The sequence below is a fragment of the Pseudomonas sp. MAG002Y genome, from assembly GCF_019400845.1.
Classification (GTDB): domain Bacteria; phylum Pseudomonadota; class Gammaproteobacteria; order Pseudomonadales; family Pseudomonadaceae; genus Chryseomonas; species Chryseomonas luteola.
The window spans coordinates 57,672-115,342 of the sequence record NZ_WOEJ01000005.1 but is presented as its reverse complement, the minus strand read 5'-3'; the positions used below and the strand labels follow the sequence as shown (position 1 = coordinate 115,342).

General features: G+C 56.4%; 46 protein-coding genes (1 of these 46 only partly in view). 21 read left to right on the top strand and 25 right to left on the bottom strand.

Going from position 1 to position 57,671, the window contains the following annotated elements; genetic code table 11:
• Positions 1-262: 262 nt before the first annotated feature.
• The 8 genes from GM154_RS08955 (at position 263) to GM154_RS08920 (ending at position 9,352) form a co-directional block, all read left to right on the top strand.
• Positions 263-1,570: a sugar ABC transporter substrate-binding protein gene (locus tag GM154_RS08955; protein WP_219651966.1), complete on the top strand. Its 1,308-nt coding sequence runs from the start codon at positions 263-265 to the stop codon at positions 1,568-1,570.
• Between the two features lie 116 nt (positions 1,571-1,686).
• The gene (locus tag GM154_RS08950; protein ID WP_019365100.1) at positions 1,687-2,622 is read left to right on the top strand and encodes a carbohydrate ABC transporter permease; all 936 of its coding nucleotides are present in this window, start codon (positions 1,687-1,689) and stop codon (positions 2,620-2,622) included.
• Positions 2,623-2,632: 10 nt separating this feature from the next.
• Complete coding sequence (locus tag GM154_RS08945) at positions 2,633-3,466, top strand: carbohydrate ABC transporter permease (protein WP_074825339.1); 834 nt, start codon at positions 2,633-2,635, stop codon at positions 3,464-3,466.
• Between the two features lie 17 nt (positions 3,467-3,483).
• Positions 3,484-4,581 (top strand): ABC transporter ATP-binding protein, encoded by a 1,098-nt coding sequence (locus tag GM154_RS08940; protein ID WP_219651964.1) that lies wholly within the window; start codon positions 3,484-3,486, stop codon positions 4,579-4,581.
• A gap of 48 nt (positions 4,582-4,629) precedes the next feature.
• Positions 4,630-6,111, top strand: coding sequence for a mannitol dehydrogenase family protein (locus GM154_RS08935; RefSeq protein WP_219651962.1), 1,482 nt, complete (start codon positions 4,630-4,632; stop codon positions 6,109-6,111).
• A gap of 63 nt (positions 6,112-6,174) precedes the next feature.
• Positions 6,175-7,680 (top strand): xylulokinase, encoded by a 1,506-nt coding sequence (xylB, locus tag GM154_RS08930; protein ID WP_219651960.1) that lies wholly within the window; start codon positions 6,175-6,177, stop codon positions 7,678-7,680.
• Between the two features lie 74 nt (positions 7,681-7,754).
• Positions 7,755-8,180, top strand: a complete 426-nt coding sequence (locus GM154_RS08925) for an HPF/RaiA family ribosome-associated protein (RefSeq protein ID WP_010797985.1) — start codon at positions 7,755-7,757, stop codon at positions 8,178-8,180.
• A 110-nt stretch (positions 8,181-8,290) separates the two neighbouring features.
• Complete coding sequence (locus GM154_RS08920; protein ID WP_219651959.1) at positions 8,291-9,352, top strand: oxidoreductase; 1,062 nt, start codon at positions 8,291-8,293, stop codon at positions 9,350-9,352.
• Here GM154_RS08920 and GM154_RS08915 read toward each other — a convergent pair whose 3' ends face one another.
• Both GM154_RS08915 and rlmKL read right to left on the bottom strand, forming a co-directional pair.
• Positions 9,353-10,393 carry an acyltransferase gene (locus GM154_RS08915; RefSeq protein WP_010797983.1) on the bottom strand — a complete coding sequence of 347 codons (1,041 nt, stop codon included), beginning with the start codon at positions 10,391-10,393 and terminating at the stop codon, positions 9,353-9,355.
• 211 nt (positions 10,394-10,604) lie between these two features.
• Entirely contained in the window at positions 10,605-12,797 is a 2,193-nt protein-coding gene (gene rlmKL / locus GM154_RS08910) for a bifunctional 23S rRNA (guanine(2069)-N(7))-methyltransferase RlmK/23S rRNA (guanine(2445)-N(2))-methyltransferase RlmL (protein WP_219651957.1), read from the bottom strand.
• A gap of 312 nt (positions 12,798-13,109) precedes the next feature.
• On the opposite strand from rlmKL, the gene rmf reads away from it, so the two are divergent.
• Complete coding sequence (gene rmf / locus GM154_RS08905; RefSeq protein WP_010797981.1) at positions 13,110-13,325, top strand: ribosome modulation factor; 216 nt, start codon at positions 13,110-13,112, stop codon at positions 13,323-13,325.
• A gap of 94 nt (positions 13,326-13,419) precedes the next feature.
• Here the strand turns inward: rmf and GM154_RS08900 are convergent, their stop codons facing one another.
• Positions 13,420-14,448: a quinone-dependent dihydroorotate dehydrogenase gene (locus GM154_RS08900; RefSeq protein ID WP_219651954.1), complete on the bottom strand. Its 1,029-nt coding sequence runs from the start codon at positions 14,446-14,448 to the stop codon at positions 13,420-13,422.
• 394 nt (positions 14,449-14,842) lie between these two features.
• On the opposite strand from GM154_RS08900, the gene GM154_RS08895 reads away from it, so the two are divergent.
• Positions 14,843-15,778, top strand: a complete 936-nt coding sequence (locus GM154_RS08895; protein ID WP_219651952.1) for a DUF6685 family protein — start codon at positions 14,843-14,845, stop codon at positions 15,776-15,778.
• On the opposite strand, the gene GM154_RS08890 is transcribed toward GM154_RS08895, so the two are convergent.
• From GM154_RS08890 to GM154_RS08875, 4 genes are all read right to left on the bottom strand, one after another.
• Complete coding sequence (locus tag GM154_RS08890) at positions 15,764-16,345, bottom strand: biliverdin-producing heme oxygenase (protein WP_010797978.1); 582 nt, start codon at positions 16,343-16,345, stop codon at positions 15,764-15,766. The genes GM154_RS08895 and GM154_RS08890 overlap by 15 nt on opposite strands.
• Positions 16,342-18,759 carry a response regulator gene (locus tag GM154_RS08885; RefSeq protein WP_219651950.1) on the bottom strand — a complete coding sequence of 806 codons (2,418 nt, stop codon included), beginning with the start codon at positions 18,757-18,759 and terminating at the stop codon, positions 16,342-16,344. The genes GM154_RS08890 and GM154_RS08885 overlap by 4 nt, the downstream gene beginning before the upstream one ends.
• An 88-nt stretch (positions 18,760-18,847) precedes the next feature.
• Positions 18,848-19,309, bottom strand: coding sequence for a response regulator (locus GM154_RS08880; RefSeq protein WP_073449641.1), 462 nt, complete (start codon positions 19,307-19,309; stop codon positions 18,848-18,850).
• A 10-nt stretch (positions 19,310-19,319) separates the two neighbouring features.
• Entirely contained in the window at positions 19,320-21,578 is a 2,259-nt protein-coding gene (locus tag GM154_RS08875; RefSeq protein ID WP_219651948.1) for an ATP-binding protein, read from the bottom strand.
• 229 nt (positions 21,579-21,807) lie between these two features.
• On the opposite strand from GM154_RS08875, the gene GM154_RS08870 reads away from it, so the two are divergent.
• The gene (locus GM154_RS08870) at positions 21,808-22,812 is read left to right on the top strand and encodes an alpha/beta fold hydrolase (protein ID WP_219651946.1); all 1,005 of its coding nucleotides are present in this window, start codon (positions 21,808-21,810) and stop codon (positions 22,810-22,812) included.
• 48 nt (positions 22,813-22,860) lie between these two features.
• Here GM154_RS08870 and GM154_RS08865 read toward each other — a convergent pair whose 3' ends face one another.
• The 3 genes from GM154_RS08865 to GM154_RS08855 all read right to left on the bottom strand — a co-directional run bounded on the left by GM154_RS08865 (position 22,861) and on the right by GM154_RS08855 (position 30,967).
• A complete protein-coding gene (locus GM154_RS08865; protein WP_219651944.1) occupies positions 22,861-27,732 on the bottom strand; it encodes an NAD-glutamate dehydrogenase in 4,872 nt (1,623 codons plus the stop codon).
• A 262-nt stretch (positions 27,733-27,994) separates the two neighbouring features.
• Positions 27,995-30,103 carry an LTA synthase family protein gene (locus GM154_RS08860; protein ID WP_219651942.1) on the bottom strand — a complete coding sequence of 703 codons (2,109 nt, stop codon included), beginning with the start codon at positions 30,101-30,103 and terminating at the stop codon, positions 27,995-27,997.
• A 3-nt stretch (positions 30,104-30,106) separates the two neighbouring features.
• Positions 30,107-30,967, bottom strand: a complete 861-nt coding sequence (locus GM154_RS08855; protein WP_219651940.1) for a hypothetical protein — start codon at positions 30,965-30,967, stop codon at positions 30,107-30,109.
• 203 nt (positions 30,968-31,170) lie between these two features.
• On the opposite strand from GM154_RS08855, the gene GM154_RS08850 reads away from it, so the two are divergent.
• The 8 genes from GM154_RS08850 to GM154_RS08815 are packed head-to-tail and all read left to right on the top strand — an operon-like array spanning position 31,171 to position 42,913.
• Positions 31,171-32,130, top strand: a complete 960-nt coding sequence (locus tag GM154_RS08850) for a MoxR family ATPase (RefSeq protein WP_074825312.1) — start codon at positions 31,171-31,173, stop codon at positions 32,128-32,130.
• A 4-nt stretch (positions 32,131-32,134) separates the two neighbouring features.
• Positions 32,135-33,073 (top strand): DUF58 domain-containing protein, encoded by a 939-nt coding sequence (locus tag GM154_RS08845; RefSeq protein ID WP_219652117.1) that lies wholly within the window; start codon positions 32,135-32,137, stop codon positions 33,071-33,073.
• Positions 33,070-33,567, top strand: a complete 498-nt coding sequence (locus tag GM154_RS08840; protein WP_150347610.1) for a DUF4381 domain-containing protein — start codon at positions 33,070-33,072, stop codon at positions 33,565-33,567. The genes GM154_RS08845 and GM154_RS08840 overlap by 4 nt, the downstream gene beginning before the upstream one ends.
• On the top strand, positions 33,560-34,597 hold the full coding sequence (locus tag GM154_RS08835) for a VWA domain-containing protein (protein ID WP_010797967.1): 1,038 nt from the start codon (positions 33,560-33,562) through the stop codon (positions 34,595-34,597). The genes GM154_RS08840 and GM154_RS08835 overlap by 8 nt, the downstream gene beginning before the upstream one ends.
• Positions 34,597-36,330, top strand: a complete 1,734-nt coding sequence (locus GM154_RS08830; protein ID WP_219652116.1) for a VWA domain-containing protein — start codon at positions 34,597-34,599, stop codon at positions 36,328-36,330. Before GM154_RS08835 ends, GM154_RS08830 begins: the two co-directional genes overlap by 1 nt.
• Positions 36,327-37,967: a BatD family protein gene (locus GM154_RS08825; protein WP_219651937.1), complete on the top strand. Its 1,641-nt coding sequence runs from the start codon at positions 36,327-36,329 to the stop codon at positions 37,965-37,967. Before GM154_RS08830 ends, GM154_RS08825 begins: the two co-directional genes overlap by 4 nt.
• Before the next feature lie 45 nt (positions 37,968-38,012).
• Complete coding sequence (locus tag GM154_RS08820) at positions 38,013-39,251, top strand: exonuclease SbcCD subunit D C-terminal domain-containing protein (protein WP_219651936.1); 1,239 nt, start codon at positions 38,013-38,015, stop codon at positions 39,249-39,251.
• Positions 39,248-42,913, top strand: coding sequence for an AAA family ATPase (locus GM154_RS08815; protein ID WP_219651933.1), 3,666 nt, complete (start codon positions 39,248-39,250; stop codon positions 42,911-42,913). Before GM154_RS08820 ends, GM154_RS08815 begins: the two co-directional genes overlap by 4 nt.
• Positions 42,914-43,365: 452 nt before the next feature.
• Here the strand turns inward: GM154_RS08815 and pepN are convergent, their stop codons facing one another.
• From pepN to ccmA, 12 genes are all read right to left on the bottom strand, one after another.
• Positions 43,366-46,023: an aminopeptidase N gene (gene pepN, locus GM154_RS08810; RefSeq protein WP_219651931.1), complete on the bottom strand. Its 2,658-nt coding sequence runs from the start codon at positions 46,021-46,023 to the stop codon at positions 43,366-43,368.
• A gap of 47 nt (positions 46,024-46,070) precedes the next feature.
• Positions 46,071-46,898, bottom strand: a complete 828-nt coding sequence (locus GM154_RS08805; RefSeq protein ID WP_219651929.1) for a DUF2797 domain-containing protein — start codon at positions 46,896-46,898, stop codon at positions 46,071-46,073.
• Between the two features lie 74 nt (positions 46,899-46,972).
• Positions 46,973-47,236 carry a YeaC family protein gene (locus GM154_RS08800; protein ID WP_010797960.1) on the bottom strand — a complete coding sequence of 88 codons (264 nt, stop codon included), beginning with the start codon at positions 47,234-47,236 and terminating at the stop codon, positions 46,973-46,975.
• Positions 47,237-47,358: 122 nt separating this feature from the next.
• On the bottom strand, positions 47,359-48,564 hold the full coding sequence (gene ccmI / locus GM154_RS08795) for a c-type cytochrome biogenesis protein CcmI (protein WP_219651927.1): 1,206 nt from the start codon (positions 48,562-48,564) through the stop codon (positions 47,359-47,361).
• Positions 48,564-49,034 (bottom strand): cytochrome c-type biogenesis protein, encoded by a 471-nt coding sequence (locus GM154_RS08790; protein ID WP_037030874.1) that lies wholly within the window; start codon positions 49,032-49,034, stop codon positions 48,564-48,566. Before GM154_RS08790 ends, ccmI begins: the two co-directional genes overlap by 1 nt.
• Positions 49,034-49,570 carry a DsbE family thiol:disulfide interchange protein gene (locus tag GM154_RS08785; protein ID WP_219651925.1) on the bottom strand — a complete coding sequence of 179 codons (537 nt, stop codon included), beginning with the start codon at positions 49,568-49,570 and terminating at the stop codon, positions 49,034-49,036. Before GM154_RS08785 ends, GM154_RS08790 begins: the two co-directional genes overlap by 1 nt.
• Positions 49,567-51,540: a heme lyase CcmF/NrfE family subunit gene (locus GM154_RS08780; protein WP_219651923.1), complete on the bottom strand. Its 1,974-nt coding sequence runs from the start codon at positions 51,538-51,540 to the stop codon at positions 49,567-49,569. The genes GM154_RS08785 and GM154_RS08780 overlap by 4 nt, the downstream gene beginning before the upstream one ends.
• Positions 51,541-51,587: 47 nt before the next feature.
• Positions 51,588-52,046 (bottom strand): cytochrome c maturation protein CcmE, encoded by a 459-nt coding sequence (ccmE, locus tag GM154_RS08775; RefSeq protein ID WP_010797955.1) that lies wholly within the window; start codon positions 52,044-52,046, stop codon positions 51,588-51,590.
• On the bottom strand, positions 52,043-52,219 hold the full coding sequence (gene ccmD / locus GM154_RS08770; RefSeq protein ID WP_219651920.1) for a heme exporter protein CcmD: 177 nt from the start codon (positions 52,217-52,219) through the stop codon (positions 52,043-52,045). Before ccmD ends, ccmE begins: the two co-directional genes overlap by 4 nt.
• Positions 52,216-52,977, bottom strand: a complete 762-nt coding sequence (locus GM154_RS08765; protein ID WP_219651918.1) for a heme ABC transporter permease — start codon at positions 52,975-52,977, stop codon at positions 52,216-52,218. Before GM154_RS08765 ends, ccmD begins: the two co-directional genes overlap by 4 nt.
• Positions 52,978-52,989: 12 nt before the next feature.
• Entirely contained in the window at positions 52,990-53,661 is a 672-nt protein-coding gene (gene ccmB, locus GM154_RS08760) for a heme exporter protein CcmB (protein ID WP_010797952.1), read from the bottom strand.
• Positions 53,658-54,281: a cytochrome c biogenesis heme-transporting ATPase CcmA gene (ccmA, locus tag GM154_RS08755; RefSeq protein ID WP_219651916.1), complete on the bottom strand. Its 624-nt coding sequence runs from the start codon at positions 54,279-54,281 to the stop codon at positions 53,658-53,660. The genes ccmB and ccmA overlap by 4 nt, the downstream gene beginning before the upstream one ends.
• A 143-nt stretch (positions 54,282-54,424) precedes the next feature.
• Between ccmA and GM154_RS08750 the strand changes: the two genes are divergently transcribed.
• Positions 54,425-55,951 carry a flagellar hook-length control protein FliK gene (locus GM154_RS08750; RefSeq protein ID WP_219651914.1) on the top strand — a complete coding sequence of 509 codons (1,527 nt, stop codon included), beginning with the start codon at positions 54,425-54,427 and terminating at the stop codon, positions 55,949-55,951.
• Complete coding sequence (locus tag GM154_RS08745; RefSeq protein WP_074825278.1) at positions 55,948-56,262, top strand: EscU/YscU/HrcU family type III secretion system export apparatus switch protein; 315 nt, start codon at positions 55,948-55,950, stop codon at positions 56,260-56,262. Before GM154_RS08750 ends, GM154_RS08745 begins: the two co-directional genes overlap by 4 nt.
• A gap of 121 nt (positions 56,263-56,383) precedes the next feature.
• Here the strand turns inward: GM154_RS08745 and GM154_RS08740 are convergent, their stop codons facing one another.
• From GM154_RS08740 to GM154_RS08730, 3 genes are all read right to left on the bottom strand, one after another.
• The gene (locus GM154_RS08740) at positions 56,384-56,782 is read right to left on the bottom strand and encodes a DUF2802 domain-containing protein (protein ID WP_010797948.1); all 399 of its coding nucleotides are present in this window, start codon (positions 56,780-56,782) and stop codon (positions 56,384-56,386) included.
• Positions 56,782-57,261: a chemotaxis protein CheW gene (locus GM154_RS08735; RefSeq protein ID WP_010797947.1), complete on the bottom strand. Its 480-nt coding sequence runs from the start codon at positions 57,259-57,261 to the stop codon at positions 56,782-56,784. Before GM154_RS08735 ends, GM154_RS08740 begins: the two co-directional genes overlap by 1 nt.
• A 93-nt stretch (positions 57,262-57,354) precedes the next feature.
• Positions 57,355-57,671 carry the end of a CheW domain-containing protein gene (locus GM154_RS08730; RefSeq protein ID WP_219651912.1) on the bottom strand. Its footprint extends 556 nt past the window's final position, so 317 of the gene's 873 nt are visible here — the last part of the coding sequence; its start codon lies beyond the right edge, outside the window; the stop codon is at positions 57,355-57,357.

The window sequence follows — 57,671 nt, the reverse complement described above, 5'->3', positions numbered from 1 at the left end:
GCCAATACCTTGCAATTTCTGTCACGCAGGCTCAACGCCAAAAACGCGCCAAGCCCTACTGCAGAGCGTTCTGTTGCTATTTCACACGCAAAGATCACTCGCTAACAAGTGCAAAAAAGTATCAGTCTGAGTGTGTTTTCGCATTTGTCTACCGCTTAACTTAAGAGGTGTAATCAATCGAACACGCTCCTCCTGTTTCGCAGTCTGGGGGTTAAAACAACAATAAGAGCTTCTGTCGCTACGGCGCAGAAGGGAGTGCGACATGAACATGCTATTGAAAGCGCTTTTCGCTACAGCCGGAATTTGTGCCGTCACCTATGCTCAGGCCGCCACGGTCACCATCGCTACCGTTAACAACAGCGATATGATTCGGATGCAACGGCTCTCCAAAACCTTTGAAGAGCAGCATCCGGATATCAAACTCAATTGGGTAGTCCTTGAAGAAAACGTACTTCGCCAACGCCTGACGACTGACATTGCCACGCAGGGCGGTCAATTCGACGTGCTGACCATTGGCATGTACGAAACCGGTCTCTGGGGTGCCAAAGGCTGGCTGGAACCTATGAAAGACCTGCCAGCCGACTATGATGTGAACGATCTGTTTCCTTCGGTACGAGAAGGTTTGTCCGTCAAGGGCACGCTGTATGCCTTGCCGTTCTATGCGGAAAGCTCAATTACCTACTACCGTAAGGACCTCTTCAAGGACGCCGGGCTGACCATGCCCGAGCAGCCAACCTGGGAACAGCTCGGTGAATTTGCCGCCAAACTTCACCATCCCGACAAGGATCAGTATGGCATTTGCCTGCGCGGCAAAGCTGGCTGGGGTGAAAACATGGCGCTGATCGGCACCATGGCCAATGCTTTCGGTGCACGTTGGTTCGATGAAAAGTGGCAGCCGGAATTCACTGGCCCGGAATGGACCAAGGCCGCCAACTTTTATGTCGATACGATGAAGAAGTACGGCCCTCCCGGTGCGTCCAGCAACGGCTTCAACGAAAACCTGGCGCTGTTCAACAGCAGCAAGTGCGCCCTATGGGTGGATGCCAGCGTGGCCGGGTCTTTTACGACCGACAAATCGCAAAGCAAGGTGGCTGAGCAGGTGGGCTTTGCCGCCTCCCCAACGCAGGTAACCGATAAAGGTTCATCTTGGCTTTATGCTTGGTCCCTGGCGATTCCTTCCAGCTCCAAAAACAAGGAAGCTGCACAGTCCTTTGTGACATGGGCGACGTCCAAGCAATACGCCACCTTGGTAGCTGACAAGGAAGGTATCGCCAACGTCCCGCCAGGTACGCGCAAGTCTACATACAGCGAGGCCTATATGCAGGCCGCACCCTTCGCCAAGGTATCCCTGTCCATGCTGGAAAAGGCCGACCCGGCGCACCCCGCTGCCAAGCCTGTTCCTTATGTGGGTATTCAGTACGTAACCATTCCTGAGTTCCAGGCTATCGGCACCTCGGTGGGCAAGTTGTTCTCGGCGGCACTGACCGGACAGATGCCCGTGCAGCAGGCGTTGCAGGCTGCCCAGCAGTCGACCTCTCGCGAAATGAAACGCGCGGGTTATCCCAAATAGCTTAACCGGTTCGGCGTGGCCGTAATGGCTGCGCCGCTTCAGGACAAGCCTGGCCTGACAGCTTTCTGGATGGCCGCCCTGTAGACCTCTCGCTGCAACGGTTCGGAGCGACTGTCATGAGTACAACCACGTTGAAAAGCCCCGTCTCTACCCAGGCACGAGCTCGTGAGCACACCGCCCGCAAGCGCCGGACCAGCCCCGGCTGGTTTCTGGTCAGCCCGTCGGTCCTGCTACTTCTGCTCTGGATGATCGTGCCACTGGGCATGACCATCTACTTTTCGCTAATTCGCTATAACCTGCTCTACCCCGGTGAGAATGACTTTGTCGGTCTGGAGAATTTCGAATACTTCATCACCGACACCGGCTTCATGCCGGGCATGACCAACACCCTGCTACTGGTAGGCAGTGTCTTGTTGATCAGTGTGGTCCTGGGCGTACTGATTTCAGCGCTTCTGGAAGCCACCGAGTTCTGGGGGCGTGGGATTGTACGGGTCTTGCTGATTTCCCCCTTCTTCATCATGCCCACCGTCAGTGCGCTGATCTGGAAGAACCTCATTTTCCATCCGGTTTCAGGCATTCTCGCCGCCGTCTGGAAGTTTTTTGGCGCACAGCCAATCGACTGGCTGGCAAATTATCCATTGCTGTCGATCATCTTGATCGTGTCCTGGCAATGGCTTCCCTTCGCCATTCTGATCCTGATGACCGCCATGCAGTCGCTTGATCAGGAGCAGAAAGAAGCAGCACGGCTGGACGGTGCCGGCCCGCTTGCTATTTTTTGGCACCTTACCCTGCCCCATCTGGCGCGTCCCATTGCCGTCGTGGTGATGATCGAAACGATCTTTCTACTTTCGGTCTTCGCTGAGATCTTTACCACCACCAGTGGCGGCCCTGGCTTCGCGTCTACCAACCTTGCGTATCTGATCTATAACCAGGCACTTCTGCAATTCGATGTAGGCATGGCCTCGGCAGGCGGATTGATCGCTGTCGTGATCGCCAACATTGCCGCCATCATCCTGGTTCGGATGCTTGGCAAGAACCTGACCCAACAGTGAGGATGCGACCATGATGACGCTCAAGCAATCTCGTCGCCTGCACAGTGCCATTCTCGGCACGCTGGCCTGGATCATTGCGCTGGTGCTGTTCTTTCCAATCTTCTGGATGATCCTGACCAGCTTCAAGACTGAAATCGATGCCTTTGCAACCCCTCCGCAGTTCATCTTCATGCCCACGCTGGAGAATTATCTGCACATTCAGGAGCGCAGCGATTACTTTCATTTTGCCTGGAACTCCGTCGCTATCTCCTTTGGTTCTACGGTGCTGGGCTTACTGCTGGCGGTTCCAGCGGCGTACTCCATGGCCTTCCATGAGACGCGCCTGACCAAGCAGACATTGCTCTGGATGCTTTCGACCAAGATGTTACCGGCCGTAGGCGTTCTTATGCCGATCTATCTGATGACCAAGAGCCTGGGCCTGCTCGATACCAAGCTTTCGCTGATCATCATCTATACGCTGATCAACCTGCCCATCATGGTCTGGATGGTCTACACCTACTTTAAGGATATTCCTAAGGACATCCTGGAAGCTGCTCGCCTGGATGGCGCCACCACCTTTCAGGAAATCGTCAGGGTTCTTCTGCCCATCAGCAAAGGGGGCCTGGCGTCAACGGTCCTGCTGTCGCTGATCCTGTGCTGGAACGAAGCGTTCTGGTCACTCAACCTCACCTCGTCCAACGCCGCGCCACTGACTGCCCTGATCGCGTCCTACTCAAGTCCGGAAGGCTTGTTCTGGGCCAAGCTGTCTGCCGTCTCGACACTGGCCTGCGCACCTATCCTGGTTTTCGGCTGGATCAGTCAGAAACAACTCGTACGCGGCCTGTCCTTCGGCGCCGTCAAATAAGAACAAGAGGATTTTCCATGGCTACGTTAAAGATTCGTAACCTGCGTAAAGGCTTTGACTCCATCGAGATCATCAAGGGTGTCGACCTGGATATCAACGACCGTGAATTCGTGGTGTTTGTCGGTCCTTCCGGTTGCGGCAAGTCCACGCTGCTGCGCCTGATTGCCGGCCTTGAAGATGTCACCAGCGGCACCATCGAGCTGGACGGCCGTGACATTACCGAAGTCAGCCCCGCCAAACGGGATCTGGCCATGGTGTTCCAGACCTATGCGCTTTACCCCCATATGACGGTGCGCAAGAACATGTCGTTCGCGCTGGATCTGGCGGGAATTGCCAAAAGCGAAATAGAGAAGAAAGTTGACGAGGCGGCACGTATCCTCGAATTAGGTCATTTGCTTGAACGCAAGCCCCGCCAGCTCTCCGGCGGCCAGCGCCAGCGTGTCGCCATTGGCCGAGCCATCGTACGCAATCCAAAGGTCTTTCTCTTCGACGAGCCCCTGTCCAACCTGGACGCTGCCTTGCGTGTCCAGATGCGCCTGGAACTGGCCAGGCTGCACCAGGAACTCAAGGCGACCATGATCTATGTCACCCACGATCAGGTCGAAGCCATGACACTGGCAACCAAAGTGGTAGTGCTCAACGGCGGCCGTATCGAACAGGTCGGCTCGCCGCTGGACCTCTACCATCACCCTGCCAATCTCTTCGTCGCAGGTTTTCTGGGCACACCCAAGATGGGCTTCCTGAAAGCCAAGGTCATCCATACCAGCGCTCAGGTGACGGAAATCGAGCTAGCCAGCGGACCTCGGCTGCGTCTGCCACGTGACGGCAGAGCATTGGCAGTCGGCCACGAAGTCACCCTGGGTATTCGTCCTGAGCATCTCGTCATAGACCCTCAAGGTCAGCTGCCCGTAGTCACGGACGTAACCGAGCGCCTGGGCAGCGATACCTACTGTCACATGACCACGCCGTCTGGCGAACCCCTCACCGTACGCGTACCGGGAGACTTTTCCGGTGCCTATGGCGAGCGGCTCAAGCTGGCCGTTGATGTGAGCCACTGTCATCTCTTCGATGAGCATGGGCAGGCCGTAAGCCGTGCCCTTCAACAAGCCGCCTGATCAACTGAATTCGCGTGGCTCAATAGGGCCACACCTGGAGACACCTGCATGAAACTCAATCGCCAGAATCTTGCACAGCTGACAGACCCGGTGCGCACGCCAAGCTACGTGCCATGTCAGACCCGGCATGGCATTGCTCACATCGGCGTTGGTGGCTTTCATCGAGCCCATCAGGCCATCTATACCGAAGCCCTTCTCAATCAGGGCGAGGCGCTGGACTGGTCCATCTGTGGGGTGGGATTGCGCAGTGAAGACCGCGCCATGCGCGACACTCTAGCCGAGCAGGACTATCTCTATACGCTTTTCGAGCTGGGCGACACGCCAGATCTTGAAGTCCGTGTTGTGGGGGCAATCAGCGAGATGCTGCTGGCAGAAGACAGTGCTCAGGCACTGATCAATAAACTGGCCCACCACCATATTCGCATCGTTTCGCTGACCATCACCGAGGGCGGCTACTGCATGGACGATAGCACCGGCGAGTTCAACGATGAACTTCCGCTGGTCCAGCATGACATCGCCCACCCGGAAAATCCTAAAACGGTTTTCGGGTTTCTGCTGGCGGCCTTGTGCAAACGCCGTTGCGAAGGCACCCCCCCTTTCACCATCATGTCCTGCGACAACATTCCTCATAATGGCGACGTCACCCGGCGAATGCTGCTGTCCTTTACCAAACTGGTAGACAAGGAGCTGGCGGACTGGATCGCCAAAAACGTCTCCTTTCCTAACGCGATGGTCGACCGTATCACCCCTATGACCAGTACCGCGCACAAGCAAAAGCTAAAGGACAGCTACGGCATCGAAGATGCCTGGCCGGTTGCGTGTGAGCCCTTCATGCAATGGGTACTGGAAGACAAATTCGTCAATGGCCGACCGGCTTGGGAAAAGGTAGGTGTTCAGTTCACTGACGACGTTACGCCCTATGAGGAGATGAAAATCAAGCTGCTCAATGGCAGCCATCTTGCCCTTACCTACCTGGGTTTCCTCAAGGGATATCGTTTTGTTCACGAGACCATGAATGACCCACTATTCGTTCAGTACATTCGTGATTACATGAACAAGGATGTTACCCCGCAGCTCGCCCCTGTTCCCGGTATTGATCTGGAAGCCTACAAGGACAAGCTGATCGAGCGCTTTTCCAACCAGGCGATTGCCGATCAGTTGGAGCGTGTCTGCTCGGACGGATCGTCCAAGTTTCCCAAGTTCACCGTCCCCACCATTAATCGCCTGATTGCAGACAAGCAGAACCTGGATCGCGCCTCCCTCGTCGTGGCAGCCTGGGCGCTGTATCTAAAAGGCGTAGACGAGCGTGGCGAAACCTACCGTATTCCTGACCCTCGCGCCGAATTCTGCCAGTCCCTGGTCAAAAACGATCAGCGCCTAACCGAGCAGCTGTTGGGTGTTGAGGAAATCTTTGGAACCTCTATCCCAAAATCCGCCGCCTTTATTGCCTCCTTCGAACGTAACCTCGCCAGCCTGAAAACCTTGGGCGTAGAGAAAACTCTGGAAAATCTTCTGAAGTCAGACAGGTGATCCATAGGCTCTAGAAGCAAATGCATCTAGGGCCTTTCACTACGAACAACAGCGAGACTACACATGTTTCTTGGTATTGATTGCGGTACACAAGGCACCAAGGCCGTCATTCTCGACTCAGCTACGGGCCAGATCCTGGGGGAAGGCTCCGCGGCCCACGACATGATCAGCGGGCCCAACGGTCGTCGTGAGCAGTTGCCTGAACAGTGGGTCCAGGCATTTGAAACGGCTACACAGCAAGCACTCGCTCATGCTGGCCTGCCAGGAAACGCTCTCCGGGGTATCGGAATATCAGGTCAACAACATGGGCTGGTATTACTTGACAGTGAAGGCCAAGTGCTCCGCCCTGCCAAGCTGTGGTGCGACACCGAGTCAACACTAGAGAACGAGGAGCTGCTCGATTACCTGGGCGGGCCTGCCGGTTCGCTGGAGCGTCTTGGTATAGCCATTGCGCCGGGCTATACCGTATCCAAGCTTCGATGGACACAAAAACACTTTCCCGACCTTTTCGCCCGCATCGCTCATATTCTGCTTCCCCATGACTACCTGAATTACTGGCTCACCGGCCGTTGCTGTACCGAGTTTGGCGATGCGTCAGGGACAGGCTACTTCAATGTGCGGTCCCGACAGTGGGATAACGACCTGCTTCTGCACCTTGATCCGACTGGACGCTTGATGAAGGCTCTACCTGAACTCATCGAGGCCCATCAGCCTGTCGGCACGTTGCTTCCACCGGTTGCCAAGCGGCTGGGTCTGAATGAGCACGCCATCGTGTCCAGTGGCGGTGGGGATAACATGATGGGAGCAATCGGCACCGGAAACAGTCAGGAAGGCCTTATTACCATGAGCCTGGGCACTTCCGGAACGGTATACGCCTACTCTGCTAGCCCCCGCGTCAGCCCGCATGCATCTGTCGCAACGTTTTGCTCTTCGACTGGCGGCTGGCTGCCGCTGATCTGCACCATGAACCTGACAAACGCAAGCGGCGCGCTACGCGAGCTTTTAGACATCGACCTGCATACCTTCAACCGCCTTGTCGAACAGGCACCCATTGGGGCTGAGGGCATTACGGTTCTACCTTTCCTGAACGGCGAGCGCGTCCCTTCCCTGCCTACTGCTACGGCGAGCCTGCTGGGCCTGACCGCCTCCAACCTTACCCGTGCCAACCTGTGCCGTGCGATGATCGAAGGCGTAACCTTTGGCCTGCGCTATGGGCTGGACTTGCTGCGCGGCACCGGCATGCACAGCCAGACCATTCGCCTGATTGGCGGAGGAGCCAAAAGCCCTGTCTGGCGGCAGCTGGTGGCAGATATCATGGATACGCCAGTCATCAGCACCCTTCACACCGAAGCGGCGGCCCTTGGCGGTGCCATACAGGCAGCATGGTGCTGGTCTTCTCAGCATGACTCGGCAGACACCCTTGAATCGCTGAGCAAACGCTGCGTGCAGCTGGACGACGCGTCGCACGTCTCTCCTGATCCCGACTGCGCGCGTGCCTATGAAACTGTCTACCAGCGTTATCGGCACCAGCTCCATGCCTTGCATGGCGAAGTACTTGGCATCCATTAGTCTTTAAAAGATGAACCTCCTACTGCCGAGCCCGTCCTATTAGATAGGCACGTCAAAAAACATGAGGATGTGGTATGCAAGTCCAAGTGAACACCAATCAGATCGAAGGCAGTGCCGAGCTGCAAGAATGGGTAGGTTCTGCTGTTGTCGATCGCCTGGAGCGTTTCGAAGATCTCTTGACCCGCGTTGAAATTCACTTGAGCGATGAGAATGCTCAAAAATCCGGAGCGGAAGATAAGCGTTGTCAGATCGAAGCCCGCCCCAAGGGGTACCGCTCGATCTCAGTGACTCATAAAGCCGAAGCGCTAGACCTTGCTGTAGATGGCGCTGCAGAAAAAATGCGACACGCCCTGGAACACCTCACCGGAAAACTTGATGCAAAGGTTACGTCTACCGGCCACATCGACGACCCGATTAATCTGGAAGATTCACAGGAATTTACCGACTCGCTTCTGCAGGACGACTTCCTGGCCAAGCAGGCAGCGCTAGGTAAGGAATAACGTATCTCCCACCTTGCCGCGAGAGAATTGTTTCCTCTCGCGGCTTTCTTATCGATAGTGTCCAGCCTGGCTATACTGCGACTTCATTTCAGTCAGTGTATTAGTTCATCATGGATACGCAGGTTCGAGTTGCTCTCATCGGTTATGGCTTTGTAGGGGAAATCTTTCATGCCCCTCTCATCGAAAGCATCGATGGCCTTCTTCTGACGCATATTGCCTCTCGCCAGCTTGATAAGATTCGCTCTCAACGCCCTCATATCAATGTCATCAGTGATTATCACGCTGCAGTAACGCATCCTGCGGTCGATCTGGTGGTCCTGGCCACGCCCAACGATACCCATGCAACACTAGCTGAAGCAGCCTTGCGAGCGGGTAAGCATGTCGTGGTGGACAAGCCCTTTACACTGACGCTTCGCGAAGCGCGCCAGCTGGCAGACATTGCTCAGGCAGAAAATAGATTTCTGTCCGTTTTTCAGAATCGCCGCTGGGACAGTGACTTCCTAGGCGCTCAGGAGCTAATAAACAGCAATCGTTTGGGTGAGATCGCCGTGTATGAATCACGTATCGAGCGCTTCCGGCCCGAGGTTAGGCAACGCTGGCGTGAAAGTGATGGACCGGGTAGCGGCCTGTGGTACGACCTGGGGCCGCATTTGGCGGATCAGGCACTCTGCCTGTTTGGTGTACCGCACCGTGTAACTGCCCAGCTTGTAAAGCAGCGGCAAGGCGCACTGGCGGATGACTGGTTTCACGTCGTACTCGACTATGGACGTACTCAGGCGATCCTGCAGGCCGGAATGTTGAGCGCTGGAGGATCGCCCCGCTTCATGATCCAGGGTACACAGGCCAGCTGGCTGAAGCGTGGCGCTGATCGTCAGGAGGACGCATTACGTCAGGGTATTTTGCCGGGCGGAGAACATTGGGGCCTGGATGAGGATGCCGGACAGCTGTTCCATGCCGATGGCACTCAAGAGCTTGTAGCGGTGCCCACAGGGGATCATCGTCGTTATTACCAAGGCGTGATCAGTACGTTACGGGGTGAGGCAGAAAACCCGGTTACGCCAGCCCAGGCGTGCTCACTCATGGCTGTCATCGAGGCTGTCCAGCGTTCCGCAAAAGAAGGGATCAGCGTTGTGCCCGACTTTAGCGAAGCCGAGCGCAACGCTTGGCGCTGATCAGCGAGCCCGCGCCTCCAGGGTCTCGGCAATACGCGCCGGGACCGCTTCCAATGCCGTCTTAACCTTGCGGGTCATTCGACGCTCGATGAATTCAAAACTGAGCCATGACAACACGAGAATAATCGGCAAGCACAGCAGCAAGGTTTCATAGGGATTCAACCCCACCTGATGATGTAGCCAGTAGTCGCCCAGCCATAGGACGATGACGTGGATGAGATAGACCGAGTAAGACCAATCACCCAACGCCTTGAGAACCCGATTACCCGCAAACAGTGGCTCCATTGCGATACAGCTGGCTACAAGCAAGGCGCTGGAAACACCCCAAGTCAGCAAACGCCAGTCATTACCGGCATCAAAATGCAGAATCGTGGCTATCGAAAATCCTGCAACCAGTGGCGCTACCTTCAGACTTTGCGGTATGAACCCCTTTCGGTACAGCACACCGATACCCATGCCCAACAGGAACTCATACATGATGGGATTATGGTAGAAATGGCTGATAAAAGGCTGCTCTGCTGACGCAACGCTGACCCCAACTACCAGAAGCGATACAACCCAGAGTCGCCAGCGTTCCGGCACTTTGAATGACAGTGCAAACAACAGATAGAACAGCATTTCATAATTTAACGTCCATCCTACCGGCAGCGTGGGATACAAACCGAATCCTCCGGGATTCTGGCTCGGAATGAAAAACAGCGATAGCAATAGCTCCTTGCTTGCCACTCCATAAACAGGCATCACATCCGCCGCAAAATAAATGATGGCAGCGGTAATACCGGTATAAAGCCAATAGGCGGGCACTATTCGCGCGATCCTATTCACCATGAACCGGAACGTGGGCATGGCTCGACCTGCTGTCGAGATATAGATCACGAACCCACTGAGCACAAAAAAGATATCGACTCCCACTTGCCCTCGCGTTGAGAGCAGATGGCCGACCAGGGTGTCGGACCGGAAATCAAAGAAGACCTGCATGAAGTGATGAAACACCACGAGCCAGGCTGCCAGAGCCCTTAGCGCTTGAAGCGAAACCAACATTGAAAGCGTTTGCCTCCTTGAAGCCCATTGATGCGGATAGGACTGCTGCAGCATCAGCCGCTCTGACAGCACATTTTCGGTACTGATTAGGCAACGCTGACCTGTTCAGACAAACCTTAGAGGCTATATCCGCCCAGGGTCGACTCTCATCGACCCTCAGGGTTTCAAGTTTTGGCCCGCTTCATGACAGAAGTCACAAGCGAGCGCATCATTACGCTTTTGGCTTAGCCGAAATCCGCCACGCTCTGTGAATCTTGCTGTTCCGTGCAAAATCCGGATCAAGTGTCTCGTGCGTAATCTCTTCTACCTGATAGCGTGCTGCGAGCGAAGCATCCAGCTCGAACTTTCGGAAGTTGTTCGAAAAATAGAGGAGGCCTCCCCGGGCAAGCCGAGCCATGGCCATATCGATCAGTGAAACGTGATCACGCTGAACATCGAACACACCCTCCATACGCTTGGAGTTGGAGAAGGTTGGCGGATCGATAAAGATCAGATCGTACTCTCCCCGGTTCTCATCGAGCCACTCCATGACATTGGCTTGTTCCAGACGATGCTTGTCAGAGAAGCCATTGAGCGCCAGATTGCGACGTCCCCAGTCCAGATAGGTCCGTGACATGTCTACGCTGGTAGTGCTGCGGGCACCGCCAACCGCTGCATGTACAGTCGCCGTCGCGGTGTAACAGAACAGGTTCAGGAAACGCTTGCCAGCGGCCTCCTGCTGGATACGCAAGCGCAAGGGTCGATGATCCAGGAACAGGCCGGTGTCCAGATAGTCGGTCAGGTTGACCAGAAGCTTCACCCCCCCTTCGATCACCTCCATAAAGTGACCCTGCGCAGCCTGACGCTCGTACTGCTTCTTACCGGTCTGGCGCTCGCGACGCTTCACGACCACACGAGAAGGATCAATATTCAGCGCCTGCGGAATGGCTGCCAATGCGTCCAACAACCGCGACTGCGCCTTTTCCGGGTCGATAGTCTTCGGCGGTGCGTATTCCTGCACATGAACCCAGTCATGGTACAGATCGACGGCAACAGCGTACTCGGGCATGTCCGCGTCATACACGCGATAACACTCGATCTCTTCCTTACGCGCCCATTTGGAGAGTTGCTTCAGGTTCTTTTGCAGGCGATTGGCAAACATCTGCCCGCCTTCGCTCAGCTTGGCAGGTTCCGATGCTATCTGCGCCTCATCACGGGATTGTGACGATGTGGAAGAACGTTCACCCGTCACAAATTGCCGTGGTTCGATCTCGAACATGAGCAGCTTGCAAGGCAGTGCACCGTTCCAGAAGGCATATTGCTTGTGGCTGCGGATACCCATGCGCTTGCCCAGCTCCGGTGCTCCCGTAAACACACCGGCACGCCAGTTCAAGCAACTCATGCGTAGACGCTCACCCAGGTTCTGATAGAGATACAGCAGGCTTGCCTCATCCCCCAGGCGCTCGCCATAGGGTGGGTTGCAGATGACCAGACCAGTCTGGTTCTTATCTGGTCGCGGTTCAAAATTCGCTACTTCTCCCTGATAAACCTTGATCCAGTCGCCCAGCCCTGCCCGTTCGATATTATTGCGGGCGGGTTGAATAAGCCGAGGGTCGGCTTCATACCCGCGAATCCATAGCGGTGGACGCGCAAGCCCGGCGACAGCTCGATCCTCGGCCTCGTCAATCAAGCGATTCCACACCGCCGGGATATGCCCCAACCAGTTCGAGAACCCCCAATGTTCCCGCTTCAGATTGGGCGCGATGTCCGCAGCCATCAACCCTGCCTCAACAAGGAACGTCCCTACCCCGCACATCGGGTCAGCCAACGCGCCGCCCTGGGCGGCCAGTTGCGGCCAGCCCGCACGAATCAGAATGGCCGCCGCCAGATTTTCCTTGAGCGGTGCAGCACCCTGCTGCAGACGGTAACCTCGCTGGTGCAGGCTATGCCCGGACAAATCCAGCGATACCGTCGCTTCACCTCGATCCAAATGAACGTGAATGCGAACGTCCGGCCGCACCTTGTCAATCGACGGACGCTGCCCCGATACCCTGCGCAGCCCATCGACAATCGCATCCTTGACCTTGAGCGCACCGAAATGCGTGTTATCAATCCCCGAACCCTTTCCGGAAAATTCAACGGCCAATGTCCCGTTGGGCTCAAGGTGTTCGCTCCAATCAATAGCCGCCACCCCGTCGTAAAGGGTATCGGCATTGGTTACTGTAAAGCGCGACAGTACCAGTAGCACCCGGTTTGCCAAACGTGACCAGAGGCAAAGCCGATAGGCTGTCTCCAACGTGCCCTGCCCACGTATGGCAGAGACCTGAGCCCGCGCCTGCTCCAGACCAAGCGCTTGTGCCTCGTCCAGTAGCAGCCCGTCCAGCCCTTTTGGGCACGTCAGAAACAATTCGTATTGATTGGTCATGAATCGTCATTACTCATTGATGGCAGGTTTACTGACCGACCAGAAAACTGAAAACCATAAAAAGCCCTATTACATAAGGCTTTGACTGTTAGGACCGGCCTTGTAAAGGTCTTTCTTAGCCGGTCGTTATGGTTAGATTTGATAAAAACACTATGGTTATGCCAAAACGATCATTCACATAGCTGTAACCATTGGTTAGAACTTAACCAATCCCGATTCGCAATGAGCGGGATGAGAAGCGTCACGCCGGCAACGCTTCCACGAGGCCCAAGGGCCATTGGAAAAACAGTCAACAAACGAGGGCAACACCCTATGAGAAGACTTAAGCGTGATCCGATGGAACGAGCTTTTCAACGTGGTTATCAGCACGGCGTTAGCGGAAAATCCCGCGATCTTTGCCCCTTTAACCATCAAAAAATCCGCCAGGCCTGGATGAACGGCTGGCGCGAAGGCCGCGGCGACCACTGGGATGGCTTCATCGGCACAGCAGGTATTCATCGCTTAAATCAACTCAACGTAGCAGGCTGATACAACCTAATTCGTTTTGGACGGGTGACTTAACGCCCTCAAACAGATCGCACTGGTGAACACCAGATACGCCTCCAACGAGGCACAGGGCTCCTTAAGGAGCCCTTTTGATTGTCGAAGCGATAGCATCTACCGACTCGCGAATGAGTGCCGGTCCCTTGTAAATGAAGCCGGTATAGATTTGAACCAGGCTCGCACCCGCCGCTATCTTCTGCTCTGCGTGGATACCCTCGGTAATGCCGCCTGCCGCAATAATGGGCAATTTGCCCTTTAGCTCCGACGCCAGCACACGTACCGTATGCGTACTCTTATCACGCACCGGCGCACCGGAAAGACCGCCCGCCTCGGCAGCATAGGGAAAATTCTCCACGCCGTCCCGGCTCAGAGTCGTGTTCGTCGCGATGATCGCGTCCATGCCTGCCTGATGAATGGCATGGGCTACCAGTACAGTCTCTTCATCCGTCATGTCCGGCGCGATCTTGATGGCAATCGGCACTCGCTTGCCGTAACGCACCGCCAGATCCTCCTGACGAAGCCGAAGCGCTTCCAGAAGCGCTTTGAGCGAGTCACCAAATTGCAGGCTGCGCAGTCCGGGTGTATTGGGTGAGCTGACGTTGACGGTCACGTAGCTGGCATGCTCATAGACCTTGTCCAGGCATAGTAGATAATCGTCAGCGGCACGCTCGACAGGCGTATCGAAATTCTTGCCGATATTGATTCCAAGAATGCCTTTGTACCGGGAGGCCCGAACCCGCTGAATCAGATGGTCGACGCCCAGGTTGTTGAACCCCATGCGATTGATGATGGCCTCAGCTTGGGGAATACGGAACAGTCGTGGCCGAGGGTTACCCGGCTGTGGCCTTGGCGTTACCGTACCCACCTCGACAAAACCGAACCCCAACTGTGCAAAACCATCAATGGCAGCACCGTTTTTATCCAGTCCAGCCGCCAGGCCTACAGGGTTGGCGAACTCCAGCCCCATGACCGTGACGGGGAACGAAGGCTGGCGATGAAACAGGTCATTGAGCCCCAGCCTGCCACCAGCACCAATCAGATCAAGGGTCAGATCGTGGGACGTTTCCGGAGAAAGCTTGAACAGTAGGTTACGAACCGTGGAGTACATGGGCAAGGGCTGTTCGAATGGAAGGACCGCCCATTATACAGCTCAACAAGTCGCGAGTCTCTCCATGCCCGTAGTGGGAATAAGCCGTACAGCTCTTTTGTAATTGCAAAGCAGGTATCAGTAACGAACTGAACAAGTTATAAAATGTCAGAATAAAAAGAGTATTTTTCAAAACCCGCTCGTATTTGGCTGGTGCCTTTCAACGTGTGCTCTACTTCCCCGGGTTATTCCAACCGTTCGGAAGAAAATCGCGCAGACTTTCCTATGCATGCCATAGTGAATTGTTAGTGCAATCAGTGAATCTTTATCAGTCGGCAGGGTCCGATGGCCCGCCGTTTATCAACGGGTCTTTGAATACGAATGGAGCGCCAGTGAATTGTCCCACGGAGGGAAAATGAGCCCGCGGAATGCGCTAAGCCTCAGTGCTCGGTTCATGGCGCTTACCCAGCGCTTGAAACTTGGTCAGTCGGCCAGTCGAGTGCTGCATCGCGCCAGCCGTCTGGATCTTGATTTTCAGCCACTCCCGAAAGATGTCGAAAGCATCTGGTGGGATGAAGGGCTTCCCCTGTATCAATTGATTTCCCTGTCACGTGGAGCACTTTCAGGTCCGGTTCAGGAAGACAAGGCGCCTGCCTATGAGCTTCTCAGCCAGCTCATCAAGACGCGGCAGATTAATTACTCCAGCTTTGACCTGCGCTGGATCAACGGCGTCTATACACGCCACCCCGCCGTCAGCACGGTCTCGGCGAGCAGCTTTGAAGAGCTGGCCGCTACACCTTACTGTCGCCGCCATGTACGCATTATCAGTTATCGCGACTTTGAGTCCACACTGGGCCAGGCCCTGGCAGGAAACCGCTTTTCACTGCAGCTTCGTGAAGCGAGCTGGCGCGGCTCACGGCTGTTCTGGTATGGCGATGAGCAGCAGGTTTGCGCTTTTGCAGGCGCAGTAGCTTATGCACGCCTGAGAGGCCTTGAATATCTACTGCCCGCAGAATTGACGACCTATCAGCTCGATCAGGCTGCGGTAGAGACACTCGGTGAAGCCTTCCATGTACTTGCCGTACCTTCGGAGTGCTGGAACGAGCGAGGGTTTGTAAAACTACTGATTGATAACGCCATTCCCTATGCCCGACTTACTCTTCCCGGACACCCGGAGCAGCTGGAATGGCTTCTGCTGCCCCGTCAGTCACCGTTAAGCGATGCGCTAGGTCAGGGACTCAAATTGGCAGGCGCTCCCGATCTGTTGGTTCGCCTACGCCAGATTGGAGCGATTCCTGATGAAAGGACACCCACAGCGCCGTTACCGCCTGAAGAATCAGGCGGTGCTTGAGGCGACCGGTTGAAAGCGTTGCCCTGCCTGTAAAAACAAGCCAAAGGCTTGAGATTGACCGCTGAAGAGATCGTCTTCTTTCCAATGTACCGCCCGATGCTCCAGCTCTGCCAGAAAAGCAGGCCATCCGGCCGGCCCGGAGTCAGGAACATGACTCAGATAATGAGTTGCAGCCCGAATCAATGGCTCATCACTACCAGCCACATAGCGGGCAATCATCTTGCCGCCGAGCCGTGACCCTTCAAGCACATAGGCATATCCCCAAAGGGTGGCCTCATTACTGCAGGCCTGCAAAGGCTTATATTCAGGTACAGACACACCCAGCATGGCCAAATCTTCGGCCAACGCAAACCGACGCCGACGCTGCTTCCAGTCAGGCATCATCGCTTCGATGCCGGAGGACTCAAGCATCTCCTCCATGGGAAACAAGGCCCATGCATGGGCAACCAGAAACGTCTGGTAGCCATCCAGATCCGTTAGTCGATAGGACGAAAACAAGGCGTCCACCTGCTGGTGCAATTCGCCACCGGCCTGTCGTAAACGCTCACGAATAGAGGACGTACTCATGTCTGCTGTATTACTTTCAAGGGATTGGAGCCTTTCAGGGCTGAATGAACCTTGTTCGCCAGGTCATTTTCTCGGAAGGGCTTGGGTACGATGAAATATTCCTGCTCGTCCAGCTCGCCGAGTTCGGCGTATCCGGTAATGAAGACTACCGGAAGATCGGGCTGGCGTTGGCGCAACGTTCGGGCAAGCTCGGCGCCGTTCATGCCCGGCATGGCAAAGTCAGCCAGCAACAGATCAATCTTGGCCGTACGCTCTATCACCGCCAATGCAGCAAAACCGTTTTGCGCCTCGATGACGCTATATCCCAGCTCCTGAAGCAGCGTTGAGGTAACCTCCCGAACGGCACTGTCATCATCAACCAGCAGGATCGTACGTCTGGGTCCATCCATGCGACTTTCGGAGGCTGCCTGGGTATCCGACGCCGCATCATCCAACTCCACCTCGGCGCGAGGTAGAAATACTTTGACTTCGGTGCCTACACCCAATTCGGTTTCGATGCGCACTCCACCACCGGATTGCTTGGCAAAACCAAACACCTGAGCAAGCCCCAGGCCAGACCCCTTGCCTACTTCCTTGGTAGTAAAGAACGGTTCGAATGCCTTGGCCAGCACCTCATCTGTCATACCCGTGCCAGAATCCCGCACGGACATCATGACGTAATCGCCCGGCTCTGGCTCTTCAGGCCGCGAAGGTGCGGCTGTAATCGTCTGGTTGGCCGTGGTCAGACGCAGCGACCCGCCTACGCTCATGGCATCCCGAGCATTAATTGCCAGATTCAGGATGATCAACTCGATCTGGGTCGGATCGACCAAGGCATGCCAAAGCCCCGGCTCCAGCGAGGTCTCAATCCAGACACTGCCGCCCATGGTGCTTTGCAGCAAGGCCAGCATGCTGTTGACCGTCTCGTTCAGTTCAACAGGCTTTGGCGCAAGACGCTGGCGTCGTGAAAACGCCAATAACTGGCCAATCAGCTTGGCGCCTCGCTCTCCCGCCTCGCGAACGTTCTGCAGACGCGAAGGCAGCTTTTCTAAAGTACCCTTTTCCAGATCGCGCCCCATGAACGCCGCACTGCTGAGAATGACAGTCAATAGATTGTTGAAGTCATGCGCAACACCGGCCGTAAGCTGACCCACGGCTTCCAGGCGCTGCATTTGCTGCAGCGTCGCCTCTACCCGCTCCCGCTCATTGATCTGCTCACGCAGCTGCCGGTTGGCTGTCGCCAGTTCTTCCATGGCATCCACTTCGGCGGTGATGTCTCGCCCCGAGCCATACAACTTTCCATCTTCGGGCACAGCCGTCCAGGAAATCCAGCGATAGCTGCCGTCTCGATGCTGAATACGATTAACGAACCGGTTGGTTATCCGGCCGTTACTAACACTGTTCAGCTCAGCCTGGGTAATGCTGCGATCATCACTATGCACCAGCTCAATGAACGGCTTGTCGATCAAGGCCTGGCGATCCCATCCTAGGGTCTCAGCCCAGGCCGGGTTCAATGCCAACAGACGACCTTGTGATCCGGTTACGATCAACAGGTCTCGTGACAGATCCCAGGTACGGTCGCGCTCGCGGGTACGTTCCTGTACACGTTCGCCCAGCAAGGTATTGAGTTGCTCCAGCGCTTCGGTGGCCCGCTTCTGCTGGGTAATATCCATCATTACTCCGAGCAGACGGGTGCAGATGCCATCCTCGAAGAATGCCTTGCCTCTCGCCTCGATCCAGCGCTGTCCTCCAGTAGGAAGAGAAATCCGGTATTCCGCGTGATATTCCTGGTCATTGCTGTGCTCGGTAGCACGGCGGACCGCGTCAAACATTTTCTGGACTTCGTCCGGATGCCCCAGTCGGGCAAACAACTCCAAATCGACCTGTGCGTCCGAAGGCAAGTCGAACATGGCCTTGCAGCGCTCGTCCCACAGTAGGCAGTTGGTCTCGGGTTGAAGCTCCCACATGCCCAGGCGCGCCGCATCGATTGCCAGCCGGGAGCGCACTTCAAGCGTTTGCAGAGCCTCTTCGGCCTTGCGGCGCTCCCGTCGTTCATGCACAACAGTCAATGCACGCTCTACAGAAGTAGAAAGCAGCTCCAGACTCTGTTTGAGCACGTAGTCATTCGCGCCCAGGCGCATCATCTCGACGGCATGTGCCTCACCAAAAATGCCGGAAACAAAGATGAACGGCGTATCGGGAGCCGCTACGCGCGCCACTTTGAGCGCCTCGGCTCCAGAGAAGCCAGGCAGGATGATATCCGACAGAATAAGATCGAACGGCTGGCCGCACAGTGCCGCGTCAAGCCCCGCTCGGTCATACACAACCGTCGGCTCAAGACTAAAGCCGTTGCGCTCCAGTTCGATAAGGATCAGCTCGACGTCGAGCTTGCTATCCTCGACCAACAATATCTTGATGCGTTTCGGTAAGGACATATTGCTTCGCCGAGCAGGTTCCACGAGCATGGAACGTGAAATCAGGCCGTTCGGGTCATCTGCAGTATAGGATTTGATAAGGACCTCACTATGAGCCGGGGCGACGGGTTAGACGAAACGAACCGGGTGGCGGCTCGTTGAGCACAGCCCAGAAGATGCCTAGGTCGCTGATGGCCGCTACGAAATCACGAAACTCAACAGGTTTTACCACATAAGCATTGACACCGAGCTGATAGGCCCGCTCCAGATCAGGCTCCTCGCGAGAAGAAGTCAGCATTACAACCGGTATGCTGCGCAATGATGGGGTATCACGCACTTCTTTGAGCACCTCAAGGCCATCGACCTTGGGTAATTTCAAGTCCAGCAGCATTACCGCCGGATTTCCCTCAAGGCGCTCAGCATGAGCGCCCCGGCGCATGAGATAGTCCAACGCCTCGGCACCGTCGCGCAGAACAATGACCTCGTTGGCCAACTGGCTCCGTTCAAGCGCAACCAGCGTCAGCTCGAGATCGTGCGGATTATCCTCGATCAGAAGAATCGGCTTAAGCATAGAAGGAGTCTCAACGTTTCTGTGTGGAAAGGGGGCGCTGTTTCGGTAAAGCAAAATAGAACGTGGCACCTGTGCCCGGCTCGCCCTCAGCCCAGACCCTGCCATCATGGCGTTCTATGATACGGCGGACAGTGGCAAGGCCGATACCGATGCCTTCGAACTCGTCCATATGGTGCAGTCGCTGGAAGACGCCGAACAGCTTGCCCACGTAATCCATGTTGAATCCGACCCCGTTATCCCTGACATGGAAAATGTCTTCCTTGTCGGTTGATTCTGAGCCGATCTCGATAACCGCCTGCTCGCGGTTGCGGGTGTACTTGATCGCGTTGGAAATCAGGTTGCGGAGCGCCAGATGAATAAAAGCCGCATCTGCAATGACCATCGGCAATGGCTCGACCTTCCACTCGATGTTGCGCCCGGCAAAGTCAGGCGCCATCTCCTGACGAATCGCTTCGATCAAGGCAGCGACATTGACATCAGAATAGCGGATCGCAGCCCTTCCCATCTGGGAAAAGCTCAGCAGGTTATCAACCAGGGTTCCGGCAAACCGTGCTGAAACACCGATGTTTTCAAGGAAGCGTGCGCCGCGATCAGAGAGCTTGTCGCCCTCGAAGTCATTGAGTAATTCTGCATAACCGGCAATGTGCCGAAGAGGCGCACGCAGGTCATGTGAGACGCTGTAGGAAAAGGCTTCAAGTTCCTTGTTGGTTCGCTTGAGCTCTTCTGCCAGCTCGGCTAACTCTTCAGCCTTGCGCAAGACGATACCGCGAACGGCGTTACGCAGCTCGATGCTGCCCTCGACCTCCAGCGGATCCCACGGCAACGAGAAGCCTCGGACGGTTTCCTGCCACGTGCTAAAGCTCAGGCGGGGATTGAGCATCCCGTTGTCCAGTACCGCCTTATGCGGCGGCCCGGCCCAGTTGACGACCTGAACCTGCTCAGGCCTGAACCAGATCAGGTAATGGGAATGAAGCTCGGAGATCGGCACTGCCAGCAGACCGGCAACATAGCCGCCCAACTCCAGTTCGGGAATATCACGCGTCACATTGTTGGTATGGAAATCATCTTCAACATGCGTCGAGAGCCACATCACCAACGACTCGACGACCGAGCGCGGGGGCGTCTGGCCAATCAGGTCGCAGCGCTCAGCCGATACGATAGCGCCACCCGACGCACTGGCGAACCGGAGAAAAATATCGGGTACTTCAGCGATGCCTTCGATAACACTGTCGCGGTCAGCCATCGCGGCCAGCAACTGCACGATCATCTGCCGAAGCGACAGGCGGCGATCGGATAACTTGTGAGACTCACCAGCCTCGATCTGCAAGGACAGCATACGTCCCAGGAGTTCGCAGCCAGTGCGCTTCTGGAAGCTCACTGACTTTGGCTCGGCATCGTGGCAGGAAATCAGCCCCCAGAGCTCGTTATCCACCAGAATGGAAATGGACATCGAGGCCTGCGTACCCATGTTACGCATGTATTGGACATGCACTGGCGATACGCTGCGTAGCATTGCAAAGCTCAAGTCCAGTGGGCGCCCCGTTTCCGGGTTGACGGAAGGCTCGATGATAGAGGGCTCGTAATGGGCGTCCTGAATGACACGAATCCGGTTTTCAAGATAAAGCCGACGCGCTTGAGCCGGGATATCCGACTCGGGGAAGACATGTCCAAGGTAACGGTCGTAACCCTCGTCTGCCTCTTCGGCAATCACCTGGCCATGGCCGTCGTGATCGAAGCGATATGCCAGTACTCGGCCAAACTGCGTAATGCGCTTGACCTCTCGTACCGCCAGCAGGCAAAGCGCCTCAATGGACTCGGCATGCTGCAGCTGCTCGACAAAGGTACGCACCAACGGATACATCGTTGTGTAGGCCATTGCCGCCGTGCCGGCCGCTTCGAACTCGGCGATCAATACATCATCGAAACGATGCACGAACATGGCAAAACAGTAGCCGTTATCGCCAAGCCGCAAGGCCACGTCACCCAGATAGAAGGGATTGTGGTCCTCGATGACCAGCTCTTTCAGCCGCTCGGACAGATTCGTTTCTGGCAGAAAATCACTCAGGCACTTCCCTAGCAGATCGGCAGGGCTGGCATGCAGATAGTCTTGTACGTTTTGGCTAACCTGAGTAATCGTCAGGCTCGGCTCGCTCAGGGCCAGCAGAAACCCATGTGGCTGGATACTACCGGGAATGTGTATAGGTTCTTTCGCACATTCCGTCAGCGTGCTGGCTGGAAGCGAGGAACTGGGATTGTCGGCGACGGCCAAGCATCCTCTCCTGTCGTTACGTATGGATGATTTATCTATGCCTATTGTGCCTGCATAGGTACGTTATTGTACAAGTGTGATTGATCGGGATAGCGCTAAAGATCTGTGATCCGCTCACTAGAGCTTTCCTGTTGTAAATGTCTTGTCAAACAGTGCTGGTGGACTGCGGAACTATTAGTTACCTAGGGTAAGTCGAAACGGCTGAATCATCCCAAGGAGCAAGTTATCCATGTTCGCGCGCCTCGCCCCTGCTTTGCTGCTAGCTACCCTGACACATTCGGCGTTGGCTGCCGATGCCGCCTATGGTCCACGTCTGGAAGGTTTCGAATACGCTTACCCGGTAAGTGAGTTTGAGTTCACATCCCAAAATCAACGCCTGCAAATGGCTTACATCGATGTGAAGCCTACCGCAACACCTAACGGGCGTACCGTGGTGTTGATGCATGGAAAGAACTTTTGTGCCGGAACCTGGGAAACGACCATAGCCCAACTGAGCGGGGCCGGTTATCGGGTCGTAGCGCCGGACCAGATTGGTTTCTGTAAATCCACCAAACCTGAACACTATCAATATACCTTTCAGCAGCTGGCGGTGAATACCCACGCGCTTCTTGAGCATCTGGGTGTAGACAAGGTCACAGTTTTAGGTCATTCCACCGGTGGCATGCTGGCTACCCGCTATGCCCTGCTCTACCCCAGCCAGGTCGAGCAGCTGGTCATGGTTAACCCCATTGGCCTTGAAGACTGGAAAACCAAAGGTGTGCCTTACCGTAGTGTTGATCAATGGTACGAGCGGGAGCTTAAAACAAGCGCTGAAGGTATTCGCAAGTACGAACAGAACACCTATTACGCCGGCCAGTGGAAGCCTGAATATGATCGCTGGGTTGATATGCTGGCCGGGCTGTATCGTGGTGAAGGCAAGCAGGTCGTAGCCTGGAATTCGGCCCTGCTGTACGACATGATCTATACCCAGCCTGTGGTCTATGAATTTGATCAGCTGCGCATGCCAACGCTGCTCATGATAGGCACCAAGGACAATACCGCCATTGGCAAGGACGCAGCCACCCCAGAAGCACAGAAGGCACTGGGTGACTATACGACCCTAGGCAAGCAGACAGCCAAGACCATTCCCCATGCCACACTAGTCGAATTTGATGACATGGGACATGCACCACAAATCCAGGATCCCGAACGCTTTCACGAGGCGCTGCTCAAAGGATTGGCTGAAATTAAATAGCTCATAAAAAAACCCCGCCGAGGCGGGGTTTTTTATCGATGGTGCGACTTACATCGTCGAACTCGTGGCAGAACCCAGACTAGCCAAGTCCATTAGTTCACGGGCTGCCACCGCATACATGGCGAAGTCCTTTCCGCTGGCGGCACGCACATCACTGAGCATACCTCTCCAGCGTTCCACCATGGTACGGTTGTGCTCCATCCATAGGGCCAGCCGCGCAGCGTTATCTTCAGGTGCCTCAGGCATCTGCAAAACCGCAATCGTGATGATGCGCTGCTGTGCATCCAGTTCATCTCTGAACGCTTCACGCGCCAATGCTTGCCAGGCGTTTTCAACCGGCAACTCGTTGAGCTGTTGCTGATACCAGGTCAGGTCGAGCGCATTGCCAACAGCGAACCAGGTCGAGGCTACCTGGATAGGATCATGCCCGGTCACGTCAGCCGCCTGAATGATGGGCAAAAGCGTATAGATGTGCGTCGTACCCGCCACCACACGCGCCAGTAGCTCCGGCGTACCCTGATCGATGTAATGCTGATACCGCCCTTCCCACTGGCTGCGTGGCTCGCCCTCGAGCAGTTCGTTCAAACGAACGCCCAGCGCGGCAACACGTGGCCCGAAGTGAGCAACATCACGCGCAGCATCCAGCTCACCGCGACGGCTGCGCAGGAACCAGCGCGTCGCACGACGCCCCAAGCGCATTAACTCATCCATCAGACTCAACTGAACATCTGCCGGAACCTTATAGTCCAGCGCTTCGATCTGACGCCACCAATGAGGCAGATGCAGGACATCCCGCATCACAACATAGGCACGCGTGATATCCGCCGCGCTCATGGCAGTGGACTCCTTGAGGCGCTGGATAAAGGTGATACCCATATGGTTGATCAGATCATTGGCGATCTGGGTACTCACGATCTCGCGCTTCAGACGATGCCGCTGCATCGCCTCGCCAAACTCCTCAGTCAGGCGCTGCGGGAACGCAGTATGCATGTCGCGGCTAAGGTACTCATCGTCCGGCACGCTCGACTTGAGCAACTGCTCCTTCAAATCGATCTTGCTGTAGGAGATCAGCACCGAAAGCTCGGCGCGGGTCAGGCCTATGCCTTGGCTGGCGCGCTCTGCCAGAACATCATCAGAGGGCAGGAACTCCAATGCGCGGTCAAGCTTGCCACGGCCTTCCAGGTCCACGATGAGACGCTTGTACTCCATGAGATGCGTCCGTGCACGACGCTCCGCCAGAGACAGCGCTTGGGTTTGCATGTAATTGTTGTTGACGACCAGCTCACCAACCTCATCGGTCATCTCGCCCATCAGCTGATTACGCTGTTTCAGGGTCATGTCGCCAGAGGACACCACATCGCCCAAGAGAATCTTGATGTTGACCTCATGGTCAGAGCAGTCCACGCCGCCGGCATTATCAATGAAGTCGGTATTGCATGCGCCACCATTGAGCCCATACTCGACCCGTGCCAGCTGGCTCATGCCCAGGTTACCGCCCTCACCTACCACCTTGGCGCGCAGCTCGTTGCCATTCACCCGTAGCGCATCGTTGGCCTTGTCGCCGATATCCGCATGGGATTCGAAGCTGGCCTTGACGTAAGTACCGATACCGCCGTTCCAGATAAGATCGACCGGAGCCTTGAGCAGTGCATGAATCAGCTCGTTAGGCGTCAGCTGATCGGCCTGGATATCGAAGCGCTCTTTCATCTGCGGCGAGATTTCAATTCGCTTGGCACTACGCGAGAAAATGCCGCCACCCTCGGAAATCAGGCTGGCGTCATAGTCCGTCCAGCTGGAGCGTGGCAGGTCAAACAAACGCTGGCGCTCGGCGAAGCTGCGGGCAGCATCGGGGTTTGGGTCAATAAAGATATGTAGATGGTTGAATGCCGCTACCAGCTCAAGGCTTTCCGAGCGCAGCAGGCCGTTACCAAAGACATCGCCGGCCATGTCGCCGATCCCTAGTACAGTGACTGGGTCTTTCTGGACGTCAATGCCCCGCTCACGGAAATGCCGTTGTACGCTGACCCAGGCACCACGCGACGTGATACCCATTTTCTTGTGGTCATAACCTGCCGAACCGCCAGAAGCGAACGCATCACCCAGCCAGAAGCCGTATTCAGCTGCGATACCATTGGCAATGTCCGAGAAGGTCGCCGTGCCTTTATCGGCTGCCACGACCAGATAGGGATCGTCATCGTCCTGACGCACAACACCCACCGGCGGAACGACTTCGCCTTCTTTCAGGTTGTCCGTGATATCCAGCAAACCGGAAATGAAGATGCGGTAGCACGCAATTGCCTCGGCCAGGATTTCATCCCGACTACCGCCTACAGGCAGACGCCGCGGTACGAATCCACCTTTTGCCCCTACCGGTACGATTACCGAGTTCTTGACCTGCTGCGCCTTTACCAGGCCCAGCACTTCTGTACGGTAATCCTCTTCCCGATCCGACCAACGCAGACCGCCACGAGCAACCTTGCCGCCTCGCAAGTGGACGCCTTCCACACGTGGCGAGTAAACGAAAATCTCAAATCGCGGTACAGGCTTGGGCAATTCGGGGATAGCACGCGGATTGAACTTGAAGCTGAAATAGCTCTTGGGCTGACCATTTTCGTCTGGCTGGTAGAAGTTGGTTCGCAGCGTTGCTTTGATCAGATCCAGGTAGCGACGCAGGATACGGTCTTCGTTTAGCACTGCCACGTTATCCAGCGCTGCAAGGATTGCCTGCTCCAAACGCTGTTGCTTGTCTTCCAGATCTTCCGGACTCATACGGCGCGCCAGATAGAAGCGCATACGGAACAGGCGTGTCAGCTCGCGTGCAATGTCCACATGATTGTTCAGCGTACTGGCAATGTAGCCAACGTCGAACCCAATGCGAATCTGCTTGAGGTAACGCGCGTAGGCACGCAGCAGGGCCACATCACGCCAGGGCAGCCCGGCCGTCAGGACCAGCCGGTTAAAGGAGTCATTCTCGGCGCTGCCATTGACGATATGGATGAACGCATCCTGGAACGTGTCGTTGAGCTGTTGCAGGTCCACATGTAATCCTGCCACCGTGGTAAAGGCAAAATCGTGGATCCAGTATTCGCGCCCATCTTTCTTGCGCAGATGATAAGGAAACTCACCCAATACGCGCAGACCAAGGTTTTCAAGAATTGGCAGCACATCCGACAAGGCCAGCGGCGTATCCGCATGATAGAGCTTGCAATGCAGGACATTGTCGCCGCCGCTGTAACCGAGCGGCTGATAGAAGCTCATGATCAGCGGGCGGCTTTCCGACAGGTTCAGCAGATGCCGCATGTCCACCACCGCCAGATGCGGCGCGAAACGCTCACGATAACCGGCCGGGAAACCCTGAGGGAAATCGGCCAGTACAGCTGTACCCTGCGCCTCGCCCAAGGTATCGATGATCAGACTCGCATAGTCGTCCTTCCAGGACCGGCACGCCTGCACCATTTCCTTTTCGATACGCGAAGGATCAATTTCCGGCTTCTGGCCCGGATCGATACGCAGGATGAACTGAACACGCGCCAGAACGGATTCGGAGAAATAGGTCCAGAACTCGCAGTCGGTGCCATGCAAGCGCTCCATAAGGATCTGCTGCATGCGCTGACGGACCTCGGTGGAATAAATGTCGCGCGGTACATAGGCCAGGCAGTAATAGAAGCGTCCGTAGGGATCGCGGCGCAGGAAGACGCGAACCTTGTTGCGCTCCTGGATCTGCACAATGGACATCGCCGTAGCGAAAAGATCATCTACCGGCGTCTGGAAGAGATCATCACGAGGCAGCGCTTCAAGCACCTGCGCCAATTCCTTGCCCAAATGCGCACTGGCACCGAAATCGGCCCGACGTCTGACTTCCGCCGCCTTGCGCCGGATAAAGGGAATGGCTTCGACGCTCTGGTTATAGACATTGGAGGTATATAACCCCATGAACCGGTGTTCACGAATGACATGCCCCTGTTCGTCGCACTGACGGATAGAGACAAAATCGGGATAGGCCGGACGATGTACCCGGCTTGGCAACGCAGCTTTGGCAAACGAGAGCAGCAAAGGCTCGCGGAAATACTGCAGCGACTCGGTCTGAATATGAGCGTCTTCGGCAGTAAGGCCTATGCGCAGCTGCCGCGAAAGTCCCAGCAGAGAGGACTCGTCATAGAAAATACGACCGCCTTCACCCTCGTTCTCGACGGTAAATTCTTCGTATCCCAAGAACGTGAAGTGGTTATCGTTGAGCCAGGCCAGGAAGGTCTTCACCTCGTCCAGCTCTTCTGCTGCCACATTTGGCCCCGCCATGGTATCCAGCTGTTCGAGCAGATGCGCTACACGCTGTTTCATGGGGTTGAAATCGTTCACGGCCAGGCGTACCTCGCCCAGCACTTCAAGCAGGGCTGATTCAAGCGCCTTCATGTCGCTGGCTGAAGCACAGCGATCGATCTCAAGAAAAATGACTGACTCCTGGCTGACTCCCTCTCCCTGGGTACCTTTGGGCAGTACCTCCAGCAGACGGCCTGACTCATCACGGCGTACGCTCAGCACACTGTTCTGCAGGGTATGTACGCTGTGTCCGGATCGATTGATCTGCATGCGGACCGAGTCAACCAGGAACGGGATATCTGCATGCAGGACCTCTACCGCCGTATGGGCAGACTGCCAACCGTGCCGCTCGTATTCAGGGTTGAATACATTGACCTGCGGCTGAGCCGGATTGAAACGCTCCAATAAGCGCCAGGCCGAGAGTACACAACCAACAAGGTCCGAAAGACGGCGCTGGGTCAGTTCTTCCAACGCGACAATTCCGAAGAACTGGTCAGCGAAGGGTATCAGCCTGGAGAGCGTCGGCTCGTCCACATGCTGAGCAAGAGCAAGGTGTAACTGGTGTTGAAAGTCCGCTTTGCTGGCAGCGGTAAAAAACGCCATGGTTGTACTCCATCTGGGCTTTATTCGTTTTTTGCACGCCTGGTGCCTACATACAAGGACGAGGACCCAGGGTGTTCAGCTCGAGTTCAACTTTATTGCAACTGAAGCCCCTGACATTTTTGGCAGCAGCGACTTCAGCCGGGTAAAAGCTTAAAACGAAGTTGCCGCCGCTGCATTCGGTGCCGCGACATCTTCGTTCATACCTGTTGCAGATGGGGTTTGGGAAAGGACTGGCGCAGCGTTTGCCGCTGCGCCAGAACGATTACTTCGAGGAGGGAATCTGGGTCGCCGGCGTCACACCGGTCGTGTTATTCAAAAGGCTGTCGGTTGCGGTTTGCAGGAAGGCATCCAGCTTGTACTGCATGGCAGAGGCCTTGTCTGAATCATTAAGCACTTCCGCGTGATGGGTAGCACCCAATTCGTATCGATACAGGCGTGCGTTCAGGTCCTTGGGCTTCACCAGTATGTTGTCACCCGACACGATGGCTACGGTCTGTTCGCCACCTGACGGTTTGATAACCGCAACGCCAGGATCACCTGCGGGCAGGTCCAGCAAATCCCGGCCCCAGCATTGATGGCGGGCCGGTTCGCCCAAACGCCCGAGGATGGTGGGCACTATGTCGATCTGGCTACCGACCGTATCGCGGCGGCTGCCAAAGGTTTCCTGTACGCCAGGCCCAATCAACAGCAGCGGTACGTTGAAGCGGAAAAGATCCATTTCCGTCAACTGTTCCGGCGCACCGAAACCGTGGTCGCCCACAATGACGAACAGCGTGTCCTTGAAATAGGGCTGCTTGCGCGCCTCGGCAAAGAACTGGCCCAGCGACCAGTCCGCGTAGCGCATCGCTGTCAGATGCTCGTCCAGCGAACCGTGTCCGGTTACACGCTCAACCGGCAGGTCTTTGGGCAACGCGTAAGGGGTATGATTGGAAAGGGTTTGCAGCAGGGCATAAAACGGCTTGCCCTGCTTTTCGAGCTTGCTGAGCTCCTCAGCCGAGCGGGCAAACATGTCCTGGTCAGAAACACCCCAGGTTGGATCGATAAAGACCGGATTGACAAAGTCGTCACGCCCTACGAAAGAGGTCATACCCTGGTTGCTAAAGAAGCCAGACTGATTGTCCCAGGCGAAACTTCCGTTGTAGACATAGACATCATTATAGCCGCGCGGGCTGAGCATCTGCGGCAGTCCTGAAAACTTGTTACTGCCCTCTGGCATCCGCATGAGGTATTCGAAAGCCGGCAGGTTCGGAAAGCAGGCCATGGTGGCAAACATCCCCTGGTGGGTGTGAGTGCCGTTGGAAAAGAAACGGGTAAACAGCAGGCCGTCCTTGCTTAGCGCATCGAAATTGGGCGTGATGTTATCCGTACTGCCCAGCGCACCAATGTACCGGCCCGCCATGCTCTCCATCAGAATGACGACAACATTGCGTACACCCGGCAGCCTGGTTTCGGGCGCCGGTGTATAGACGCGACGAATGGCAGCGGTATCGGCATCCACCAGCTGATCACGAGGTGTGAGTAACATGCTGCGTACGGTCTTCAGCGCCTCATCCTCGGGCAGGGTCGCTTTCCAGGTGTTGTCCCGATGGTCAGAGAAGGAGTGCTCTGCCGCATTGATAAGCGTCAGAGTACCATTGAGCCCCAGATGATTGGCAAACATCGACTCCGTTGTATAGGCATCCCCCCAACGCAGCGGTGGGCCATGGCGCAGCGTGCCACGTACGGCAACGACCGCCACCAGCAGACAGACCACGAATACCGCGCCCCGCGCATACCAGGCAGGTGAAGCGACCGGGCGGGCTCCCGTGCTGTCCGAAGCGACAACCTTCGGCCGCGTCGCCCGCTCGATACGATGAAACATCCATCCCAGCAACAACGCTGCTACCAGCCAGGCCAGCAGAAGGCGAACAACAGGAAAGCCGTACCAGATCATACTGAATACGGTCTTGAGATCTTCCTGCATGTATTGGAACACCAAGCCATTCAGGCGCTGATGAAATTCCCGGTAGAAGTTCAGCTCCACCACACCCAGGAACAGGCAAAGGCTTGCAGCGACCGTGAGCCAGACGCAGTGCAGGCGGCGAGCCGCCATGGCACGCACGCTGAGCAGTGAAAGCAGTAGCGGCACACAGATGTATGCAATCAGGCGCAGGTCGAAGCGAGCACCGTTGATAAACGCCTCGATGAACTCGCCGGCAGGCGTATCGCCAATGGATTCATGATTGTAAGCCAGCAAGGCCAGCCGCAGCAGGGCGAACATGACCAGCAAGGCCAGCGCACTCCCCAGCGTAAAGGCCAGATGACTGGCAATAGTTGGCTGTATAGGCCTGCGTCCTGGATTAGCGGGTCGTTTGGCGTCCGGTTGTTGCATTGTTTAAGCGCCTTCTTTGGTGCGTTGGAGTTTCAGGATGCGGTTGCGTCCCTGCTCGGATAGCAGAAAACTGCCGTCAGGTGATGGCAGAAGGGTCTGGGCAGAGCGAAGATGACTCAGGATTACATGCTCCCTGCCCTGCCGATCGAGTAGCAGCAGCCGGGCCATGTGCGTGGCGTCTTCCGTAATCCAAACACCCTCCGTGGTGCACACCATGAAGCCAGGCGCATTCAAACCGGTGAGCACTATAGGGTCCTGGCCACCGGCTTGCCATTGGTGGATTTCACCCTTCTGCTTTTCGAGATAGAACAGCGAGCCGTCCGGGCAAGGTGCGACGGCTTCTGCCTGATCAAGGCCCTGCCGCAGAATGGTCACCGCCTGGGTGCTTGGGTCATAGCGCAGCAATCGCCCGTTGCCATGCAGATCTTCGATTGCATAGAGGTAGTGTCCGTCGGTTGAGACTTCCTCGACATCATTACCCATAAACAGCTCGCGTCTTTGATCGCCCTTTTGCCAGATGACGGGATGTCGGTCAGCCTCCTGGCTATACACCACACCCCCTTGAAAGAACGTCAGGCCATCAGGCTTGGAAAGACCTTCGACATAAGGATTTAACGTCCCATCGGGAGAAAGCGTCATGACTCTTCCCTTTCCATCCTGGAACTCTTCCGTTACATACAGAGTGCCTGCCTCATCCCTGATCAGCGCACTAACGTTAGGAATATCCTGGCGATAGATTGAGTACTCCCAGCCATCAGCGGCCTGGACAGGGAAGAAGTGTTTCCAAAGTGGAACGCAGGCCGCTGCAATCAGCGCAATACCTGCAATAGCAGCCAGCTTTCCGGCGCGCCTATTCAGCGTCATTGATACGCAGCCCGTTCAAAAAGCGTAAGAATGCCGGATCAGGAATCAAAATTTCGTCAAAATACCGCTTGCAGCCTTTGCAAGACCATTGATCTTCCGTGTACTAGCCAAACGCCGCTAGAAGTTAGGTGTAGTGTATGGGAATGGATTAAAGTAACGCCCTGCCGAGGCTTTCATCCTTGCCATTTTTCCAGGAAGTCTTAATGGAACACCGTGAAGCGCTGATCTCGCTACGCAATTACCTGTCCAGCCAGATCCTGGGCCAGGAAAAGCTTATCGAGCGTTTGTTGATCGCACTGCTCGCCGACGGGCATCTTCTTGTAGAAGGCGCTCCCGGACTTGCGAAAACCAAGGCAATCAAAGATCTCGCCGACGGACTGGAAGCCGAGTTTCATCGTATCCAGTTCACTCCGGACCTATTACCGGCCGACATTACCGGTACCGAGATCTATCGAGCCGACAGCGGTAACTTCGAATTCCAGCGCGGCCCTATCTTTCACCATCTCGTGTTGGCAGACGAGATCAACCGAGCACCGGCCAAGGTACAGTCCGCCCTGCTGGAAGCCATGGCGGAGCGCCAGGTCAGTATTGGCCGCACCACCTATGACCTACCGCCGTTGTTCCTGGTCATGGCTACACAAAATCCTATCGAGCAGGAAGGAACCTACCCGCTGCCGGAGGCCCAGCTCGACCGGTTCCTCATGCATGTCAAGATTGGTTACCCGGATGCCAGCGTTGAACGACGGATCCTGGCGCAGGCACGAGGCGAGGCATTACACGGGGAAACGAAGGCGCCTAATCAGGTGACGCAGGAGGCTATCTTTGCGGCCAGACGGGAGGTTGTTTCGCTGTATATGGCCGACGCGGTCGAGGAGTATCTTGTCCAGCTCATAATGGCGACACGGACACCGGCACGCTTCGATACCGAGCTGGCACAGTGGCTCAGCTATGGGTCGAGTCCGCGGGGCTCCATCGCGCTGGATCGTTGCTCTCGCGCACATGCCTGGCTTGCGGGACGGGATTTCGTCAGTCCGGAAGACATCCAGGCGGTACTGTTCGACGTTCTGCGCCATCGCATCATCCTCTCCTTCGAGGCTGAGGCAGCCGGCGTCGACCATGATCGCGTTGTGCAACGTATTCTCGACGTCGTGGCCGTTGCATAGCACCATGGGCACGCCGCGCAGCGTCAGTATCAGCCTGACCGAGCTGATCGACATGAGACACCGCGTTCCAGAGGTCAAACTGTTCGCGGCCGCCGGGCGACGCAGCCCGCTCATTGGCGTTCACCATTCACGCCTGCGGGGTCGCGGCGTGGACTTCGATCAGGTACGGGTGTATCAACCAGGCGACGACGTCCGCACCATCGACTGGCGTGTGACCGCCAGAAGCCGCGAGCCACATACCAAGCTGTTTCACGAAGAGCGTGAGCGCCCTGTCTATCTGCTGATTGAACAGAGCCAGCGCTTGTTCTTTGGCTCGGAGCGCGTGTTCAAATCGGTATTGGTGGCACAGGCAGCTGCCCTAATCGGCTGGTCCGTACTGGGTCATAGCGACCGCATTGGCGGCATGGTTTTTGGTGATGACGGCTTTCACGACGTGCGTCCACGGCGCAGCAAGCAAAACCTGCTGAGGTTGTTCGATCATCTGATCAAGGCCAATCACAGTCTTATGGACCAGACCGAACCCAAACTTCCGAGCGACGCCTTTTCATTGGTGCTGCGGCGCGCACGTGAAGTACTGCGTCCAGGCAGCATGGCATTGATCCTATGCGATGAGCGTAGCCTGAGCGAGGCCGCGGAGCAGCAACTGGCCCTGGCGTCTCGCCATACGGACCTGGTTCTGTTACCGATCTCCGATCCGCTGGACCACCGTTTGCCAGCAGCCGGATTTCTTCGCTTCGCCCAGCACGACACCGAGCTTGAAATCGACACCCTGAACGGCACGCTGTCGAACGCCTACCTGCAGCAGGCAAAGCAGCGTCGGGAGCGCTGGACACGCCTAAGCCAGCGACTGGGTATCCCGCTGCTTCCGCTTTCTACTTCCCACGACCTGATTGAGCAGCTGCGTAAGCATCTGCACCAGCATCAGCCTGGCTACCAGCAATGAACCCGCTCGATCAATTGGCCCCTCTGGTCAGGCCCGAGCCCGTTTCGTTCTGGCCGTTGGCACCCGGCTGGTGGATAGCGCTGGTCATGTTAGTGGCGGTACCTGCTGCAGCATTCATGGTATGGCGGCATCGGCGCCAGACGTCTGTGGAGCAGCCTGTTTCAGAAGAAGAGCAACTGGAGGGGCCTCGCCGGGCGGCACTGCTTGAGCTGGCACAAATGCCCCGTCCCTATGGCGAATCCGCCGGGCCCTGGCTGCAAAGTCTCAATGCCCTGCTCAAACGGCTGTGCATGACCCGCTATCCCGACAGCCACTGCCAGACATTGAGCGGGCGCGCCTGGCTAGCCTTTCTCGACACCCGGTGTACGGCAGCTGGCCTGACACGCTGGATGGTCTTGGTAGAAGGCGCTTATCGCCCGGACTGCCGGTTGGACGACAAGACCATCGATGGCCTTTACGCCGCGGTCAGCATATGGATTCGCAAACATGTTTGAATTTGCCTGGCCGTGGATATTTTTCCTGGCACCCTTGCCCTGGGTGGCCAGGCTGATATTGCCGCCTGCGCAAAGCCAGGAGTCAGCACTCAAGGTCAGTTTTCTGAAAGAACTTGAGCACCTTGCAGGACACCGCGCCCATACACGTCTGCCTGCCCTGAAGCGGCAGTTGCCGTTTGTATTGATCTGGGTGCTGCTTCTGGCAGCAACAGCTCGTCCCCAATGGGTGGGTTCACCCCTTCCGCTTCCTACCAGTGGCAGAGACATCTTGCTGGCCGTTGACGTGTCTGGCTCCATGGATTATCCCGACATGACCTGGAAGGGAGAAGACATCAGCCGCCTCACCCTGGTAAAGCATCTGATCGGCGATTTTATCGAAGGCCGCACGGGTGATCGCATCGGTCTTATCCTCTTTGGTTCGCAAGCTTATGTGCAGGCGCCGCTCACCTTTGATCGCCGGACGGTCCATGCCCTGCTCGATGAGGCCCTGGTAGGTATTGCAGGCAAGAACACCGCTATCGGTGACGCCATTGGCCTGGCGGTAAAGCATTTGAGGATGCGTCCGGAAAATAGTCGAGTCATGGTCTTGATTACGGATGGCGCCAATAACGGTGGCCGCGTCGATCCACTGATCGCTGCTCGCCTGGCCGCCGAAGAGCATGTACGGATCTATGCCATCGGGATTGGTGCCGACCCACAACAGGCCAGTCTCTCGAGCCTATTCGGTTTCAGCAGCCTGGATCTGGATGAGGACACATTAAAAGCTATTGCCAAGGAAACCGGAGGCCGCTATTTCCGTGCCCGTTCGCAGGAAGAGCTGTCCGCCATCTCGAATGAACTCAACAGCTTCGAGCCGATTGCACAACAGCCCACCCGTGTACGTCCAGCCAAAGCGCTCTTTTACTGGCCACTGAGTCTTGCCCTTCTGACCAGCCTGATCGCCGCTGCCTTGCATATCTGGCCGAAACCCTGGCGGCGTATTCCCCGGCTGCGTGCCTACGCACAGGCGCGCGGGAGGAGGCAGACATGATGTCGCTGATTCCACACCTGTCGCGTCCTCTCTGGCTTCTAGCATTCCCCGTGCTGCTCTGGCTCCTCTGGAAGCTGTGGCATCGTCCGCGTCGCGTAGGACATTGGCAACGGCTTTTGCCAACGGCATTTCACGAATGGCTGCTGACCACGCCATCCAGAGATACCCAACGCCTGCCGTTGTTACTGTTTGGTCTTGGCGCTGCGCTGGCAATCCTGGCATTGAGCGGCCCCAGCTGGCAACGCGCCGAGCAGCCGGCTTACACACGTACCGATCCGCTGGTTATCGTGCTCGACATGACGCCGGACATGCTGGCTTCGGACGTTTCCCCTTCTCGCCTGATTCAGGCCCAGCACACCATTCTGGACCTGTTGGCGGCTCGTCGGGATGCTGAAACTGCCATTGTCGTCTATGCCGGCAGCAGTCATGTCCTGGTCCCGCTGACCAACGACCTGCATACGGCACAAAGCCTGCTGGAAGCCGTGCGTCCGGCGATCATGCCAGAAGCCGGCGAGCGTGCGGATTTAGCGGTACGCCAGGCACTGCAGCTACTCCGGCAAGGCAGCGGAACAGGAGGACGAGTCTTACTGATAACCAGCCAGCTCAGCCCCCAGGAACAGAAAGGCATACGTGAAGCGCTATCCAGCTATAGGGTTCCCTTGCTTATGCTGGGTATGGGGACACTTGAAGGTGCGCCGATGGCGCGAGAAGAAGGCGGCTATCTGACCGACAATCAGGGTAATATTCTGCTGTCACGCCTGGATGAGGCTACCTTGCTCCGCTTCGCTCAATCGGTGGGTGCGCAGTATCAGCGCCAACAGCCCGATGAGCGTGACCTCCGCGCGTTGGGTCTGCTCGACACACCGGACACCGTAGCCGAGCGACAGGAACAGGTACGCCTGGATGCCTGGGTCGACCAAGGCTACTGGCTGCTTATCCCCGTGCTGATTCTGGCTGCATGCGCAGGGCGAAAAGGCTGGCTCTTGTGTATACCGCTTTTGCTGTTTGTCATGCCACCTCCCGCTCACGCGTTTGCGTTCGAAGATCTCTGGTTGCGCAAGGATCAGCAAGGCGCCCGTTTGCTTGAAGCGCAACGTCCTGACGAAGCCGCTCGACGGTTCGAGAATCGTGAGTGGCGTGGTGTCGCCCAATACGAAGCAGGTCAATATGAAGAGGCTGCCAAAACCTTTGCCCAGGGCAACAGTGCGGTAGATCACTACAACCGCGCTAACGCCCTGGCCAAAGCCGGTCAATTGACTGGCGCGCTGGACGCTTATGACCAAGCACTCAGGCTGCAAAGCAATTTTCCCGAGGCCCTCCATAACAGAGCCCTAATAGAAGCCTTGCTCAAACAGCAACAGGAACAGGCAACCGCTCAGGACGCCACGCCTAATGAAGCAGGAAGTGACGACCAGCACAGTCAGTCCGACACCCAAGCCCAACCCTCACCGCAAAACAGTGACGCCACTGATGAGCCAAGGGCTGCGTCGAACCATGACGAATCAGGGCAGCCCGTTGGCCAAACCTCAGGCGAAGCCAGCGATAGCGAGGCCGTCGAGACCGAGGAAGAGAACGACGACCTTCTGTCTCAGCCTCATTCGAACGTACTGAGCGAGGAACGCAGGCAGTCACTGGAACAATGGCTAAGGGAAATACCAGACGATCCCGCAGAGCTGTTACGCCGCAAGTTCTGGCATCAGCAGCAACAAAAACAGGAAAATAGAACACCATGAGCCTAGTCCGTATTGCGCTCACCCTGCTTCTGCTGGTCAGTCTGCCTGGCTGGGGGGCAGACTTTACGGCTCGCGTGGACCATACCCAACTCGTACCTGGCGAGACCTTCGAGCTTGTCCTCGAATCAAGCGATCCGACGCTTTTCGGCAAACCGGATCTGTCTCCTCTGGAGCCCCAGTTCGATATTCTCGGCACACGCCAGATCAACCAGTTGAGTGCGGGTCCCGATCAAAGCGAGCCTATCACCCGCTGGATCGTAACGCTTCAACCGCGGCAGCGCGGAATCGTAGTGATTCCCCCGCTGACCCTGAGTGGGGTGCGAAGCCAGCCGATTACGCTGCATGTCAACGAAACTTCGACACTTACCCCCAGCGCTCAAAACCTGGAGCCGGTCTTTATCGATGCTACGGTAGATCAGGAAACCGTTTATGTGCAGGCGCAGCTGGTCCTGACGCTACGCATCCTCCACTCCGTACCGCTTTACGATGACAGTAACCTCAGTACGCTGAGCATGCCATCAGCGCGCGTCGAGCCTTTGGGAGAGCCCAGGACGTATGAGCAGACCATTGGCGGCGTGAGACATGGTGTTATCGAGATCCGCTATGCCATTTTTCCGCAGCAAAGCGGTCTATTACGCATCCCCAGCCTGTCGTTCAGTGCCACGGCGGTTGATACCTCAACCAGTGGTCAGCAGTCGTCTCCGTTCAGCTCAAGGCCGGGTCGGGTAATACGCGTGGATACCAGCGAGATTCCCATTCAGGTCAAAGCCAAGCCTGCCGATTATCCTGCTGACGCACCCTGGCTACCGGCACGTCATATCGAGCTGAGCGAAGCGTGGAATCCCCAGCCGGAAGAAGCGCGCCAGGGCGCCGTATTAACACGCCACCTTCTTCTCAAGGCAGAAGGCCTGTCCAGTGCACAGCTGCCGCCTCTGCCGCAGCCGATTGTAGACGGGCTTCGCCGCTATCCAGACCAGGCCAAGCTGACCAACGACGTGCAGGATCAAAGCCTGGTCGGCAGTCGCGAGGAGCGGGAGGCGCTCGTACCCAACCGGAGCGGCGACATCACTCTACCTGCTCTGGAAGTTGTCTGGTGGAACACTCGGACCGACCAACTTGAGCGTACACAGCTACCTGCCCATACCCTTACTGTCGCTGCCGACCCGACCCTAATGCCACCGTCCCCAGGGCAGGCCTCTACCAGTGTGAACGGGAAGCGACTACTTCTCTGGCCATGGCAGCTGGCCAGTTTTATTCTGCTTCTGACCACACTGCTGGGTTTCGGGCTGTGGTGGCGAGCCCGCCAACTGCCCGCCATTATTAAAATGGCTCCTGCCGGCCCGAGCCCACGCACGCTGCTCGATGATTTGCGACGCGCCTGCCAGGCTAACGATCCGCATGCCACGCGTCAGGCGCTCGATGCCTGGGCTCGACAACAGCCAGAAACCCTGGCAGAAATGGCAGCCCGCTTCGATCCGCTTTCTGTCGCCCTGGATGACCTTAACGGCGCGCTTTACAGCGAAAGCGGACAGCACTGGCAAGGCGAGACACTGTGGCAGGCGTTCCAGGCTTTACCGCCCTCTACGCAGCCCGTACAACAGGAGCCTGGCTCACTGCCACCGCTATACCCGCGCTGATGGTCCGGGCGCAACGCCTCGACCACACGCCTGAACAGGAACACCATGCGTATTCTTCATACTTCCGACTGGCATCTTGGCCAGACCCTTCATGGTCAGGATCGCGACTTCGAGCACGCCTGTTTTCTCGATTGGCTGTTGGCACAACTCAAGACGCGCCGCCCCGATGCCCTGCTCATCGCTGGCGACGTCTTCGACACGATCAACCCGCCGGTCAAGGCGCAGGAGCGCCTCTATGACTTTATCGTACAGGCACACCTGGCGCTTCCTACCCTAACGGTGGTGATGATTGCAGGCAACCATGACTCTGGAGCCCGGATCGAACTCCCCGCTCCGCTCATGCGCAGCCTGCGGACCCATGCGTTAGGGCGAGTGCTCTGGCTGGATGACGGCTCGCTGGATGCCAGGCGGCTAATGGTTCCGCTTACCGATGCAAACGGCGCGATCAGAGCCTGGTGCCTAGCCCTGCCTTTTTTACGACCGGCAGAAGTAACGGGGGGAAGTGATGCTACCTATATGGAGGGTATCGCCAAGGTACACGCAGAGCTGATTGCCCACGCTGAAACACGTCGCACACCAGGCCAGGCCCTTATTGCCATGAGCCACGCACACTTGGCGGGAGGCCAGGTATCGGAGGATTCAGAGCGCAATATTATTGTTGGTAATGCCGAAGCTCAACCTGCCTCTCTGTTTCCACCAAGCATTGCCTACGTGGCATTGGGTCATTTGCATAAGCCGCAAAAGGTAGCCAAGCAGGAGCGTATCCGGTACAGCGGATCTCCCCTTCCCCTCTCGTTCGCGGAAGTGGACTATCCTCACCAGATTCTTGATGTTCAGTTCGAAGGAGAAGCGCTCAAGACTGTCGAGAGTATTCGGATCCCGCGAGCCGTGGACATGGTGCGCCTGGGCCCTGCACCACTGGCAGATATCCTTGAGCATCTCAAAAGCCAATCCGAAATCGACCTCTTCAATACACCCGAAAGCCACTTAACTCCCTGGCTCGAAGTCAGAGTCATACTCGACGCACCCCAACCCGATCTACGGCAGCGGCTGGAGTCTGCTCTTGAAAGAAAATCGCTGCGCCTCGTACGGATCGGCGTGCAATACGCGGGAGCCGTCAGTACTTCCAGCGAGTCGCCGGAGCTGGTGGCGCTGGAGCAACTGACGCCACAAGAGCTTTTCAGTCGCGCCTGGCAGGATACCTATGGGCAAATGCCAGAATCGTCCACACTGGACGATTTTGCCCAGTTGCTTGAAGACATCGCACTGGGAGAACAGGCATGAAGATTCTGGCCGTTCGCCTGAAAAACCTCGCCTCTCTTGCCGGCCCGCATGAGCTGGACTTCACCGCTGAACCCCTTGCCAGCACCGGCCTGTTTGCCATTACCGGTCCAACCGGTTCAGGCAAGAGCACACTGCTGGATGCCCTTTCGCTAGGGCTGTTTGGTGAAGTGCCACGCCTTAGCAATGTGCGCAAGGAAGCCAAGGTGCCAGACGGCGATAACGAAATTGCTACAGGCGATCCACGTACCCTTCTTCGCCGCGGTAGCGGTGCAGGCTATGCTGAAGTGGACTTCCTGGGTATCGACGGTTACCGCTACCGTGCACGCTGGGAAGCCAATCGCGCTCGAGACAGAGCGGATGGAAAACTGCAGCCCAGCCGCCAGAGCCTGCGGAACCTGGACACGCAGCAGCTATTGGCAGCCGACAAGAAAGCCGAATTCAAAACCCAGCTTGAGCAGCGCCTGGGTCTTACCTTTGAACAGTTCACCCGCGCAGTACTACTGGCGCAAAGCGAGTTCAGCGCCTTTCTGAAAGCGGACGACAACGGCCGCAGCGAACTCTTGGAAAAACTGACCGATACTGCGATCTATAGCCAGCTTGGCCGACGCGCCTTCGAACGGGCGAAACAGGCTAGGCAATCCCTTGATCAACTGGAACAGCAAGCAGGTGGTATCCGCCCCCTAGACGACGCTGGCCGCACAGCACTCGAAACCCAATGCCAGAGCACGCTGGAGGCCTTGGCCCGCATTCAGGTCGAGCTTGGTGAGGTGGAACAGCAGCGGCGCTGGTTAAGGGATTTGAAGCGATTGGAGCAGGAGCTTGCTCAGGCCCAGACAGCGCGTACAACAGTGCGGCAGCAACACGATGAGCATACAGAGGCGCGCCAGACGCTTCATTGGCTTGATCAGTTGCTACCACAGCGTCATCGCTATCAGCAGAAGGCGCAGCTTGAGCATGACATGGGCCAGCTGGCGGCCCACCTCATACAGCTTGAACAGCAGAAGCAAGCGATTGAACAACGCCTGGACGAGTTGACAGAACGCCAGCAGCACGCTCAAACCCGTCGCCAAACCGCGGAAGAAGCCCTGCATCAGAGTGCCGATTCACTGCAACAGGCTTTTCAGGAAGAGAACGACCTCAGCCGCCTCAAGATCGACGTCCAGCAGACCCGCGAGGCGTGGCGTCAAGAGGACTCGTTTCAACGCGAATCCCTGGCAAGGATCAACGCCTTGGCAACTACCGAGGTGGAGCAACGTCAGGCACTGGAGCAGATAGCCACACAGCTTCAGACAAGCGAGGCACTGTCAGCATTATGTGATGCCTGGTCAGCCTACCGACCTCGCCTTCAGCAGAACCTGCAGCTCGGCGAGTGCTTGGCGGGATCCCGCCTGCGCATTCCCCAGTTACAGGCTGCTGTAAAAAAAGCCCAGGAAGAGGCCGATACTTATCAGACAGCCATCCAGACGCTCCAGCAGGAATCCGGCGCGGAAGGCAACCTGAGCGAGCAAATCCAGGCGCTGACGCAACAGCAACAGGCCAGCCGTCCCTTGCTCAGCTCACTGGAACGACTCATCTATCTCTGGCAACAAGGAGAAGAGCTCGAAGGCTATTGGCTCAGTAATCAGGAAAAGCAGACAGCGCTCTTGCAGGAGCGGGCCCACACCATAGCCGAGGGTAAGCGCGCCGCTGCAGAGCACGCCGAAGCCGAGCGCGACCTCAAGCTCACCCTTGCCGTACTTGAGCGGCAACGGCTGATGCGTAGCGTAAGCGTGGAAAAGCTGCGTGCCCAACTCGTAGAAGGCGAGCCCTGCCCTGTGTGCGGCAGCCAGGAGCATCCTTTTCATCAGGAGAGTGTTCTGGCAAAAGCTATAGCCTCCCATGAAGCTCGGGAAGAAGAGCAGGCTCGACTACATGTGCAACAGCTGTACGAACGCCTGATTGGTCTACGAAGCGCTGTTGCCGGTCTGAATGAACGACTCAAGGATCTCAAGCAGCAAGAAGAACAGCTGACCGCACAGCAGTTGGGAATACATGAGCAGCTGCGAGGCCACCCGGAAGGCAAGACACTTCTCGCCCAACCTGAGGAGCATCGCTCTTTCTGGCTGAACGAACAATTGACAGCACTCAGCAAGCGCATCCAGACCGAAGAAACGCGCCTGCAGTTCCTATTGAATCACCAGCAAAAAATCGATGGCTTACAGGAGCGTTGGCAAACCGCCCGCGAGCGTAGCCAGCAGGCCGCATGGGAGTTGGAAGAACACCTGAAAGCCATCCAGCAGGATGAGCTTCGACACGCTCAGGAGCTGGCTGAACTCACTGCACTACTGCCTGCACCCTGGCTGGAACATTGGCAACAGCAGCCCCAGCCTACGTTTACGCGCTTGGAAGCACTCATAGAAGCTCGACACCATTACCTGCTACGGAAACAGGAGCTGGAAAAGACATTGACGACCTGCACGTCCGACCTCGAGCGTGAGCGTTATCAACAGCAGACCAGACTTCAGCAGCATGAAAAGCTTTCCAGTCTGCTGGCAACACTGGAAGAACAATTGACGAGTGGTCAGCTGCGCCTTCAGACAACATTGGGTGAACATGCCAGCCCCCATGCCTGGCAACAGGCATTGAACCAATCCGTTGAACAGGCACGCCAAGCAGAGAGTCAAGCCAGGGAAGCCTGGAATGAGGTCAATCTGAACCATGAGCAATTACGCCATACTGTTGAGCTCAAGCGAGGCGAAGCGCAAAAGCTGGACTCCGCACATCGTCTACTCCTCGTCGAGCTTGACGCCTGGCGGGCCCAGCACAGTACGCTTGACGAGACACTGCTGACTCGACTGCTGGGTATCGATGACCGTGAGCACACTGCCTTGCGCCAGCAGTTGCAGGCCCTGGAACGGGCTGTCAATGAGGCTGATGTGGTCGTTCAAGAGCGTGAAAAACGTCTGGCAGCCCACCGGACCGAGCGGGCCGACCTTCCTGAGCCGGAGACGCTGGAGCAGCGCTGGACAGAGCTGAGCCAACTCAACCAGGCCTCTCAGGAACGTCATGCCGAACTACGGGCTGAAATCGCTGAAGACAACCGTCGGCGCACACAAAGCGCTGAGTTGCTGAACGCGATCGAGAGCGCCCGCGCGGAGTATCTTCGCTGGGCCAGGCTGGACGAGCTGATCGGCTCTGCCGATGGTCATACCTTCCGCAAGATTGCTCAAGGCTACAATCTGGATCTGCTGATCCATCATGCCAATGCTCAACTCCAGCAGCTGGTCCGCCGCTATCGGCTCAAGCGAGGCGGCAGTGCGCTAGGGATCTTGGTTAAGGATACCGAAATGGGCGATGAGCTGCGCTCGGTACATTCTCTGTCCGGTGGAGAAACATTTCTCGTTTCACTGGCACTGGCCCTGGGTCTCGCCTCCATGGCGTCGACTAACCTGAAGATCGAGTCGCTGTTTATTGATGAGGGCTTTGGCAGCCTTGACCCTGATTCGCTACAGCTTGCCATGGACGCATTAGACGGACTTCAAGCTCAAGGCCGCAAGGTTGCTGTTATTTCCCATGTCCAGGAAATGCATGAGCGTATTCCTGTCCAGGTGCAGGTATGCAAACAGGGCAACGGATTGAGTACGTTAAGAATCCAGGGGCCGACGCCTCGCTTTATTGACTAAGCCATGCTGCCGGGCATCACCGTCCAGTGGCGCTCACACGAACCGAGCGCCACTCGTGATCATTTTATTTTTTCAAACGTCTGGCTATCCGCTGGGCGCACATCCGGGAGCAGTGACTGAAGCACGATTCCTTTAGGAAGCGTTTCTTACACGTATGTCCTACAGGTTTTTGCGGTTTCGAACAGATTGCAATCAGCCCCGCTGACGGGTCAGCTGTACGCCGATTGGCGCAAAGGTATCTCATGTCGATACCCAGGCGTTATGGAGCGACACCAGGGAAAGTCCGCGCGACCAGAATGCCAGGAAAGAATAAACATCACTTATGGCAGAAGCGTGCAAGCGGTAGCGAACTCGCCCGAACTGTCACGGCAAGCGTCCGCCTGCTCATCACTTATAGGCATCAGCCGGAAGTAGCAGGCCCATCCTTCAGGCCTGCTACCCAAGCATTTACGTTATGCCAGGCTCTTGCTTACCACCTCATACACATCGATCGAGAGCTGACCGCTTGCCATGATCCGCTCCAGTTCCCCACGCATGAGTTGCTGGCGGGTTTCATCGTACTTGCGCCAGCGGGTCAACGGCGTTAGCAGGCGGGATGCAATCTGCGGATTCAAGGCATTGAGCGTAATGATCTGATCAGCCAGGAAGCGATAACCGCTGCCGTCTTTTTGATGGAAATTGATCAGGTTCTGGTTGGCGAAGGCGCCGATAAGTGCACGAACCTTGTTGGGGTTCTTCAAGGTGAAGGCAGGATGCCCCATCAATGCCTTGACGCGGTCTAAACCACCCGGACGGTAACTGGCCGCCTGCACACTGAACCAGGAGTCCATGACCAGCGGATCATTCTTGTAGCGCTCGGCAAAGCGCTCCAGCACCTCGGTCTTCTCCGCCTCGAAGTCGGAGTTTACCAAGGCTGACAGCGCCGCCAGGCGTTCCGTCATGTTGTCACAGTTGTCGAACTGCTCCTGAGCCGCTGCAACCACTTCCGGCTTGCGGCTCATCATGAGATAGCCTAGTGCGATGTTCTGCAAACTGCGGCGGGCAATATGATCCGCCTGGGCAACATACGGCGTATTGCGTGAGGTTTCGCGGTTCGCCTGATAGCGCTTCCACAGCGGCTCATACAACGCCTTAACCAACTCATCACGAGCGAAGTCACGGGCAGCATGGATAGCATCGATATCGGCGACCTCAGACAGCTCGACCAGATACGCCTCCGTTGGAAGCGCCAGCATTTCTGCCACCATAGCCTGATCCAGGCGCTCGTCCTCCAGTACCGTGCGCAGCGCCTCGACAAGACGTTGATCGAGTACCATCACCTCACCCTTCTGCTGCTGAACGATCAGCTCCTGCAAGACCTGTACAGCCAGTTGCTGACCAGCATCCCAACGATTGAACCCGTCGGAATCGTGCTGCATGAGGAACATCAGCTGCTCACGCGTATAGGGGAAGCTAAGCTTGACCGGTGCGGAAAATCCGCGCAGCAATGAGGGCAGCGGTTTTTCCATAATACCTTCGAACGTAAAGGACTGCTCAGCCTCGGTTACGGCAATCACGCGATCTGTTACAGCGTCTTCCGTCTCACCAGCAAGGCGTAGCGGCAGTTCTTGCCCTTGCCCTCCCAACAGCCCTAACTTGACCGGAATTACGAAGGGCTCCTTGGTGGGCTGGCCAGGGGTTGGCGGGCAGCTCTGGCGGAAGGTCAGCGTATAGGTCTTGGCCTGTTCATCAAAGGCTTCAGCCACCTCCAGACGCGGTGTACCGGACTGGCTGTACCAGCGTTTGAACTGAGTGAAGTCGACGCCGTTAGCATCCTCCAAGGCCTTGACGAAATCCTCGACCATGACCGCCTGGCCATCATGGCGCTCGAAGTACAGATCGGTCCCCTTGCGGAAACCATCTGCACCTAACAGGGTGTGCAGCATACGCACCACCTCAGCACCCTTTTCATAGACAGTCAGGGTGTAGAAGTTGGAGATCTCGATAAAGGAATCCGGGCGCACCGGGTGTGCCATCGGACCGGCGTCCTCTGCGAACTGATTGGTCCGCAGAAAAGCCACGTCCTCGATACGCTTGACTGTTTCCGAGTTCATGTCGGAGGAGAATCCGGCATCACGGAATACGGTGAAGCCTTCCTTCAGGGACAGCTGGAACCAGTCACGGCAAGTGACACGGTTACCCGACCAGTTATGGAAGTATTCATGGGCAACGATAGCCTCGACCCGCTGATGCGCGGCGTCTGTGGCAGTGTCCGGGCTTGCCAGAACAGCGCTGGAATTGAAAATGTTCAGCCCTTTGTTTTCCATGGCACCCATGTTGAAGTCGTTCACCGCAACGATCATGAAAATATCCAGATCGTATTCACGGCCATAGACTTCCTCATCCCAGCGCATGGAGCGCTTGAGGCTGTCCATGGCATGCTGCAGCTTGCCGATGTTTTCCGGCTCCACATAGATCCGCAGGGCTACGTCGCGTCCGCTTCCCGTGGTATACGTATCCTCAATACACCAGAGATCACCGGCTACCAGGGCAAACAAATAAGACGGCTTCTTGAAGGGATCTTCCCAGGTCGCCCAGTGACGTCCGCCCTCTTCCTCACCGCTGGCAATCGGATTGCCATTGGAAAGCAGGATCGGATACTTGACCTTGTCCGCCTTGATGGTTGTGGTAAATACGCTCATCACATCCGGGCGGTCGAGGTAGTAGGTGATCTTGCGGAAACCTTCGGCCTCGCACTGCGTACAGAACATCTTGCCAGAGGTATACAGGCCTTCCAGCGCCGTATTGGTTTCCGGATGGATGCGTACAGTGGTGCTGAGAGTGAAGTTGTTGCCACAGGGCTGGATCGTCAGGTGATCGGACTCGACCTGATACTCATTAGGCGTCTGGGGCTCGGCATTGACCGACAGGCTCAACAGCTCAAGCTCTTCCCCCTGTAAAACAAGGGGTGGCAGACCGGCGCCTCGGTCAGGGTTACGCCGCATATGCAACTCGGCATGAACGAGCGTATGGTCATCGAACAGCTCGAACGTGAGATGCGTCTCGTCAATGAGGTACTCAGGGGCCTGATAGTCCTTGAGATGTATCGTCTTCGGTTGCTCGGTGCGCATGACGTAACCCTTATGCTAATTCACGACGGCGGTTGTACCGCGGCGGCTTAATGATGCACGGCCAGCTGGTAAGCTGTGTATTTGCGAATATTAATGACCCCGGTATCAAACATCAGGTATTGACCCTTGATACCAAGCAGTGTGCCTTCTACTACAGGCGTCTTCTCCAGATCGTGGCTAACAATCTTGGTGGGATACACCGTAACCGGATAATGAATCTGAAGCGGCTCCATGTCGACTATTGGTTGGATCGCCTGCAGGCCAAAACGCTCCTGAAGCACGTGCATCCCTTGCGCACAGGCATCCAGAATCTGGTCGCGCAGCGCAGCGAGGTCCGCCTGCTCTGCCTCTCCCTTGAGCATAGCGCGCCAGTTGGTGCGGTCTCCTACCTGGCTACGAAAAAGATCCTCCACCAGACCCGATTGCTGCCGGGTAGCCACACGCAAGATGGCCAGCGCCTGATGAGCACCCTGGTCGATCCAGCGAGTAGGGATCTGATTGGCACGCGTAATACCGACCTTAAGCCCTGAGGAGTTGGCCAGGTAGACGATATGGGGCGTCATGCAAAAAGACTCTCCCCACTCCGGCTCGCGACAGGTGCCATGCTCGAAATGGCACTTCTCAGGACTCATCATGCAGCTGTCGCACTGGGCAAGGGAGGTAAAACAGGGATAACAGTAACCCTGACCGAAGCTCTTCTTGGTCTTGCGGCCACAATGGATACAATGGATTTCACCCAGGTACTCCAGACGGATTCTTTCGCCAATCAGCGGATTGACGGGAATCTCTGTTTCGCCCAGGCGAAACGAATACTGCACGGGCTCGCCGAGACGCACCGTCATCTTGCTTAGCGCGCCGCGCCCTAACTCTGTCATGGTGTTGCACTACCCTTTAAATGAAAGCGCCACGGTTTAAGGCCGCGGCGCTTGGAACTGCGGTGATGCGAAGATCAATGAATCGCGTCGGACTTGAAGAGAAGATTGGGAATCGGCTCGGACTTTGAGCTGCATTCCTGTGGTCCCATGTAGCCGACTCGCTGGTCCTCCGGGACATGCCTGGCCTCATAGGCAATGACTGCCTGCAAACTGAGCTCGACCTGCTCGCGCGTCAGCTTGCGGCCATCCGGCCATTTACCGATTTCTACGGCGCGTTTTAGGTTCTCGTAGATTTCCGGCGTGATGTTATCGAGCATCTGGGCAAAGGGTGTGGACATGCTCCCGCTCCTGCTAAGTAGAAATACCGGCAAATAAAGGCTTAAGTGTAGCGGGAGGCGAATGCTTGCGCACAGCCATCCGGCAAGGCATGGCCCCTCCTGCAAGAAGCCATGCAAATATTCTATTTGGCGTCGGGCTGCGTTATTTTCAACTGCTGCGGCTGGGCATCTTTCACCGCAATCGGCTTGCTAAGCGCAACCCACTCACCTGACGTCGGATTTCCCTGTCGAGAGATACGCGCAACCAGCTGAACCTGATCAAAACCTGACAGCTTCAGCTGCGGCATCATCGCATCTGCGTCACTCAGCGATACCCTGGCAGGCAGGTCCGCTACTGTCAGACGCTTTACTGCCAATGGCATGGGTGGCCCTGATACAGCGCGGGCAAACACGAACACGGTATCACTCGCCTTGACACGTGAGCTCACGCCTGGATCAAGACTTACCGTGACGCTCAAGGTAACTGATTGAGTAGCACTGACTGAAGATACAGCTTCGCCGCTAGCGCCCATATAGCGCCGGGCCCGCTCGATACCACTTTGAATAGCCTTACGGGACGGATCGCCAGTAGGCAGCTGATCGACCAAGGTTTGCCAATGAGTGATTGCACCGGCGTAATCCTTCTGCTCGAACGCCGCTATGCCCAGGAGCCCAAGCGTAGTCAACTCCTTGGGATTAGCCTTGAGCGCTTCGTCAGCCAACGTCTTGACCTCCGGGGTCAAGACTTTACCGTCCGCAAAATACTGCGCCTGCGCCAGCTGCCCTAGCAGCTCAGGTTGACGCCCGGCCTGCCGGACTGCCTGGGTAAACGCATGAGCAGCCTCGCTGAAACGCTCCTGGCTCATATAGGTACGACCCAACAGATACCAGCCTTCAGAAGACTCAGGCTGGACGGCAACCGCGCGCTCTAGCCGGGAAGTCATTTCATCCATGGAGCGCGGCGGCTGGCTGAACTCGCGAGTGAGCTCGACCCGGTCGCTGGCACCCCAATGCAGGTAGAGTCCAAGTCCAACGAGCGGAACGATTAACGCCACGATCAACGGCGCAGCGCGCCCGCCTTTAGCGCTTGTGGCGTCAGTGTCTGCCTGCTGAGTGTCGGAAAGCAGCTCACGGGCAGCTTCGGAGCGGGCTTCTTCCCACTGCCCAGCAGTCAGCAAGCCTGCAGCGTGTTGCTGGGAGAGCTCTGTCAGTCGCTCCTCGTAAAGCTCAACGTTGACGGCGGCACGGTCTTTACCAGAAGCAACGTGCTGACGGCGTATCGCAGGAATCAGGAGGAAGCCCAAGGCAACGAGCAGCAGCAGCCCTATGGCGAGCCAGAAATCGATCATCAGGAATCTTTCTTTTTCAGAAGTGATGCAAGGCGTGCCTGCTCATCGGCAGACAATGGAGCATTGGATGGCAAGGTTTGTTGCTGGCGACGTCGAACGATGATCAGGATGATACAGAATCCTAAGATTAAAAACGCAGCCGGCCCATACCAGAGCAGCCAGGTCCGCTGTTCAACAGGCGGCCTGTACATGACGAACTCACCATATCGCGCCACCAGATAGTTGATGATCTGCTCATCGCTTTTACCTTCGTTCATCAGACGATGAATCTCTCCTCGCAAATCAGCGGCGATGGGTGCATTCGAGTCGGCAAGGTCCTGGTTCTGGCACTTCGGGCAGCGCAATTCACGCGTCAGTGCTTGAAAGCGCTCGCGCTCGGCATCGTTTGTATACGCGAAGGTTTCGATGGCAGCCTGTGCAACGCCTATCCATATAAACAGCAATAATAACGATGCTCCTATCCGGCGGATCATGGCGCCTCCATGAGCTGCTGGTAACGCGGCGCCAGCTCATCACGCCACACCTGTTGGCTTACAATGCCTACATGCTTGTAGCGGATGACGCCTTTGCTATCGATCAGATAGGTTTCTGGTGCGCCGTATACACCCAGGTTCAGACCCAGGCTGCCTTTGTCATCGCGAACGTTGAGCTGATAAGGGTTGTGGAATTCCTTCAGCCACCTCAATGCGCTGGCATTATCGTCCTTGTAATTGATGCCGTAGATGGTGATGCCCTGCTCTTTGAGCGTATTCAGAACGGGATGCTCCTCCCGACATGCGACACACCAGGTGCCCCATACATTGACCAAAGCGGGCTTGCCTTGAAAATCAACCTGAGTCAGGGTTCGGCCGGGGTCGTCAACAGCGGGCAATGAAAATGGCGGCAATGGCTTGTCGATCAGTGCGGACGGTAGCTCAGATGGATTCAGATACAGGCCCTTGAATAGAAAGCCAGCCATGGCAAGGAAAAGAACGAGTGGAATCAGTAGAACCAGGCGACGCTTCATGCCTGCGCCTCCTTGAGCCCCAGGGACCGACTGGCACGCTGACGCACCTTGAGTCGATAACGTTTGTCCGACATGGAAAGTAGTCCACCTAGCGCCATCAGCACGCCCCCCAGCCATATCCAGCGTACGAATGGCTTGATATGAATGCGGACTGCCCAGGCCCCGTCTTCCAACGGCTCACCAAGCGCCACGTATAAATCACACATAAGCCCTGCATCGATGCCTGCCTCGGTCATGACCGAGCGCTGTACTACATAAAGACGCTTTTCCGGATGCAGAACCGCAACATTCTGATTGCCTTTCGAGACCCGCAGAGTGCCATAGTCCGACTTGAAGTTAGGCCCCTCGAAATGCTGAGTGCCATCGAAAATGAAGTGATAACCTGCCAGCTCGACCGACTCCCCTGGCGCCATGCGCAGGTCGCGCTCAGCGGAGAACTGGGTAGAGAGCACTATCCCTAATGCCGACACCGCAAGCCCTAGATGGGCAGCCTGCATCCCCCAGTAACTGCGACCGAGGCTGCGAATACCCTTGAGCCAACCTTTATGGCGCGTCTTGTCCTGCAGATCGCGAAGGCCAGCCAGTACAACCCAGGACGCCAACGAGCACGCCGCCAGCACCGCCCAATGAAAGTCGCCCAGCATGAACGCTGCCAGCACGCCGAGAACAACGCTGACAATAAGTATTGGCATGAGCATGCCCTGCAACCAGCGCACAGGGGTGCTCTTCCAGCGCACCAGTACGCCGATTGCCAGTGCAATCATCAGTATGACCATCAGCGGTACAAACAGGGCATTGAAATAAGGCGGACCAACAGACAGCTTGGCACCGCTTAGCGCATCAATGATCAGCGGATACAGCGTACCCAGCAGGATCATGGACGCCGCTACGACCAGAATGAGGTTATTGATCAGCAGGAGCGTTTCCCGAGACCACAACTCAAATCCAACCTGACTTTTAACCACAGGTGCCCGCAGGGCAAACAGGATTAACGAGCTGCCTACCACGACCAGAAGGAAGGCAAGGATAAACACCCCACGGGTGGGATCTGAAGCAAACGCATGGACAGAGGTCAGCACGCCTGAGCGAACCAGGAACGTACCCAGAAGACTCAAGGAAAACGCAGCAATTGCCAGCAATACCGTCCAGCTCTTGAAGACTCCACGTTTTTCCGTGACGGACAACGAATGGATAAGCGCTGTCCCGACCAGCCACGGCATGAATGATGCGTTTTCTACCGGGTCCCAGAACCACCAGCCACCCCAACCCAGCTCGTAATAGGACCACCAGGAACCCAGGACAATACCGATACCCAGGAATGTCCAGGCCACCAGCGTCCAGGGCCGGGACCAGCGGGCCCATGCCGCGTCCAGACGCCCGCCCAGCAAGGCTGCGATGGCAAAGGCAAAGGCGACGGAAAACCCCACGTAGCCCATATACAACATAGGCGGGTGCACAATCAGCCCAACATCCTGCAACAAGGGATTCAGGTCATTTCCATCCACAGGCGACTGGGGCAGCAGGCGTGAGAATGGATTGGACGTCATGATCAGGAACAATAAGAAGCCTGAGCTGATCATTCCCATGATGGACAGAACCCGCGTCAGCATGTCTTCGGGCAATTGCCGGGAGAAGATGGAAACAGCAAACGTCCAGCCGCCAAGGATCAGAGCCCATAGCAGCAGCGATCCCTCATGCGCACCCCAGACTGCACTGAATTTGTAGTACCAGGGCAAAAGACTGTTTGAGTTCTCCGCCACATAGGTCACTGAGAAGTCGTTCGTCAGGAATGACCAGGTCAGGCAGCCAAATGAAAAAAGAAGGAAAGCGAATTGTCCCCAGGCCGCCGGCCGCGCAAGCCCCACCCATTGCCGGTTGCCTCGCCATGTGCCCAGCAAGGGAAACGTCGACTGGACCACAGCCATGCACAGCGCAAGTATCAGAGCCAGGTGGCCTAGTTCAGGAATCATGAATTTCTCGCATTACACTAAAAACAAAAATGCAGAGCCCGGCAGCATCAGCTGCCCTTCTGGTTACTAAACTGCTGGTAGGCGCCACTGTCCCTGAGGGCCTTGGTTACTTCAGGCGGCATGTAATTTTCGTCGTGCTTTGCCAACACTTCGTCGGCATTGAGCACACCGGATGCATCGAGCTTGCCTAACGCGACGATCCCCTGCCCTTCGCGAAACAGATCCGGCAGGATGCCATGGTACCTGATGGAAATGTGTTGAACGCCATCACTCACGATGAACCGTACATCGAGCGAGTCGGCCGATCGCTGGAGAGAGCCCCGCTCGACCATACCGCCCGCCCTGATACGAGTGCCCACGGGGGCTTCACCCGAAACGATCTGGCTGGGCGTGTAGAACAGGTTGATGTTCTGTTGCAATGCCGACAAAGCCAGGGCCACGGCGACCCCAACGCCAGCCAGAATCGCCAGAATGATCAAAAGACGTTTTTTACGGACAGCATTCACGGGTTTATCTCCCGACGCAGGCGGCGTGCTTCGCTCTGCAGATAACGACGGTGTGCCAGCCGTGGCATCACGATATTGATTATCAGGACCAGTGCAGTGATTCCGTAAGCTGACCACACATAAGGTCCGTGATGACCCATGGCCAGAAACTCGCTTATCGAATGAAACGTCATGTTTTACCCCTTTTACCAAGGCTCTCTTCAACCACTGCCTTGGCCCAAGACGTTCGTGATTCGCGACGTAAGATTTCAAGACGCATGCGCATCAGGACAACAGCGCCGAAGAAACAATAAAAACCAACCACCATTATCAGAAGCGGAAGCCACATCTCGATGGGCATTGCCGGTTTTTCGGTAAGCGTGAACGTGGCAGGCTGATGTAGGGTGTTCCACCATTCAACGCTGTATTTAATGATTGGCAGGTTGATAACACCTACGATGGCGAGTACCGCGCAGGCCTTGGCCGAACTTTCCCGATTGGAAATAGCCTGCCCCAACGCAATGATGCCGAAATACAGGAACAGCAGGATTAACATGGAAGTCAGCCGTGCATCCCACACCCACCAGGCACCCCAGGTTGGCTTGCCCCATATCGACCCGGTTACCAGCGCAACAAAAGTCATCCAGGCGCCTACGGGCGCTGCGCATTTGAGTGCAACATCGGCCAGCTTCATTTTCCAGACCAGGCTTACTACCCCGGCAATTGCCAGAAGCAGATACCCCGACTGCGCCAAAAATGCAGCAGGTACATGGATATAGATGATGCGAAAGCTATTACCCTGCTGATAATCCTGCGGCGCAAAGACCAGGCCCCATACCGTGCCTACCATAACGAAGCATGCCGCCGCCCACGCCAGGATGGGCAACCACCGGCTACTGATCTCATAAAACCATTTGGGCGAGCCCAGTTTATGAAAAAACGTCCACTTCATGACTGTTCCACATTATTCACCCACACTGATCCGTAACCCAGCGCCAATAGCGAACGGAGAGAACGTCAGCGATAAAACCATCAAACTTCCCAGCCACAAAAGCTGTCCTGCGGCGGGCATTCCATGAAGAGAGGCTTGCAATGCACCGCTGCCCAGAATGAGCACCGGAATGTAAAGCGGAAGAATAAGCAGAGCCAGCAGCAACCCGCCCCGCTTGAGCCCTACAGTCAGCGCTGCACCTACAGCACCCAGTAAACTCAACACAGGCGTACCGAGCAGCAACGACAGCAGCAGCACCCCCAAACACTGGACAGGAAGCCCCAGCATGAGCGCCAGGACAGGCGAGAGCACGATTAGCGCCAGCCCGGTAAACACCCAGTGCGCCATCACCTTGGCCAATACCAGAACAAAGAGTGGGTGCGGCGAGAGCACCCATTGCTCAAGTGAGCCGTCCTCAAAATCGCTACGAAACAGGCCGTCCAGTGAAAGCAATACCGCCAACAAGGCAGCGACCCAAATCAACCCTGGCGACAGCTCTTTCAACAGCTGGCTTTCAGGTCCCACCGCCAGGGGAAACAGGGCAATCACGATCGCAAAGAACACCAAGGGATTGGCCAGTTCCACCGGGCGTCGGCATAGCAGTAGCGCTTCACGTTTAAGCAGAAGCACGAAGAGCCCGCTCATGAGACCCCCTGCCCTAGCTCTAGCTGGCGATAGCGCGTCGGCGTTTGCGTCATTTGATGATGCGTAGTAAGCACCACTGCTCCACCCTGTTCACAGTGCTGGCTCAAATGCCGCTCAAGATGCTCCACCGCTTGGCGGTCGAGAGCCGTAAACGGCTCATCGAGTACCCACAGGGCAGGAGGGTCAAGATACAGGCGAGCCAATGCGACACGACGCTGTTGTCCGGCAGAGAGCGTATGGCAGGGAACATCCTCGAAGCCAGACAGCCCTACGCTGTCCAGAGCCTGCCAGATCGCTTCCCGAGTGGCGGGCTTGTTCAAAGCGCACAACCAAGTAAGGTTTTCCTCGGCGGTCAGGAGTCCCTTGATTCCAGTCGCATGGCCAAGCCAGAGTAACTGGCTGAACGGCTCGTGTCGCTGCCTACCAGCCAGACGCACCTCACCGGCCGTTGGAGCCATAAGCCCTGCCAGAAGACGTAGCAGACTAGTTTTACCGCTGCCATTCGGCCCCATTATCTGCAGCATTTCACCAGATTCGAGCACAAAATCCAGCTGCTCGAACAGCACGCGCTCGTCACGCTCACAGGTGAGCGCAACGGCTTCAAGACAAGGGGGTATCACTACACGCAACCATTGGCATCAAGTCGGAACGGAATCGGCCGCTATAGTAGGCTGGAAATAAGACCAAGCCCGTCAATTGGCCAGCATTATACACATCACGCCAGCCTGGACGACCGACTGCATGAAACTATCAGAGTGGCTACATGGCTGACATAGGCACTATCCGCCCCGCTTCTGCCCCAGCTGTCCCAACGCGGGCTGCGTTACCCGCCGAGCCGGTCGTGCGGATTACCTTGCCGACAGAAAGCCCTCTGCTGCCCGGCGAAACAGCCCAGGCGCAAGTTGTTGCCCTTAAGCAGAACCTGCAGAGTTTTCAGTTATTGCTGCAGTTGACGCTTGCCAATGGACGTCAAGTTACCCTACCGGCGGAAAGCACTTCACCCCTGCCAACCGGTTCGCTACTAAACATCATGGCGTTATCGTCTACCCGCCTAGCTGTACAGATCGAGGCCAAGGCAGAGACGCCTTTGAAAAGCCTGGATACCAAAGCGCTTCCGCCAGGTACCCTGCTGCAGACGCGAGTGGTCAGTAGTCAACCAGCCGACACCTCTGAGGGGCAGATGTCCTTCAAATCCATTGTGACATTGCTCAACGGTGCCCTTGCAGGCAAGCAACTGATAATCGAATCGTTTAATGCCCTCAAGCCCGGCAGCCTGATAACGGTTGCAGTACGCGATGCACAGCAGGTTGCTCTGGTGCCCTCCAGCGGAAGACTCGATCAGATTGAGCTGGGACAGCAGTTGACGGCTCAGTTCCAACGACAAGGCTCGCTGGCCCAACTGTTTCAAGCTCTGCCGCTACTAACGGACTCGCCCGCCACGCCCGGCGTGTTGCGCGATACGCTTGGTCAGCTGCTCGCCTCCGTACCCGAGGTTGAAGAACTCAAGAACCCGGATGTCGTAAAAACCCTGTTCGAGCGAAGCGGCATTTTGCTGGAGCGACACCTTATTTCAGGTGAGACCGAACGGCTGCCGCAGGATTACAAGACGCTCCTGCTCCGCCTGATCAGTCAACTGAGCCATACTACAACGACTTCGACCACTTTTCCTCCTCAAGCCGGCGTGCCAAACCTGCCAGGAAGCCTGCGCAATGCCCTAACGGCATTGGGCCAAGGGAACCCTAAGCATGCTGCGTTGAGCTTTCCCCTGCCATCACGGGTAGTTAGCTCGCTCCTGCAGGAAGGCATGGAACTTGAAGAGTTGCTCAAGTTGGCAACAGCAGCCCTATCACGCCTGCAAACTCATCAGCTGTCTGGCGTTGAACAGACACAGCACTACCCGGATGGATCCATGCTGCTTACTTGGCAAGGGGAACTTCCCATGCGTAACGGTGAGCGCATCACCAGTCTGCAATACAAGCTGCAAGAGGAACGCCCTTCCAAAAGCGCTGGCGAACTGCGTGACAGCATCTGGAAACTCGATCTTGCCTTTGATCTCGAGCCGCTTGGCAATATGCAGGTCGAGGCCAAACTTGCTCGCGGTACGCTTTCGAGCCAGTTCTGGGCCGAGCAGAAGGAAACCGCTGCGCTCATCACCCATGAGCTGGAGCACTTCAAGGAGCAATTGCAGGAGGCCGGACTTCTGGTAGGCGAGCTGCAATGCACACTGGGAAAACCGGTGCGTGGACTACGCACTCACATTGAAGAACGCTGGATAGATGAAAGCGCATGAGTACTTCGAAGCAGGCTATTGCACTGGTCTATGACGGCCAGACCGCTCCCACCCTAACAGCCAAAGGCGATGCAGATCTTGCCGAAGCCATTCTGGCATTGGCCAGAGAGCACGAAATCCCTATCTATGAGAACGCTGACCTGGTACGCCTGCTGGCACGCCTTGAGCTTGGCGATGCCATTCCTGAAGCGCTGTACCGCACGATTGCCGAAATCATCGCGTTCGCCTGGTATCTGAAGGGCAAGCATCCGCAGAGCCTGTCATGCAGGCAGGATGATCCCATCCTATCGGCGCTATCCGGAAAATGCTGAAACATCTTATCGAGAGCACAAAAAAGCCATCAGTGCATGACTGATGGCTTTCCGGGAAATGAAGAAATGCAAGTGCGGGATATAACACAAGATCTGTGGCAGGCTTGCGAGATGCACTTTGTCAGGATTGCTGACGCGCCTTATGCATCTTACTGATCAGTTCGGCCTCAGCCCGTGAAAGGCCGCAGGACTGGGTCAGATCATCGACGCTGGCACCCAACCCCACAAGGCGCGCAGCCTGACTGAACGACAGGCTGGCCGGATCGCTTTGTTCGATACGGGTCAGCCTGTCAGGCAGGGGTGCAACCATCTCATTGATTTCATGCAATTGCTCCCCCATACGGACCGTGCCGGCCTGATAGGTTTCCAGCCGCTTGGCTAGAGCCCTCAAGCGCTTTTCGGTTGTTTCCTCATGCTGGGCAAGCTTTGACGCCTGCCGTTTAAGCTCCTGCCATAGCAGAAAGCAGGCACCCGCCAGCCCAAGGCAAATGAACACCAGCACGATCAACGCTGCCAACATTAGATACTTTCCAACTCAGACCATTCTTCTTCGCTCATCATCTTATCCAATTCGACAAGAATCAGCAGCTCGCCGTTCTTGTTGCAAACGCCCTGGATAAACTTGGCGGACTCATCGTTACCCACGTTTGGCGCGGTTTCGATTTCAGATTGACGTAAATAAACGACTTCAGCCACGCTGTCGACAAGAATACCAACGACTTGCTTGTCGGCCTCGATAATCACGATACGGGTGTTATCCGTGATCTCGGCAGAGTCCAGGCCAAAACGCTGACGTGTATCAATTACCGTCACGACGTTACCGCGCAGGTTGATGATACCCAGCACGTAGCTTGGAGCACCTGGCACCGGAGCTATTTCCGTATAGCGCAGCACTTCCTGAACCTGCATGACGTTGATACCGTACGTCTCGTTGTCCAGACGGAAGGTTACCCACTGCAGGATTGGATCTTCGGAACCTTGTGCAGACGTTTTCTTCATTTTCCCAGCCTCGTTGATACCGCCTTGGCGGTCTTGGCGGTCTTCCCGCCTTGGTTGATCCAGAATCGACCCTTTAAGCGTAGGTCAACCCTTCTATTGTTTCCTTTGCTTTGCAGCACCGCTTTCAATCAGCGCCGCAAGCGCCGATACATCCAGCAAGGCACACATATGCTCAATTACCGTTCCCGCCAGCCATGGCCGCTGGGATCGTTGCGTTCGCCATTTGACCTCGGCAGGGTCCAGACGTATCGAACGGCTGACCTGGTGTACCGCAATTCCCCAGTCATACCCTTCAACCGAGATAACGAACCGGAGGCCTTCCTTGAAGTCTTCGCGGTAGCGCTCTGGCATGACCCAGCGCGCAGCATCCAATACCTTCAAATTACCCTGCGGGCTGGGCAGGATGCCCA

Bases quoted from the DNA above. Each gene is read 5' to 3' on its own strand.
- GM154_RS08955 (WP_219651966.1), top strand. From the start codon at position 263: ATGAACATGCTATTGAAAGCGCTTTTCGCTACAGCCGGAATTTGTGCC.
- GM154_RS08950 (WP_019365100.1), top strand. From the start codon at position 1,687: ATGAGTACAACCACGTTGAAAAGCCCCGTCTCTACCCAGGCACGAGCT.
- GM154_RS08945 (WP_074825339.1), top strand. From the start codon at position 2,633: ATGATGACGCTCAAGCAATCTCGTCGCCTGCACAGTGCCATTCTCGGC.
- GM154_RS08940 (WP_219651964.1), top strand. From the start codon at position 3,484: ATGGCTACGTTAAAGATTCGTAACCTGCGTAAAGGCTTTGACTCCATC.
- GM154_RS08935 (WP_219651962.1), top strand. From the start codon at position 4,630: ATGAAACTCAATCGCCAGAATCTTGCACAGCTGACAGACCCGGTGCGC.
- xylB (WP_219651960.1), top strand. From the start codon at position 6,175: ATGTTTCTTGGTATTGATTGCGGTACACAAGGCACCAAGGCCGTCATT.
- GM154_RS08925 (WP_010797985.1), top strand. From the start codon at position 7,755: ATGCAAGTCCAAGTGAACACCAATCAGATCGAAGGCAGTGCCGAGCTG.
- GM154_RS08920 (WP_219651959.1), top strand. From the start codon at position 8,291: ATGGATACGCAGGTTCGAGTTGCTCTCATCGGTTATGGCTTTGTAGGG.
- GM154_RS08915 (WP_010797983.1), bottom strand. From the start codon at position 10,393: ATGTTGGTTTCGCTTCAAGCGCTAAGGGCTCTGGCAGCCTGGCTCGTG.
- rlmKL (WP_219651957.1), bottom strand. From the start codon at position 12,797: ATGACCAATCAATACGAATTGTTTCTGACGTGCCCAAAAGGGCTGGAC.
- rmf (WP_010797981.1), top strand. From the start codon at position 13,110: ATGAGAAGACTTAAGCGTGATCCGATGGAACGAGCTTTTCAACGTGGT.
- GM154_RS08900 (WP_219651954.1), bottom strand. From the start codon at position 14,448: ATGTACTCCACGGTTCGTAACCTACTGTTCAAGCTTTCTCCGGAAACG.
- GM154_RS08895 (WP_219651952.1), top strand. From the start codon at position 14,843: ATGAGCCCGCGGAATGCGCTAAGCCTCAGTGCTCGGTTCATGGCGCTT.
- GM154_RS08890 (WP_010797978.1), bottom strand. From the start codon at position 16,345: ATGAGTACGTCCTCTATTCGTGAGCGTTTACGACAGGCCGGTGGCGAA.
- GM154_RS08885 (WP_219651950.1), bottom strand. From the start codon at position 18,759: ATGTCCTTACCGAAACGCATCAAGATATTGTTGGTCGAGGATAGCAAG.
- GM154_RS08880 (WP_073449641.1), bottom strand. From the start codon at position 19,309: ATGCTTAAGCCGATTCTTCTGATCGAGGATAATCCGCACGATCTCGAG.
- GM154_RS08870 (WP_219651946.1), top strand. From the start codon at position 21,808: ATGTTCGCGCGCCTCGCCCCTGCTTTGCTGCTAGCTACCCTGACACAT.
- GM154_RS08865 (WP_219651944.1), bottom strand. From the start codon at position 27,732: ATGGCGTTTTTTACCGCTGCCAGCAAAGCGGACTTTCAACACCAGTTA.
- GM154_RS08860 (WP_219651942.1), bottom strand. From the start codon at position 30,103: ATGCAACAACCGGACGCCAAACGACCCGCTAATCCAGGACGCAGGCCT.
- GM154_RS08855 (WP_219651940.1), bottom strand. From the start codon at position 30,967: ATGACGCTGAATAGGCGCGCCGGAAAGCTGGCTGCTATTGCAGGTATT.
- GM154_RS08850 (WP_074825312.1), top strand. From the start codon at position 31,171: ATGGAACACCGTGAAGCGCTGATCTCGCTACGCAATTACCTGTCCAGC.
- GM154_RS08845 (WP_219652117.1), top strand. From the start codon at position 32,135: ATGGGCACGCCGCGCAGCGTCAGTATCAGCCTGACCGAGCTGATCGAC.
- GM154_RS08840 (WP_150347610.1), top strand. From the start codon at position 33,070: ATGAACCCGCTCGATCAATTGGCCCCTCTGGTCAGGCCCGAGCCCGTT.
- GM154_RS08835 (WP_010797967.1), top strand. From the start codon at position 33,560: ATGTTTGAATTTGCCTGGCCGTGGATATTTTTCCTGGCACCCTTGCCC.
- GM154_RS08830 (WP_219652116.1), top strand. From the start codon at position 34,597: ATGTCGCTGATTCCACACCTGTCGCGTCCTCTCTGGCTTCTAGCATTC.
- GM154_RS08825 (WP_219651937.1), top strand. From the start codon at position 36,327: ATGAGCCTAGTCCGTATTGCGCTCACCCTGCTTCTGCTGGTCAGTCTG.
- GM154_RS08820 (WP_219651936.1), top strand. From the start codon at position 38,013: ATGCGTATTCTTCATACTTCCGACTGGCATCTTGGCCAGACCCTTCAT.
- GM154_RS08815 (WP_219651933.1), top strand. From the start codon at position 39,248: ATGAAGATTCTGGCCGTTCGCCTGAAAAACCTCGCCTCTCTTGCCGGC.
- pepN (WP_219651931.1), bottom strand. From the start codon at position 46,023: ATGCGCACCGAGCAACCGAAGACGATACATCTCAAGGACTATCAGGCC.
- GM154_RS08805 (WP_219651929.1), bottom strand. From the start codon at position 46,898: ATGACAGAGTTAGGGCGCGGCGCGCTAAGCAAGATGACGGTGCGTCTC.
- GM154_RS08800 (WP_010797960.1), bottom strand. From the start codon at position 47,236: ATGTCCACACCCTTTGCCCAGATGCTCGATAACATCACGCCGGAAATC.
- ccmI (WP_219651927.1), bottom strand. From the start codon at position 48,564: ATGATCGATTTCTGGCTCGCCATAGGGCTGCTGCTGCTCGTTGCCTTG.
- GM154_RS08785 (WP_219651925.1), bottom strand. From the start codon at position 49,570: ATGAAGCGTCGCCTGGTTCTACTGATTCCACTCGTTCTTTTCCTTGCC.
- GM154_RS08780 (WP_219651923.1), bottom strand. From the start codon at position 51,540: ATGATTCCTGAACTAGGCCACCTGGCTCTGATACTTGCGCTGTGCATG.
- ccmD (WP_219651920.1), bottom strand. From the start codon at position 52,219: ATGACGTTTCATTCGATAAGCGAGTTTCTGGCCATGGGTCATCACGGA.
- GM154_RS08765 (WP_219651918.1), bottom strand. From the start codon at position 52,977: ATGAAGTGGACGTTTTTTCATAAACTGGGCTCGCCCAAATGGTTTTAT.
- ccmB (WP_010797952.1), bottom strand. From the start codon at position 53,661: ATGAGCGGGCTCTTCGTGCTTCTGCTTAAACGTGAAGCGCTACTGCTA.
- GM154_RS08750 (WP_219651914.1), top strand. From the start codon at position 54,425: ATGGCTGACATAGGCACTATCCGCCCCGCTTCTGCCCCAGCTGTCCCA.
- GM154_RS08745 (WP_074825278.1), top strand. From the start codon at position 55,948: ATGAGTACTTCGAAGCAGGCTATTGCACTGGTCTATGACGGCCAGACC.
- GM154_RS08740 (WP_010797948.1), bottom strand. From the start codon at position 56,782: ATGTTGGCAGCGTTGATCGTGCTGGTGTTCATTTGCCTTGGGCTGGCG.
- GM154_RS08735 (WP_010797947.1), bottom strand. From the start codon at position 57,261: ATGAAGAAAACGTCTGCACAAGGTTCCGAAGATCCAATCCTGCAGTGG.